The sequence below is a fragment of the Flavobacterium tructae genome, from assembly GCF_002217475.1.
Taxonomy (GTDB): domain Bacteria; phylum Bacteroidota; class Bacteroidia; order Flavobacteriales; family Flavobacteriaceae; genus Flavobacterium; species Flavobacterium tructae.
This window is the reverse complement of the sequence record NZ_MUHH01000019.1, coordinates 1-57,671: the sequence shown is the minus strand read 5'-3', so window position 1 is coordinate 57,671 and position 57,671 is coordinate 1. Positions and strand designations below refer to the sequence as shown.

The window sequence follows — 57,671 nt, the reverse complement described above, 5'->3', positions numbered from 1 at the left end:
GTCAAAAACCGGGGAAAGGGAACAACAAAGAATATAAAGAATATAAAGATAATGGGCACGGAAATGGCAATGGACATGGAAAAGGGCATGGACATGGCAAACACTAAAACGTAAAAAAGAAAGGGGGACTTGCTAAGTCCCCCTTTCTTTACATAAGAAATCATTTTCCCTTTTAAGCTTCTGCTCAAAATTTAAAACAGTACTACAGTTTTTGTGGCTGTTTTAAATTTGAAGTGAATATCCCCCTACTCTACGAAGCATATCTCACAAGCGCTACGCAAATGTCTCTGACTTTGCGCCAAGTTGCACTATCTAATTTAAAACATATAAGTCATAAAGTCTCAGACTTTAAAACTAAATTTCTTAGATGTAATTACCAGAAAAGAAAAGATTTAAAACAATATAAGAAATAGCGGTAAAAAGTCAGGAGACTTTTATAAACTGTAATGATTCACAAGTGCAAAAAAAAGCGCAAAGTCAGAGACATTTGCGCAGCTTTGGTGATTCAATCCTTTAAAAATTAAAATCAAAATCTAATGTCGTATTGATTTCCTGCTCTAATTTGTCGTCTATTTCTCCAATCTTCCTTAAAGGATTAACGACAATTTCATTTAGCATTTTACCAAATTCTGATACAATCATTTGTATAGTATCTTCCTCAAACAAATCAGAATTGTAATCGATAGTTCCTTTTAACTGATGTTCACTTTCAAACAAGTTAAACACGATAGGCATTCTACTGAATTTGCTTTCGATTGGATAAGATGTTAATTTTAATTCATCTAGTTCAATGCTATTTTCAAAATTAAATTCGGGGTTTTGATACACTAGCATCAGATCAAAAATATCCGACGCTATTTTGTCAAATGGCAGATCTTGATAATTGTTTATTTCCAATAGGTTATGATTAACATTCTGCCATACATCTGCAAAAGTTTGTTCTGACTGTATTTGAGTTCTCAGCACCAGAGTTTTCACGAACATTCCTATTTGATTGTTTAAATCATAGCTATTTCTTCCTGAATTTACTGTCCCAATGCATATATCAGAATGGTTGGATAGTTTATAAATTAAAACATTGACTGAAGCCACTAAAAAGGTGTAGAAAGTCATTTGGTTTTCGGCAGCCATATGTTTTAAAAGGAGCGTAACTTCCTCTGTGAGTTCAAATGATAATTTACTTCCATTTTGTTTATTATTTTGAATACTAAAATCCCTGTCAAATGAATTTTTAGGTGTATAGTTTTGAAGATAATTTTTCCAAAACAACTCATTTTTAGATTGATCTTCTTTTACTGTTTTAGTCAACCACTCTGAATAATCTTTAAACTGAAGTTTTAGGCTGTTCTCTTGTGTTCGATTTTGAGTGCTTTGATTATAGTTTTGGATAAATTCTTTGATGAAAATTTCCAGTGACAAGCCATCCATCATAATGTGATGTGTCGAAAAAAGGAGTAGATGTTGATTCGTTTCTAAGGGTAGCAATTGAGCTCTTATCAACATATCTTTTTCTAAATCAAATTCGGTATTACATAATCGATCGATCGCTTCTTCTATAGAATCATTTTTTAATTGATGTACAACAATTTCAAATCTGTTTTTTTCCGGAGCATTGATTTTTTGATACGGAATTCCATCAATTTCAATAAAATTGGTTCTTAGGATTTCATACTTTTCAATGATTTGATTTATGGACCGGTTCACTTTAGCTGTATCTATAATTCCTTCAATAGTATAGCCGGCAGACATATTATAAGCAATCAAACTCTTTGTTTGCTGAGAAGCCAGCCAAATGGTATATTGAGCAGGAGTCAAATGATATAAATCTTTGATTTCAGCTAAAGGTAGGGCATTCGATTGGGTTGGCTTTAACTCTTGTAAATAAACAGCCAGTGCTTTTATAGTAGGAAAATCAAAAATCGTTTTTAAAGTAATCTCTACATAAAGGTTTCGGGAAATTAATCCAATCAATTTTACCGCATTCAAAGAATGACCACCAAGTGCAAAAAAATTATCCGTTATACTTATGGCCTCTTCTGTATTTAATACTGTTGCCCAATACTGTGATAGTTTTATTTCCAAATCGGAAACAGGTTCTTTAAAATGCTCTTCGTTTGTATTATACTGAATCTCTCTTTGTGACAACGATTTTCTATCTACTTTTTGATTGGGCGTAAGCGGAAATTCTTCCAATGGAATAATTGCATTCGGAATCATATAGTACGGAAGTGTCTTTTTCAATTGATTCGTAATTTCAATTGTATCGACGAACTCTTGATTTTTTAAAACATAAGCTATTAAAAAAGCTTCTTGTTGCGCTCCTTTTTTAGCAATGACAACAGTATCTTTAATTGTGGCTATTTGATTGAATTGCGACTCGATATCGCCCAGTTCTATTCTATAACCTCTAATTTTTACCTGATTGTCATTTCGCCCTAAAAATTCTATTTCTCCATTGTGATTCCATTTTCCAACATCACCTGTTTCGTAGCACAAACTATTCGTATCAAAAGGGTTTTGGATGAATTTTTCTTTGGTTAATTCTTTGTTTTTATAATATCCCAGTGCCAATCCATCGCCAGCAATATAAATGGCTCCCGGAATTCCAATCGGTTTTGGATCTAAAAACGCATCTAAAATATAGAATTGTGTATTGTTGATGGGTTTACCAATATTGAAGGCTTGCGAGGGGTGCTCTATTTTTTTTACACTAGACCAAATAGTCGTTTCAGTTGGTCCGTACATATTCCATAATGCTGAGCTATGGCTGATTAGTTTTTGGGCTAATGATTCGCTTAACAAATCGCCGCCACATAATACTTTTAATTGTTTATCACCCTGCCAGTTGGCATTGAATAACATTTGATAAAAGCTTGGTGTGGCCTGAAGGATTGTGGGTTTGAGTTCTTCTAATTTTCTAATGATTAAATTAGGATCGGATAACAAATTCTGGTTAGCAATATATAAGGTTGCTCCTGAAATTAAGGGTGCAAAAAATTCTAATATAGAAATATCAAAAGAATAAGTTGTTACCGAAAATAAAATGTCATTTGCATTTATTCCGGGTAGCTGCTGCATACTGGTTAAGAAATTAAGCAATGACTGATGTCCAATTTCAACTCCTTTTGGATTCCCTGTTGATCCTGATGTGTATATAATATAGGCCGTATCTAGTGGGGATACGATTTGAAAGGCTGTTGTTTGTAGATCCTCAATTTCAGCAAGAATATGTTCTAATGCTATGGTCTTTACCTGTTTGATCGCCTCAGTTTCATTATTATTTTCGTTAATAATGATGCCGGTTTGACTATGGGCCACAATATAGCTTAAACGGTCTTTTGGAAAAGCAGGATCTAACGGAATATAAGATCTGCCCGTTTTTAAAATACCTAACAAAACAGCGATCATATTAGCGGAACGACCTAACAAAACAGCAATTGGTGCTTTATCTTCCGGACCAAATTTTGAAATAATGTACGCTGCTATCTGGTTGGATAACTTATCCAGTTCACTGTAAGAATATGATTTTGTCTCCTCTTTTACCGCAATTTTTTCAGGTACTCTTTTAACTTGTTCTTGAAATAAATCTAGTACCGTTTTATCTTTTGGATACTCAACTTTTGTACGATTAAAATCAAATACTACTTGTTGCTTTTCTTCTGTGGTTAAATAGGTTAACTCTTTTAGCTTTTTATCTGAATTATTTAAAACAGCATGAACCAACTTTTCAAAATGATTGACCACTTGTGTAATACTAACCTCATCAAAATAATTCAAATTATAGTCAAAATCAATTTTCACCTCTTCTGATTCGTCAAATTCTCTTATGTACAAAGCCAGAGCTACTCTTTCTGATTGATGACTTAATGGAATTACTTTGGTTTGTGTGTTTTTAAAATGAGCGGAGTAATCTTGTTTTTCGTAAGAAAGTGTGATATTAAACAATCGCTCTTTTTGGCTGTACAACTGCAATTCCTGAATTAACTTTCCTAAGGACAGCCGCTGGTGGCGATAATCTTGTTTTAACTGATTTTTTATATCAATTATTAAATCCTTAAAAGTCGCTTCAAAATCCAATGACATTCTCAAAGGAGAAATTCCCATAAAAAGCCCCACCGTTTTTTTATAAGCAGACTTACTTCTGTTTAAAACGGGTAAGCCGATAGCAAAATCGTTGTTTTCGTGTTTTCTGCCAAAATAAGTGTACAGAATTCCTAAAATTAGAGCAAAAGTGGAACATTTATAGCTTGTGGCTAGTTCATTTAATTGGTTGTAAACCGCTCTTCTAATAACCAGTTCTTTACGGCTGCTTTTGTTTATTTGTACACGGTCATCTAACTTATCGAATAAATTCTCCGGTAATGGTTTGAATTTTTGAGACCAGTATTCTAAATCTTGCTTTAATGATTCTGAATTTTGATATTCGAAATCATCTTGTTCAAAGTCCTTGTAACTAAATGGATAATCGGAAATAATTGCGCCAGATTCAGAAATCTCATTGTAGTTCTGAACCAATCTTTGAAACATTAATGAAGTTCCCCAGCCATCGGTTATGATATGATGATACACCGAGAATAAATAGTAAAAATCGTCCTGAACTTTTACTAAAGTGAAAATATGCAAAAGGCTTCCTTTTAATAAATCAAAAGGTTTCATAAATTCCTTTTGCATATAGAGATTTGCTTCCTCAGTTGGATTTTCAAAGTCTGAAAAATCAATAAATCCCAGCTCCGATTGATGGTCTGCTACTATTTGAATACCAACATTTTCTTCCTTTTTTACAATTATACTTCTATAAGCATCGTGCTGATCAATCAAGGCAACATAGGCTCTTTTGAATATTTCTATGTTTACTTGACCTTTAATTTCGATTTTAGCCCCAATATTGTAAACAGGCTCATTAGGAAATAATAATTGTTCGAAGTAAATATCTTGTTGGGGCAATGTCAGTTTCATGAATATTCTTTTTATAGTAGTTCCATAACATTATCAGTTACTTTTTATCCATAATTGCTTGGCCGTAGTCCAGTTTTATGATTCTATCGGTCTATTAAAAAAAGGCATCAGTATGGATAACTGCGATAATCGTTTTGCTTCTTCTTTCGGTTTTGGCATTACGTGTTTTCCTAAAAATTACAACGTTTGTCCGATACGCTTATCTTGCGATAATTCATAGAAATATTTGGCTATCCCGATATCAAAAATCGCCATCCCCATAGGACAGAACATTATGGTATCGTTTGCTTTGATAGTTTTTCTTAATTTTCCGGATAAGACATCCGTGATTATAAGAACGTCTTTCTCCAGCAGTCCTTTTGTCTGGTGCATCATTTCAATATCGGTGTTTTCGCGGCACACTTCGTCCCAATTATCAACAATCACGCAGTCAATAAAATCATAAACATCGGCTTCATAATCTCTTAATGAAACATTGAGTTGCAACGAACCCTTTGGAGGTGGAAGATTGATGTATCGTTTTGACGAAGCCGTACAGGTAATAAAAATTTTTGAGTTTAAATAGGCTTGTTCCCAATCGTTTGCGAGTACGATTTTGTGTTTCCATTTTTCGGGCAGCAACTCTGTGTCAATTGGATTGATATCGTAGACATAAATTTTGTCAATGATATCTTCATGCAAAGTAAAAATCATCTCAAGATGCATCCTCCCAATTGGTCCTAAACCAATAATACCAAAATTTATTTTTTCGTTAATTTCTACTGCTTCTCTGTAGCTTTTTATGATCGCACCTGTAACTGCCGATGTACGTATGGCCGAGACCATGGGCGTATTTATCACCGATATGGGAACACCGGTATCGGCATTATTGAGGATAATAACTGAATTAGCCCTCGGGAGATTATTTTTTATATTGTCAGGAAAGCTGGCGATCCATTTTATGCCCGAAATATTATAATCTCCTCCTACATAAGCCGGCATAGCGATTATTCTGTTTTTTAAATCTTTATATCTAAGGTATGGTTTTATAGGCTGTGCGTAATCCTTTTTTTCTAACAGGAGAACAGTATCTTCAATAACCTGAATAATTTCATTCCAGTTATTCCCTATTTCCAATATATTTTGTTCATTAATGTATTTCATAAGAAGTTTGTTGAAAGCATTTATAATCTATTAATTCCAGGTAATCATCGCCGGAATCGGGTATAATGACCAGGCTATTCTGTTTCTTTTCAGAATTTTCAATATTTTGCAAGGCAGCATAAAAAGCCGCTCCTCCGGAAGCACCGGCCAGGATACCGTACTCATGAAAAAGTTTTTGGCAGCCGGTTATGATTTCCTCTTCACTTAAAATAACATGATCATGTATGTCTGCCAGGGCAATAAAATCAGATGTTTTGCTGGCACCAATGCCTGGTAGTTTGCGTTCTTTGGTTATGGTAGAAAAAATCAGTGAGCCTTCAATATCTACCGCTATAATCTTTATTCTTGGAAAATACTTCTTGATATGCTGTGATAATCCTGTGACTGTAGCTCCCGAACTCACAGAAATAAAAATATAGTCTATTTCATCAATTTGATCTTTTATCTCCTCCATCATCGCATTATAAGCCAGGTAACAATTCTTGTTTTTATATTGGTTGGGCTGGAAAGAATTTTTATTTTCTTCAAGATAGTTTTTGATAAATTTTATTCTGTTCAGTAAATAATTACCGGTCTCGTCTTTTTGTGTGATCTGAACGATGTGACTGCACAGTAGTTCCAGCTTTTTCTTTTTGTATAAAGAGATGCACGGATCTATAACCGGTATAAACTTTAGGTCCAGTTTTCTGCAGATCAAAGCGAGCGCTATCCCAAAATTTCCCGAAGTAGATTCGATTACAACTGTGTCTTCATTGATTGAACCATCAAGAATTGCTTCTTCTATTACTTTAAATGCAGATCGCATTTTTATACTACCACCAAGTTGATAGTATTCTACTTTTATAAAAATATTCTTCTCTGCGCATATATTATACAAAGGAGTATTTCCAATAAGTTTTTTTAGTTTGTACAGTTTGTCTAATAATGTATTCATCGATTAGGATTTGTGTTTTTTTGCAATGCAGATATAGGACAACGGATAGGAAAGTTCTTTTTGTTCCAGGTCTTCTTTTAAATTTGATATATCATTAGCATATTCAAATAATTTGTAAAGTGACAGCCCATTATCGGCAATGGCATTGAATAGGTCGGAGAACGTGTAATTAAAACTATAGTTTGCGCTTCCTGTATATTCTGTTTTTCCTAAATAATCCAGGCCACCCTCCTCTTTTAATGGTTCTTTTCTAAAATAATTCTCCTCTTCCGAAAGCTTCATGTCCTCATCGATAAGCCAGCTAAAAGGATGTTGTTCCTGAATAACCAGAAATCCTTCAGGAGATAATGCTTTAGAGATTTTTTTGATGATCTGATTCAAATCGGGCAGCCAAACCAGGGCACCTACTGTCATTAATACGATATCAAATTTTTCGTTTTCTATAATTTCGTCCATTTCATAAACATCATAGACATGAAATGTACAGTCAAGACCCAGTTGGTCGTTTAGAAAACGTGCCGAATCGATCGCTTCGTCAGAGATATCGATACCGACACATGTGCCGGCATTCATTTTTTTTAATGAAATCAGTTCCTCACCGTCGTTACAGCACAGTTGAAGTATTGATTTGTTTTGGAATGTTATTTTATTTAATACTTCGAGAAGGTTCTCATCCAAGGTACTAAAGTCCTCTAAAGTGAATTTGCTTTTATATCTCTTTTTAAAATCCTGATGCATTGGATTCACCTCATTCCATGCGATCCTGTTTGCTTCGGTATATTTTTTATAATCCATATCGTGTATAATTTTTTGATTATTAGGAGTTCTTTTTTAAACATTCCTTTAAAAGCACTGGCGAAAAAATAATTGTTTAACGCCAGTACTTCTTCTGTGATTTTTTTTCTGAATACGGATCTCAACTATTGACCATTAATTTCGTTATCAATAGTAGCATCACTGTACTGATTTCAATTGTCTCATCGCTTCTTTCAAAACAGTGCCCGAGTTTTTACCAACACGATTAACTACTTCTGCGATAGACGGATACCTATACAAAGATACATTCAATAGTTGGTGAATCTTTTTCAAAATTTTCGTTCTCAGCATCAAAAAGATTACACTTTTTCCAGATTATCCTGTTTGTTTAAAATAAAATTCCCCATAACCAAATAATCAATATTGGATTTCAAAAAAGTTTTTATCGCATCCTCAGGAGTACAAACAATTGGTTCTCTATCATTAAAAGAAGTGTTTAAAACCATTGGGATACCGGTTAGTTTATAGAATTCTGATATTAACCCATGATATTTTGGATTGGTTTTCTGATTAACCGCCTGTATTCTCGAAGTCCCGTCAACATGCACTACTGCCGGTATAAGTTCTTTTTTATTGGTTAAAGCCGGATAAGCCATAAGCATGTACTCGGATACTGGTGTGCTTTTTTTAATGTCAAACCAGTTTTCTGTTTCTTCTGATAAAACACTTGGGCAAAATGGTCTGTGATCTTCCCGGTGTTTTACTATTGAATTGAGTTTTTTAATCATATGGAAATTTCTCGGATCTGCCAAAAGACTTCTGTTTCCAAGCGCCCGGGGTCCAAATTCCATTGCTCCCTGAAACCATCCAATAATATTACCTGCTTTAATAAGTTCTGCTGCTTTCACTTCTATGTCTTCCACATGTGAATACACCAGATTTCTCTTAGACATTTCATTGTGTATTTCTTCGGTTGTAAATGAAGGCCCTAAGAACGTATTGTCCAAAACCAATCCTTCTAAATTACCTTCTGCTTCAATATTCAGTTTTAAAGCCGCTCCCAATGCAGTTCCCGCATCATTTGCTGCCGGCTGTATAAAAATGTTTTTGAACTTACTATTTTCAAAAGCAATGGTGTTGGCAACACAGTTTAAAGCGACACCACCCGCAACACAAAGATTTTCAGATTTTGTTTCTTCAAAAAGCCTGTCGGTAACTTTTACAATAATATCGGTTGTCCATTTTTGCAGAGCAGCGGCAATATCCTTGTGTACCTCTTCTAATTCATCTAATGTTTCTCTTTTTTTAATGTTGAATAACTTTTCTAACTTAGAATAATCTTCAACCCTGAAGCATAGTACCTCATTATCCAGTTCAAAAATAGTTTGATCATTGATGGAAATTATCTTACTGAATTCCTCTTCGAATGTTAAAGGATTTCCGAACGACGCTACGCTCATTACTTTACACGCATCGTATTCTGAAAAGCCTAAAAATTTAGAAATTTTCTCCCATAAAAAACCAATTGAATTAGGATAGGCAATTTGTTGTACTACATCAATATTTTTACCATGTCCGTAAGCAAGGGTGGTCGATTCAAATTCACCGATTCCGTCAATAGAAAGTATGGCCGCATCACTAAACGGAGATGGATAGTATGCTGATGCACAATGCGCTATCGCATGTTCGATAAAGCTAAACTGTCCCTTGAACCCCATTTCCTGAAGTTTTTGAGGAATTTGTGTTAATTTATCATAGAATAACTTTTCGCCATCCTCACAACCCCAGTTGTTTGGTACGAAACGATCTTCTGAAGGTATGTTTTCTAATCTTCTTTCAGGTTTAAATGAAAACCCTATTAGAGAAACATCCTCTAAACTTATCCCCCCCATCTCGAGACATTTGTTCATGGCAAGAATCGGCAATTCATCCGGATTGTCAATTTTTGATTCTTTTGCATGTTTGACTCTTGAAAGTCTTTCTTCTTCAATAGCCGCCACTACTTTGTTATCGATTATTAAGCATGCCGCTGATTCATGGTATACACAATTTATTCCTAAAATAATATTTCTCATAATTTTGTATCTTTTTATTTCTCTATTTGATTTGTTATAATTTGGGTGTTTTTTTGTATTTTTTCTTTTTGGAGTATTTCATAATGCCCCCCTTCAAGCCTGATCAGATTGATTTTACTTTTAATTAAGGCTTGCCAAACGTTGTGTTTGTCGATGCTGGAATTTTCACTCAGAAAAACATAGGTCGGAATATTGATCATTTTGTTTCCTGATATGAACGAAGTGATTTCAGCATATTTCCATATTCGGTCTACAATTACTTTCCTTTCATCGGGAGTAAATTTATTCAGCTGATCTAATTCTAAGTATGCGTCAACGTCAGCGTCTTCATAAGCAGTTGCTTTTTTGTTTATTTTGACGGTCTGAGGCGGTGGCACAATATCCAATACGATAAACTTATTGACCACTTTATAATCTTCCAGTTTTTTTAGCAGTTCATAAGCAAATAAGCCTCCGGCTGAATAACCCAGCAAGTCAAGTTCGCCTTCAATTCCGCTGTTCATTATCATTGCTATAGCGCTGTCTACGATATCATTTAAACTGTTATGCATTTCTTTATAGGAATCTAAAAAAGAAAAATCAAGCGCATAAACGTTGTAATGATCAAGGTGTTTTGACAACTCTAAGAAATCTACTGCGGTGGTACTAATAGAGGGTATGCATACCATATTCTTTGTTTTTCCACTGCTGAGTTTGTGCAAATAGATCCCAGCTTCTTTATTCTTTGCATTTTTGTCTACATAGGCCGCTATGCTGTAAATAGATTGGCGATTGAATACTTCTACTATCGGGAATTTTATACCGAACTCTTTTTCGATTTTGGAAATCAGTTGAATCATGTTTATAGAATGTCCTCCATATTCAAAAAAACTGGAATGAATTTGGATTTCTTTTTCTAAAATTTCTGTAAAGAAGCCTTTTATGATTTGCTCTGTGGCCGTTAATTTGGTTTCGGGCGACAGGAAATCGCTATTGAGCTTCAGTTTGTTTAATTTATTCTTGTCCACTTTTCCATTATCATTCAGTGGTATTTTATCTAAAACAATAATTTTTCGCGGAATCATGTATTGTGGCAAATACACAGACAAATGCATTCTGATTGCATTATCATTCAAATAATTACTGGCCGATTGTTCGTTCAGCAAATAGGAATAATCCGTTTGTAAAAAAGTACCTTCTTTTTCAGTAGAAGCTTTGAGGCTGATCAGATTAGAATATCCAAAATGACGGCATACCTCTGCATAACACTTTAAAATCTCATCCTCTTCCAGTGTGTTGAATGCCGAATGAGTCGAAATATTCAGAATGGCTATGGCGTTGTATTGTGTTTCCTCTACCCTACGCAGTAAAATGCTACTATCATCAGAAACAGCAGTCGTGTCTGACAGAAAAACAGGAACAGCTGTTACATAACAAATTGTTTTACCGCTTTCGTCATTAATTCTTATTTGTAGATCGGGATAATCGTAAAGTATCTGATCAAAATCTTTAAAAGATTCTAAAAATAATGGTTCAAAAGGTACTGTTTTGGAAAGGCCCTGGAAGTCTTCCCTAATCATTTCATTTTGATGGAGGGTAATCCATGTGTACACTCTGCCATCCTTAGCTACAAAACTGTTGATTCCTTTTTCGGGTTCAATAAAAGCAATTAATTGTTCGTAAGCTGCTTGTTTGTTTACAAGTACGGCAACATTAAAAATAGCATTATGATTTAAAAGAACCGATTCTATTTCATCAATCTCAATCCTGTTGCCATTCAATTTTACCTGATTGTCGAGTCGTCCGTATACAATTAAATTACCGGCTTCGTCATAAATACCCTTATCACCTGTTTTGTAAAGCCTTGTGCTAAATCCATCCTGAAAGGGATTATCAACAAAAGCATTTTTGGTTTGTTCGGGATTGTTCAGGTAATCGGCAGCTGCACCTATTGATGATATATACAATTCCCCTGGAACACCAAGCGGACAAATTTTCATCTTCTTATCCAAAACATAAATTTTGGTATTGGCTACCGGCTTGCCTACAGGAACAAACTGATCTGTACCAATAGTGCTTTCAGAACAGTCAAATCGGGTAGAATCTACAGTGGTTTCAGTTGGTCCATAGCAGTTATACAATTTACACTCCAGCACATTAAAAAATCGGTTTCTTAATGAGGTCTGCAATAAAGCACCCCCTACCGCTATTCTTTTTAGACTTTGAAGATTTGAAATTTCGTTTCTTTCAAGACCATCAACAATAGATTCTAATAACAAAGGTACCGACTGCACATGCGTAATCTTATGCTTCTCGATATAGCTTTCATAGGCTTTTATGCTTTTTTCATCATCATCTTTCATCACGACTATTTTTGCGCCTGTGGCTAATGGCCATAAAAAGTCCATAATCGACGCATCGAAGACTACCGGTGTGTGAAATAAAACAGCTTCGTTTTCATCGAAATTAAAAGCCTCTGTAGTAGATTTTATAATATTGATTATCCCTACATGTTTGATATTAATACCCTTCGGTTTTCCTGTTGATCCTGAAGTAAATATAGTATAAGCCAGGTCCTGGTTTTCTACCTGTACATTTGGAGCAGAATCAGAAAACCCGGAAAGATCTGTGGTGTTCAGGTCGATGAACAATTTCGAAAAAGAGGCTTCCATAAATGCCTGAGACAAACATTCTGTAGTGGTAACTATTGCTTCAATTTCTGCCTGATTGATAATTTCTTCGATACGCTGTACAGGGTAGTCTTTACCCAGCGGCACATAAATTGCACCTGCTTTAAGTATTCCTAATACTGTGGCTATAAACTCTGTCGATCGCTGCATCAGCACTCCAACCCTGTCTTTTTTCCTAATGCCTTTTTCGATCAGATAATGAGAAATTTTATTGGCAAAAGCATTGATTTGGGCATAAGTAAGCTGTTGTTCGTTGTCGACTACTGCAACATTCTCAGGATATTTTACCGCCGTTTCTTCAATCAGGTTATGAATACCGTAATTTTCAATAGTGAAAACATCTGTATTCTCGGTAAAATCGCTAATGATCGTTTTCTCTTCGTTCAGCAATATGTCATAATCTCCAATATTCTGCTCAGGATCTGCTATACACTGACGGATCAACTGCTCGTATCGCGAAAGGAAATTTTGCGCTGTTGATGCTTTAAACAAATCTGTATTGTATCGCAATGAATACCACATATAATGCTGTGAGTGATCAATCTGAAGCGTGAAATCAAAAACAGAGGTATGGTTTATTTTCAAATCATACTGACCAGTGATGTCATTGATGGTGATGCCATCAAAGTTTCTTTCGGTCAATTCGGTGTCATCATTTTGCACGCCAAAAAATACGGACATTACTTTTTGTCGTGAAAAATCTGTAGTCGGATTTAATTCTTCGATAATCTTGTTGAAAGGATACAAATGGTTCTCGTAAGCATCTAGCGAACTTTTCTTTGAATGCTCCATTAATTTTCTGAAAGACCAGTTTTCCTCTACCGTACAGCGTATCGGTATTCCCGATGCAAATAGACCGATAATATCTTCCAGATTTTCCTTATCTCTGTTCCATATAGGAGTTCCTACCACAAAATCATCCTGGTTGGTTAATCTGTATAATAATAAGTTTAATACCGAAATTAAAAAGATTTGATAGGTGACCCCATTTTGATTACAGAAATCGGTTATTTCCTGTTTGAAATCTAAATCAACCGATTTGAAAATAAAGTCTCCATTAAAGGAATGCACCAGTGGCCTCGGAAAATCTGTAGGCAGTTCGAGTGGTTCCGGTATTGTTTTGTATTTTTCCAACCAGTATTGCCTTTGAGACTCTAATTGTCCCGAATCGATCAAAGCGTTAATCCATTCGGTGTAATCGACATAGTTTACCTTTAATTCCGGAAGACCAAAATCACCTGTGGCAATTAAATTGTTATAGCCCTGAGTCAGTTCCTTATGGAAAATAAAAGTTGATATCTGATCCCAGACAATATGGTGCGTCTCTAATGTAAAAATGTATTTTTCATCTGCCAGTCTGATCAATTTAACCGTACATATTGGTGGTTTAGATAAATCAAAAACAGTGTTGCTGTATTTTTTTATGATTTCCTGCACCTTACTTTCCTGCTCTGACTCTTGTCTGATATCGATCAGAAAGTCAGCAAAATTAAGTTCCGTATGTTCCCTGAGAAGCTGATAAGGCCTGCCATCGTCTTCAACTAATGCTATTCTGAAAATATCATGCCTGTCATACAGATGTACTATTGTTTGGTACAATGCATCAATATTCAGATCACCATTGAATTCAAGTATAAATCCGATGTTATAAAACGTACTGTTCGGATTAAATTTTTGCAGGTACCATTCGGCAAACTGAACAGGTGATATTTTATACCTGCTCTTTCTGCTTTTTTTCGCTGGATTTGGCAATACCAGATTTAGCCTTTCTTTTTTATGAAAGTCAATCCTTTTTGCAAAATCTTCGAGAATTGGATATTCAAAAAGATCCTTTAACGGGATATCAACCTGAAATTCTTTCTTGACTTTTGTAATGATCTGTATAGCGGAAATAGAATGTCCGCCATTCTCAAAGAAATTATCATTGATTCCTAAGCTATCTCTTCCCAATGTATCCATCCAAAATTCAAGAATCTTTTCTTCATAGGTGTTTGAAGGAAGGACTATTGCTTTTTCAGAATTACTTTTGGAATCGCTCTTTGCTAAAAGCTGGTTGCGATCAATTTTCCCGTTAGAAGTCACCGGAAAACTCTGCACAATAAACAGCTTTGAAGGAACCATATACTCCGGCACGCTTTGTGCAAGGCGTCTCCTGATTTTTTCAGTTTCTACCTCTATATCTTCATTTGTTACAGCATTGTTTATGATTACAAAGGCTACAAGATAGTTTTGGTCATTGTTTTTATTCAAAATGACTACCGCTTCTTTGACCTCAGCAATCTGTAGTATTTTGTTCTCTATCTCACCCAATTCGATTCTCCTGCCATTGATTTTGACCTGAAAATCTCTTCTGCCGAAAAATTCAATATTCCCATCCGGTCTATATCTTCCGATATCTCCTGTTCTGTACATCGGAACTTTTGAAGACTGAAAAGGATCTTCCAAAAATACCTCACTCGTTTTTTGAGGATTGTTCAGATACCCATATCCGACTCCTATACCTGAAACTACAATTTCTCCCCTTACTCCTATCGGAACCTGTTGAAACGAATCGTCGATGATGTAGATTCTGAAATTCTGTAAAGTTTTTCCAATCAATATGTTTGGCCCCTGAGGACACTCTTTCATGATATAATGTGTAATATCATCAGAGGTTTCTGTTGGGCCGTACGCATTCACAATCGGGATATTCGGAAAGGCATCAAACCATTTGCTGATCAGGGCATGATGTACCGTCTCCCCTGTAACTAACAGATATTTTAAATGCTCCAGTTCCTTAAAACCATTGTTTTCTGCCGAATTGTATAACAGCGACAGGTAGGAAGGCACCACTTCAAGTATGCTTACCTGATCTGAAGTTAAATGATACAACAGGTTTTCGGGATTCGTTATCGTATCATCATCATAAATGACAATTGACCCTCTCTGAACCAGAGCAGCAAAAAACTGCCATATTGAAATATCAAATCCTTGTGAAGCATTTTGCGCCACTACACTATCAGCCGTTATTTCGAGGTCGTCAATTTTGGCATAGATATGGTTCATCATCCCCAAATGATGTAAAATTGCACCTTTGGGTTCACCTGTTGAACCGGAAGTGTAAATGATATAGGCGGCCTCGTCTAAATTGGACCAATCAGAATAGGTATCGTTCTCTTTTTTTAGGGAACGCTTGTCGTACTGATACCTTTTTTGTACACCTTCGGCTTTGTTAGTTTGAGATTTATCTAAAGAAATTAGGGTATCATAGCGAAAAGAATACAATTCATTTTCAATGCTTCCAATTTTATCGGTATGCAATACCTCGCTGATAAAATCATATTTAAACTTTAAATCATCGAAGAAATATCTTTCCACAAAAAATTCTTCGTCCCATTCCAGTTTAACTCTTTCATTGCTATTGGCCTCTTTATAATCTTGCAGGGAAGTTATCAGACTTTCTTTCTTATCGTTGTCCATGATATCTCCAATGAAAATTTTCCCATGGTTGCCCAATAAGGCAAAACATTTTTCCAATACATCCAGGAGATAGTTATAGCCATGAAAATTCTGTATAACACTATTGATAACAATCAGATCAAAATCACCCGTCTGAATTTGGTCAATTTCATGGGCAAAAAGATTGTGTTGATGAATATTATCAAGCTCTAATTCCTTAATCGTTGCTTCGTTGTTTTTTAAAACGTTTGCCGATAAATCTACTCCGTGATATTCCTTAACCAAAGGAGCAATGGCAAACATGGTAATTCCTGAACTACAGCCTATTTCCAGTACTTTAGAATTTGTATTTATTTCCTGGCTTATCTTGAATCGGGCATTTTCACGATACTCGTTCATTTCTTCCCGGCTGAAAGGTTTACCGGTATAACTATTGAGCCAGCCACCAGCCGTAATATCATCGGTGGAACGTTCGGCTACATACTCCCAAAGATCTCTGTTCATAGAAGCATTTTTTGATTCGGTTTCCAGAAAGATATTTTCACTGTTGACACAAAAGATACTTTTAAGCCCCGGACAATCCCACTGCAATAACATTGCTTCTTTTACAAAGTTTGTATCGATCACAAGCATCTCCAAACCGGCGTCGTTGATTAACTTTTTGATACGCTGGTAAGGATACGTTGGATCAAAAGGCAGATAGGTCATACCTGCTTTCCATACTCCTGTAATTGTTTTTACGATTTCAGGGGAGCGTTTCATTAAAACACCTATAAGTTTATTATCGGTATTTAATGACAGGAAATCTGCAATCTGACTACTTTCCTTATGAAGTTCACCATAGCTGGTTTGCACGCCATTGTACAAAATCGCACATAAATCAGGGTTGGTTTGCGAATGCTCTTTTATATAGTTCGGAATTGTTTTTTGAGGAACAAATTTATCGGTGCTATTGAATTGGCTGATGCGTTTTTTGTCTTCTTCAATCAGCAAATCATAATCGCTAAGTTTTTTGTCCGAATCAATTCCAACCTGATCTAACAAATAATTAAAATGCGTGAACAAACGCTCGATATGCTCAGACTCATAAACGTCCGTATTGTATCTGGCATTGAAAATAATTTCTCCGTTGGCTTGTTCCACCAGCATGATGTTCAAATCACAGATCGCTGTTTTATTATCTGCTTTTATCACATTCACTTCGACAGATTCTGCACTCAGATTATCATCCGAAGAAATGGTATTGGCATAATTTTGAGTCTCGATCAAAACATCAAAAACCGGAGAACGACCTAAATCTCTCTTAATATTTATATCATTGACCAGCTCATCAAAAGGATAATCTTTATGTTCAAAGGCTTCAATTATATTATTTTTTGTTAGACTGATAAGGTCCGAAAATTTACAATCCCGATCAAATTGTGTTCTTATGACTAAGGTGTTAATATAGAATCCGATTTGATCTTGTAACGATAATTTTTCTCTGTTGGCAATAACAGTACCCAGTACGATGTCGGTGTTTCCTGTATACTTATAAAATATATAATTAAAAACAGACATTGCGGTCATGAAAAGCGTCGCATTGTACTCTTTACCTAGTGTCTGCAGGTTTTTTGTACTGTTTGACGGAAGTGTGTAAACCACATAAGTACCATTATAAGTCTGTGTTTTTGGACGCTCGCTGAACGAAGGCAGGTCAATCTTCAAAAGATCTCCCTCGAGTTTCTGACTCCAGTATACTCTTTCTTTCCAATCGATATTACTATTCTCCCATTCTGCATAATCCTTGTTCTGAATTTCCAGGGGAGTAAGATCTACCGGAATCTGGGCAGAAAAAGCATTATAATACGATAAGATATCTTTCATTATTATTTTGAGAGACCACGAATCGGATATAATATGGTGCATGCAGATGAGCAATAAATAATCGTCATCCGCTTTTTTCAAGAGACTTAGCTGTATCAGCGGTCCCTTTTCTAAATCAAATTTATGCTGAATGAAATCCTCAATGTAGTTATTGATTTTTAGCTCACCATTGTTTGCTTTGCTGTAATCCAGATATTCCAACGCTGAAAATTCCGGATTGAACGGCAACACGTTCTGCACGATTTCGTCATCCAAAAGAACGAAAGCTGTTCTCAATATTTCATGCCTTTCGATTAAAGCGGCACAAGCTTTTTTTAAGTAATCAATATTTAGTTCCCCTTTAAGTTCAGCGGCTACCGGGACATTGTAGGCTACAGAAGCCTCATCAAATTTACTTAAAGACCAAAGACGCTTTTGAGAACTGGTTGTTTTATAATATTTTTTTTCCGAAATCTTTGGAATTTCAGAATAGGCCGAATCCAGTTTATTCTCCTCAACAAACGAGGCAAGCGATCTGATGGTAGAGTATTTAAAAATATCTTTTATCTCAATTTTAATACTCAATTTTTTATGCAAAAGCGAGATTAGCGAGACCGCATTTAAAGAATGTCCGCCAATGTCAAAAAACAAGTCATTAACCCCAACCTTTTCCAAATTGAGGAGTTCCTGCCAAATCAAGGTAATGCTTCGTTCTAAGTCAGTACCGGGAGCTTCATATTCCGAAGTCAGACTGTCTTTTGCATTGATGATCTTTGGAAGTTTTGCGGTATCGATTTTTTCATTTGCGGTTAAAGGAAAGCTGTCCAAAAAGAAAAAATAGTCCGGCATGTAATACTCCGGCAGTTTTGTCTTCAGTTCTTCTTTGATCGTTACGGCCTTAATGGGTTCGCTATTGTTTTTGGGAACGATGTAACAAGCCAGATAATCATTTTCTGTTTTTGGATCCTGAATAACCGTTACAAAAGCCTGACTTACGGCATTCAATTTTAGAATTTGGTACTCAATATCGGCACTTTCTATTCGTATACCTCTAACTTTTAACTGATTGTCTTTTCTTCCTATAAAATCTAAATTTCCATCCGGTTGCCATCTTGCGAAATCACCCGTTTTGTAAAATCGCGTAGTACCAAAATTTTCAATAGTAACAAACTTTTCCGTATTCAGTTCTTCAGCATTATAATAGCCATTTGACACATAAATACCGGCTACATAAAGTTCACCAATCATTCCCATTGGTGTAAACTTTTTATGCTTATTGAGTAAGTATAGCCGGGCATTTTCAATTGGTTTTCCTACTGAAACTTTTTTAAGCTCCGACGGAAATGCAGAACAATCATAATAAGTCACATCAACCGTTACTTCTGTTGCGCCCCAGGTATTTATTAATCTTGTGTCATTTGTAGCAAACAAAGTATCGTTAAAAGAATTGACAACTCTGGACGAAAGAGCTTCAGCACCCGTAAATATCCATCTTAAAGTGGCCAGTTTTTCAATATGATTTTCAAACGTATTGATATAATCCAAAAAAACAGAAAGCATGGATGGAACAAAATCCATAGTGGTTACTTTGTAGGTACTTACCGCCTCAAGAATAGCTTCTGGATTTTTCTCTTCACCATTGGGTAAAAAATAAATTTTTGCTCCTGAAGCTACACCACGAAACATTTCACAAATGGAAGGATCAAAAGACAAAGGTGTTTTCTGAATGGTCACATCGCGATCTGTGAAATTGTACTGTTTTGTTAACCAGCTCATTCTGGCAACGAAAGATTCATGCAAAATAAGTACTGCTTTCGGGCTACCCGTTGAACCGGAAGTGAACATAAGATATGCCGGATCTTTTGGGCCCGCTGTAGCTTTAATATTTCCAACAGGATAATGCTCTAAGGACAAATGATCCAGATCTACTATTGTTCTGCTTTCATCTGCTACAGCATTACTGTAGGGAGCTTTTGAAATTATGATCGGAACTTTTACTTCTGCAAGCATCACCTCAATCCTGTCGGCAGGAAGTGTAGGATCTATCATGAAGAATGTACCGCCTGCCTTTAGTATGGCCAATATGGAGATGATAAGGTCATTCGATCTTTCTAAATAGATTCCAATTACAGCATTTTTAGTGTCCTTTTTTTCCAATAGATAATGTGCCAACCGATTGCTCCTTTCGTTTACCTGTCTATAAGTAAGCTGGCTTTGGGAATCGATTGAAAATAAATTATCGGGGTTACTATCCGCCTGACTTTCAAAAACAGCATGAATCGTATCAGCCGAAAAGGCCGATAAACTCACAGGTGGATTCAATCCGTCTTCGTAATATTTTATTTCACTATCAGAAAATAGGCTAATATCCTGAATAAGAATTTCGGGGTTGCTTATTACCAACCTCGCTACATTCAGGAAATGAATCCCCATCTGCTTAAGATAGATGCCTGGTACAGCAGCCGGGTTGGCTTCTATTTTCCCCTCAAGCACATTGCCTGTTTTTTCAAATGTAAAAACGATATCATCGCCGGTCGATTCAGCTCTACCATGGATTGGCTCAAATACATGCCACACGTTGGACAGGTCGTTGCTGTTACCACTGATTTTTTCGGCTAAAACATTCCGGGGATAATCCTGATTCTCATAAGACAGCTCAACAGTCTCACTCAATTGCATTACAAACTCTTTAAAAGAATTTGAAGCATCAATTTCTCCGGATATATAAACCGAATCATTGAGTGTTTCTTCATCGGCATTTTCTATTAAAACTGACGAAATTGTAGTGATTGTATCCTGATCCAGATAGTTATAAAGCATGATTTTCAGAACAGCATCCAATAGGACATAAACAGACAGATCATTTCCTTTCGCCAGGGAAAAAATCTTTTCACTGATTTGCTCATCAATACTGAAAACGTATTCCTCTTTCTCAAAATCATCAGAAACTGTGGTATTATTAGTAAATACTAAGTGCGTTTTCTCTGCTATTTGAGCGATTCTTTCAGACCAATATTTTTCTTGTTTAAGGAACTTTGCAGATGTAAGAGTTAAAACGGTGTCTAAAGTGGTATTGGTATTCTCCATTAATCTTCTCTTTTTGAGTTTCTAAAATTTTGCGGCATTATAAATTTTTCATTGCCCTGAATCAAATCCATAATGGATATGTCTTTGCCTTTCCTGTTGCCTGAAGTAATTTCCTGATCCGGTTCCTGATCCGAATCTGTGTACACGGTAATAAAACCTTCATAATTCCTTAAAACAACTTTGTTTGGGGACTGACTTAAAACATAGTTTGGAGCCAAGGGAATTTTACCACCACCGTAAGGTGCATCAATTACAAAAGTTGGAATGGCATATCCGGAAATATGCCCCCTTAGTCCCTCCATAATCTCGATGCCTTTGGATATAGGAGTTCGAAAATGGCCTGCTCCTTTTACTAAATCACATTGATACAAATAATAAGGTCTTACCCGCATCTTTACTAATTCGGTACATAGTTTACGTTGTATTTCGACAGTGTCATTGATCCCTTTTAATAATACAGTCTGGTTGCCTAAAGGAATTCCGGCTTTCGACAGCTTGTCACAGGCTTGTTGTAACTCCGGAGTAATTTCTTTAGGATGATTCACATGGATGTTCAGCCAAAAAGGATGGTATTTTTCGACCATATCGCAAAACTCCTGAGTTATAATATTGGGGTTGAATACTGGTGTTCTGGTACCAAGTCTAATAATTTCGACATGAGGAATTTCTCTTAATCGCATTAAGATCGATTCCAGTCTTTTAATTGGCAGCAGTAAAGGATCACCCCCCGACAGCAGTACGTCCCGGATTTGTGGATTGTTGCTTATGTATTCAATCTGATTGTCAAAATCAGTAGAGTTGTAATTTTTTGAACTGTCTCCTACCAACCTGCTTCTTGTACAATATCTGCAATAAGATGCACACTGGGTAGTGACCAGCATTAAAACGCGATCCGGATACCGGTGTACGATACCATTCACGGGTGAATACTCATCTTCGCTTAAAGAATCTTCGTTCATACCACTAAAATCATACATTTCCTTCTCGGTCGGCAAAACCTGCCTCCTTATCGGGCAGTTGAAATCGTCTTTGTCTACCAGACTCAAAAAATAAGGTGTAATGTCAACTCTAAACAACGAGTTCTGATTTAAAGCGTTAGCTTCGGTAGGCGTAAGATTGATAATTTCTGATATTTCTTCAAAGCTATTTAGCCTGTTGCTTAACTGCCATTTCCAATCGTTCCACTTCTCATCGGGAACATCATTCCATTCCGGATGCCGATACGATTGGGCAAAAGATTTCTCCTTTTCGGTACTAATTATTTGCTCATTTTGCATTAAAAGTAGGATTTAAGTTCGCCCGTTCTTCGTATATCCAATGTTGCACAGTGAAAACCTCCGCCAAAAGTGTTGAAATTGTAAAAACTACACGGTATCGGTTTCATTCCAAATTTTTTCAGTGCTTCGATGGTTGGTTTTTCGTTTTTCTCCACCAGAATTCTTTCACTGTCAATCATAAAAGTGTTCATGGTAAGCCATTTGCTGCTCATATACAAAACCTGGCTGTCCGGCATAACCGGTGCAGGGGCTTTCATAATATCCCAACTTTTGAACATCTCAGGAATTTTGTTCATTCTGTCTGGATGGATTAGCAGTTTACCTGGTGCCAACGGTACAAAAGTGGTGTCAATGTGCATCGGGTGCCTGTCATTACAATCTATTTTATGAATTGTATAGTCATCCCCAATGTGCTGCTGGAGCCACTTAATACCTGCATCATTGGTTACATGGCTTTTAAGCACAAAGATGTCTTTACCGCATTTGGTAAAATCAGCGGCGTCAAATACCGGCTCAAAATCATTTATAACATAATTAATAGGGTCATTGCCGCTTCCTTCCTGATAATTATAATCGTAAAGTTCATCCAGCAATTGCGGCTTTGGAGCTGCCGACCATTTTGCTCCCTTATTAAAATATTCTTTTATCAGAGGTCTGAAAGAATTCACTTCATGATGTCTTGATCTCCAAGGCATCGGAGCTTCAATGATGTTTTCACCTATAACCAATAAAACATCCCGTGGCATCGCACTATATAACCCGCCTTCGCTTTTCCAGTCAGGGGTACTGTAAGGTCTGTTAAAATCTACCGGATCCGGTCTTCTAACGATTACTCCCTCCTGTTCCAATATATGAGCCAGGTTGTCCAGTTCCAGCTGCGCGGCTTTTATCTGCTCAGCAGGGAATAATTTTCCTCCATTTTTTTTATAAAAATCCCAGTGGTTTTCAGGCATTGTTGCTTTCAGGGTAACATGCCATGGCGGTACTGATGCACCTTCCATTGTTCCAACAATTACTTCTTCTAACGGGTCCCATTCATTGTAAGAACTTACAATAGGTTTTGTTTGCGACATACTTTTTACTTTAAAAATTAAAACTTATTTTTTTACTAACTTTTTCAGGTTCTGACTTGATTGTATTGGATAAATTTATTTCTGAAATTTTTATATCGGGGCTACGCAGCACCTGTTCCATAATTTGTATAAATGAATTAGAAAATGCCTTAATGGTAGCGGGCTTGAATAAACCGGAATTAAATTCGAAGTTAATCAGCATGGTATTGTTGTCCTGTACCATCGCGTCGAGAGTCAGATCATATTTACTTATTCCTTCCGAGTACTTACCGTCATAAGAAATAATTTCTAATCCCTCTACTTCTCTATTTTTGATAATGTCAAAATTCTGTACCGCTAACATTATATTAAACATTGAAGCTGTTTTTAAGGCGTCGTTTTTGAAGGACAATTCGTCTATCAGCGAATCGAGAGAATAGTTCTGATGTTCAAAAACTTGAAGATTATTAAGGTGTACCTGTTCGTACAGTGCCGTAAAATCAATATCCTGATCGAATATATTCCGGATGGCTATAGTGTTGATATAAAGCCCAATTTGTTCTTCCAATTCGAGCATGTCTCTTCCTGAAACAACTGTGCCGACAATTATGTCCTGATTCCTTGTATACCTAAAAATAGCTATGTTTAATACCGATAGTAGGAAAGAGAAAAGCGTTGAGTTTTTCGTGATTACCAGTTTTTCTATACTTGCGGTCAGTTCCTTAGAGAGTTCTAAATAAACATTTCCACCTGCATAATTTTTAACCGTACTCTTGCGCGGATAGTCTGCCGGAAGATTAGATACCGGTAGTTCTCCCTGCAACTGCCGCAGCCAAAATTCTTTGCTCTTCTGGTCTTTAGCCAGTTGTTCCTCATCATTCTTTTTCCAGGATACATAGTCTTTATACTGAATTCGCAATGGTGGTAAAGAAATATCTTCCCCTTTCACCAGACTGTCATAATACCTGATGAGTTCCTCAAAAAGTATTTTTAGAGACCAGCCGTCTGCAGCCATATGGTTTAATGTGATGTTTAGAATGTGTTCGTTATCGCTTAGTTTGATTATGTTTATTCTTAAAGGCAGCCCTTTTTTCAGATCAAAAGAGAGCGTTAATTCCTGACGGGTAAGGGTCTCTGCAATCTCTTCCTTATTGAATTCTTCCGACAGGTTAATAAAATGGATCAGATTCTCCTCTAAGTTTTCGGGTGCTATGATCTGCTGTTTAGGCTCTCCTTCAAAAAAAACAAACCTGGTCCTTAAGCTTTCATGCCTTTGGATTAATCTTTTTACAGACTCATTAAACGTCTCTACATTTAGAGATCCTGATAAGATGCAGGCGAAAGGAATGTTATAAACTGCCTGTTCTTCCATGCTTGAAATAATCCAAAGTCTCTTTTGCATATCAGACATCTCATAAAAATCTTGTTTAGGAATCGAAACGATTGGTGAATACACTTTTTTGAAGGCTACATCGAGACGCCCCCCCTGTGAGGAGATTGTAGGGTATTTAAAGATGTCCGAAACTTCTATTCCAGAGCCTATTTCTGTTTTTATCCTATTAATGACTTTTATGGCTTTCAGACTATGTCCGCCCAATTCAAAGAAATTGTCGGTTGTTCCGATGGTATCAATTCCCAGTACTTCCTGCCAGATAACGGCTAGTTTGTTTTCAATATCATTTTTTGGGGCGACATATGTTTTCCGTATGAAGTCTTCTCCCTCAACATTCGGCAAAGCTTTACGATCGATTTTACCGTTTGGCGTTAAGGGTAAAGAGTCTAAGGCGACATAGAAACCCGGAATCATATAATCCGGCAGACGCTCTTGTAGAAAACCTCGCAGTTCTGATTTATCAATATGGGATTTTGCCACCAGATAAGCCACTAATACTTTCTCCTGATGGTGTTCTTTTACTTCTACAACAACTTGTTGGAGATTTTCTGAAGATTCTAAAATGGCATTCTCTATCTCGCCCAGTTCGATCCTGTAGCCACGAATTTTGACCTGATGGTCTTTTCTTCCTAAAAATTCAATGGTACCGTCAGCCAGCCAACAGCCAAAATCTCCTGTATCATACATTCGGGATCCTTCGATAAAAGGATTCGATATAAATTTTTCTGCTGTAAGTTCTGGTTTATTCAAATACCCTCTGGTAACACCTGCTCCTGATACGTACAGCTTTCCTGTAACTCCTATTGGCAGCAGCTGTAAGGCTTCGTCTAAGATATATACCTGAGTATTGGAGATCGGTTTGCCAATTGGAATTGATCTGTATTCCTGATTTTGTATGACATAATTAGTACTGTAGGTGGTGTCTTCTGACGGGCCGTATAAGTTTCTAACTTCTGCTTTTTCTGTTTGAAGTTTGGAAACAATATCAACTGGCACTATTTCTCCTGCCATATTGATAAAGGATACGTTGTTTAAATCTGTGTTCTCTTCTATTAATTTTCTAACGACGGAAGGAACTGTGTTTAATAAGATTTTGTTCTCTTTATGGATATAGTTTTTGATGTCTAAGGCGTTTTTTAGAACTCTTATTTTTTTCCCGATCGATAAGGGATAGAAGATTTCATAAATCGATAAATCAAAACAATAGGATGTTACGGCGTACATCACTTCAAATTTTGAAGAATCAAACTCCAAGTCAGACCAGTTAATCAATTCAAAGGCATTGCGGTGTTCTACCATCACTCCCTTTGGATTACCTGTGGTTCCTGAGGTATAAATGACGTAGGCTAAGTCTTGAGTTGTATGGATTTTTTCTAAGTTCTCTTTTGCATATTGCTCCTGAATTTCACTGAAGCTTTCTAATGCTGCTTCGTCGATAATGACTTTACTGTTACTGTCTTTTTCGATATAGGCTATTCGATCTTCGGGATAATGGATATCTATGGGCACATAGGCTGCTCCGGATTTCAATATGCCTAACATTGCGACAATCATTTTCTCGTTTCTTTCCAATTTGAGTCCAACTAAATCGTTCGGTTCAATGGAATAGTTTTCTCTTAAATAATTGGCGAGTTGATTGGCGCTCTCATTAAGTTCCTGATAGGTCAATTGGATTTCTTCAAATACCACAGCAATGGTATTTGGGGTTCTCGCTGTTTGTTCTTCAAATAGGTCTACTATGGTTTTATTTTTCGGATACGCTACTGCTGTGTTGTTAAAATCAGCTAGTAGTTGGTGCTTTTCTTTTTCGCTTAAATAATGTATTTCCCGGATATTTTTTTCCGGTTGTTCTATTGATGCGGTAAGCAGGTTTTCAAAATGAAGAAAGATTCTTTCGATGAGACTCTCTTCATAAATATCGGTGTTGTAATCAATTCTAAGGTTTAATCCTTCTGTTTCAACGAAGGTGAAGCTCATGTCAAGCTGAGCTGTTTTACTCTTAAAATCGTAATCGCTTATTTCGAAGTTTATTAGTTCTTCGTTATTGAGATTGTTTAACTGTCCCTGGTTTTGTAATACGACCAAGACATCAAATAAAGCAGAACGGCTGGTGTCTCTCTTTAGATTCAATTTCCCTACCAGTGCATCAAAAGAATAATTTTGATGATCGTAAGCGCCTAACAAGGTTTCTTTTTGCAGGGCTACTAAATCTAAGAAGCTGCTTTTTTCGTTCAGTTTAGTGCGTATGGCAAGGGTGTTCAGATACAATCCTAACTGGTTCTCCAGGTCCGGATGTTCTCTTCCTGCTATTGGGGTTCCAATGATGATATCATCCTGAGCGGTGTATTTATGCAACAAGGCATTGATCCCTGCCATTAGGGTCATGAATAAGGTGACATCCTGTTGTTTTGAAAATGTTTTTAGTTTCTCTAAAAATGCTTTTGAATAGTGATGCGTGAGATTATGTCCGTTATAGGTCTTCACTAATGGGCGTGTTTTAAAGCTTGGCAAGTCCAAAACGGGTAATTCTCCTTGAAACTGTTGCAGCCAATATTGCTCTGATGCCTGCTGTCTCTCCTGATTGAGCTGCTCATTTAGCCACAGGGTATAATCTTTATAGTGCAGGCTTAGTTCCGGCAAGTCAATTGCTTTTCCTTGTGTGAGTGCGTTATAGGTTTTTATGACTTCTGATAGTAGTATTTCTATTGACCATCCGTCTCCAATTATATGATGCAGGGATAGAAAAAATACATATTGGTTCTCTTTTAGTTTAATTAAAGAGGCTCTTACAAGTGGTGCCTGTTCTAAATCGAAAGGTTCGTTGTTTTGATTTTGCAAATAAGCCGCAATTTCTCCTTCCTGATTTTCAACTGAACTATAATCTTTCTCTGTGATGGTAAAGTTTACTTGTGCTGCAGGTAGTATGTGTTGACGGACTTCGCCCTCATCGTTTGTTTTAAAACAGGTTCTTAAAATTTCATGGCGATGAATTAATCGTCTAAACGATTCTTCGAATGTATTGACATTAACCTGTCCTGTTAACCTGACTACACCGGGCATATTATAGGCCAAGGAGCCGCCTTCTAACTGGCTCAAGGTCCATAATCTGCTTTGGGAGGCAGTCAATGGATAGGATGCTGCTTCAGGTGCTTTGGTAATGGCACTATATTCATTTTTTTGCAATTGTTTGCTTAGTCCTTCGATTGTAGGGTTTGAAAAAAATGTTTTAAAGGATACGGTTTTGCCTAATTGTTTATGGATTCTGTTGATTACCTGAGAAATGATCAGACTATGTCCGCCCAGTTCAAAGAAATTGTCTGTTGTTCCGATGGTATCAATTCCCAGTACTTCCTGCCAGATAATTGCTAATTTGTTTTCAATATCATTTTTTGGCGCGACATATGTTTTCCGTATGAAGTCTTCTCCCTCCACAGCCGGCAGCGATTTACGGTCTATTTTGCCATTTGGGGTTAAGGGTAAAGCATCCAGCGCTACATAGAAACCCGGAATCATATAATCCGGAAGACGCTCTTGCAGAAAACCTCGCAGTTCCGATATATCAATGCTGTTTTTTGCCACCAGATAGGCCACTAAAACTTTCTCCTGCTGGTGCTCTTTTACTTCTACAACAACTTGTTGGAGATTTTCTGAAGATTCTAAAATGGCATTCTCTATCTCGCCCAGTTCGATCCTGTAGCCGCGAATTTTGACCTGATGGTCTTTTCTTCCTAAAAATTCAATGGTACCATCAGGCAGCCAACAGCCAAAATCACCCGTATCATACATTCGGGATCCTTCCATAAAAGGGTTCGATATAAATTTTTCTGCTGTAAGTTCTGGTTTATTCAAATACCCTCTGGTAACACCTGCGCCTGATACGTACAGCTTTCCTGTAACTCCTATTGGCAGCAGCTGCAAGGCTTCGTCTAAGATGTACACCTGGGTATTGGAGATCGGTTTGCCAATTGGAATTGATCTGTATTCCTGATTTTGTATGACATAATTGGTACTGTAGGTGGTGTCTTCTGACGGACCGTATAAGTTTCTAACTTCTGCTTTTTCTGCTTGAAGTTTGGAAACAATATCAACAGGCACTATTTCTCCTGCCATATTGATAAAGGATACGTTGTTTAAATCTGTGTTCTCTTCTATTAATTTTCTAACGACGGAAGGAACTGTGTTTAATAAGATTTTGTGCTCTTTATGGATATGTTTTTTGATGTCTAAGGCGTTTTTTAGAACTCTTATTTTTTTTCCGATCGATAAGGGATAGAAAATTTCATAAATCGATAAATCAAAACAATAGGATGTTACGGCGTACATCACTTCAAATTTTGACGCATCAAACTCCAGGTCAGACCAGTTAATCAATTCAAAGGCATTGCGGTGTTCTACCATCACTCCCTTTGGATTACCTGTGGTTCCTGAGGTATAAATGACGTAGGCTAAGTCTTGAGAGGTATGGATTTTTTCTAAGTTCTCTTTTGCATATTGCTCCTGAATTTCACTTAATCTTTCTAATGCTGCTTCGTCTATAATGACTTTACTGTTACTGTCTTTTTCGATATAGGCTATTCGATCTTCGGGATAATGGATATCTATGGGCACATAGGCTGCTCCGGATTTCAATATCCCTAACATTGCGACTATCATTTTCTCGTTTCTTTCCAATTTGAGTCCAACTAAATCGTTCGGTTCAATGGAATAATTTTCTCTTAAATAATTGGCTAATTGATTGGCGCTTTGATTAAGTTTCTGATAGGTCAATTCGGTTTCTTCAAATACCACTGCAATGGTATTTGGGGTTCTTGCTGCTTGTTCTTCAAATAGGTCTACTATGGTTTTATCTTTCGGATAAGCTACTGTTGTGTTGTTAAAATCAGCCAGTAGTTGGTGCTTTTCTTTTTCGGTTAAATAATGTATTTCCCGGATATTTTTTTCCGGCTGTTCTATTGATGCTGTAAGCAGGTTTTCAAAATGAAGAAAGATTCTTTCGATGAGACTCTCTTCATAAATATCGGTGTTGTAATCAATTCTAAGGTTTAATCCTTCTGTTTCAACGAAGGTGAAGCTCATGTCAAGCTGAGCTGTTTTACTCTTAAAATCGTAATCGCTTATTTCGAAGTTTATCAGTTCTTCGTTATTGAGATTGTTTAACTGTCCCTGGTTTTGTAATACGACCAGGACATCAAATAAAGCAGAACGACTGGTGTCTCTCTTTAGATTCAATTTCCCTACCAGTGCATCAAAAGGATAATTTTGATGATCGTAAGCGCCTAACAAGGTTTCTTTTTGCAGTACTACTAAATCTAAGAAGCTGCTTTTTTCGTTCAGTTTAGTGCGTATGGCAAGGGTGTTCAAATATAATCCCAATTGATTCTCCAGGTCCGGATGTTCTCTTCCTGCTATTGGGGTTCCAATGATGATATCATCCTGAGCGGTGTATTTATGCAACAGGGTATTGATCCCTGCCATTAGGGTCATGAATAAGGTGACATCCTGTTGTTTTGAAAATGTTTTTAGTTTCTCTAAAAATGCTTTTGAATAGTGATGCGTGAGATTATGTCCGTTATAGGTCTTAATTAATGGGCGTGTTTTAAAGCTTGGCAAGTCCAAAACGGGTAATTCTCCTTGAAACTGCTGCAGCCAATATTGCTCTGATGCCTGCTGTCTCTCCTGATTGAGCTGCTCATTTAGCCACAGGGTATAATCTTTATAGTGCAGACTTAGTTCCGGCAAGTCAATTGCTTTTCCTTGTGTGAGTGCGTTATAGGTTTTTATGACTTCTGATAGTAGTATTTCTATTGACCATCCGTCCCCAATTATATGATGCAGGGATAGAAAAAATAGATATTCGTTCTCTTTTAACCTGATTAAAGAGGCTCTTACCAGTGGTGCCTGTTCTAAATCGAAAGGTTCGTTGTTTTGATTTTGCAAATAAGCCGCAATTTCTCCTTCCTGATTTTCAACTGAACTATAATCTTTCTCTGTGATTGCAAAGTGCACTTGTGCTGCAGGTAGTATATGTTGACGGACTTCTCCCTCATCGTTTGTTTTAAAACAGGTTCTTAAAATTTCATGGCGATGAATTAATCGTCTAAACGATTCTTCAAGTTTATGAATGGCAACAATTCCTGTTAGTTTAACTACAGCTGGCATATTATAAGCTAAGGAGCCACCTTCTAACTGACTCAAGGTCCATAATCTGCTTTGGGACGCGGTCAATGGATAGGATGCTGCTTCCGGTGCTTTGGTGATGGCGCTATATTCATTTTTTTGCAATTGTTTGCTTAGTCCTTCGATTGTAGGGTTGGCAAAAAATATTTTAAAGGATACGGTCTTGCCTAATTGTTTATGGATTCTGTTGATTACCTGAGAAATGATCAGACTATGTCCGCCCAGTTCAAAGAAATTGTCGGTTGTTCCGATGGTATCAATTCCCAGTACTTCCTGCCAGATAATTGCTAGTTTGTTTTCAATGTCGTTTTTTGGAGCGACATATGTTTTTCGTATGAAGTCTTCTCCCTCAACAGCCGGCAGCGATTTACGGTCTATTTTGCCATTTGGGGTTAAGGGTAAAGCATCCAACACCACATAGAAACCCGGAATCATATAATCCGGCAGACGCTCTTGTAGAAAACCTCGCAGTTCTGATTTATCAATGCTGTTTTTTGCCACCAGATAGGCCACTAAAACTTTCTCCTGCTGGTGCTCTTTTACTTCTACAACAACTTGTTGGAGATTTTCTGAAGATTCTAAAATGGCATTCTCTATCTCCCCCAGTTCGATCCTGTAGCCGCGAATTTTGACCTGATGGTCTTTTCTTCCTAAAAATTCAATGGTACCATCTGGCAGCCAACAGCCAAAATCTCCTGTATCATACATTCGGGATCCTTCGATAAAAGGATTCGATATAAATTTTTCTGCTGTAAGTTCAGGTTTATTCAAATACCCTCTGGTAACACCCGCTCCTGATACGTACAGCTTTCCTGTAACTCCTATTGGCAGCAGTTGTAAGGCTTCGTCTAAGATGTACACCTGAGTATTGGAGATTGGTTTGCCAATTGGAATAATAGACTTATCAAAATCTTTTTTTACTTCGTATATCGATACGCAAACAGCACATTCTGTAGGCCCGTATGCATTATAATAATCAATTCCTGATTTTACAATTGCTTTTGCTTTACCCGGATTAGCAGATTCACCGGCTGTAATGATACATCTTAGTCCAGAAATATCATTCTCTGTCAATAATCCTAAATAGCTTGGAGGAAAAGTTACAACTGATACTTTTGTATCTTTTAAAAAGTTTATAAACTGATTCTGGTCTTTAATTATTTCTTCTGTCGGAATAGATAGCGTCGCACCACTAAACAAACTCATCAGAATCTCCGATATAGAAGCGTCAAAAGAAACCGAAGCAAACCATGCGATTGTATCGCTTTCGGAAATTTCAAAAGATCTGATTTGATCTAATGCCATATTTAGAACACTCTGATGTTCTACCATTACCCCTTTTGGATGCCCTGTAGAACCTGAAGTATAAATTACATAAGCTAAATCTTCGGATGAAATGACTGCATTGATAGTATCACTGCTACTAGTATCAAAATGGATTGATTCAATAGCTATTGTTTCGCAATTATCAATAGCTAAAGTGGCATCATTAACAATTAACAATTTTAAACCACTGTCTTTTATTAAATAATCTATTCTTTCCTGAGGATAATTGGTGTCTATAGGCAGATAAACTGCGCCTAGCTTTACTATTGCCAATAACGAAATGATTCCTGTATCTGATTTAGGCAGGAACACTCCAATTATATCTCCGTTATTTACAGTATGTTTTGAAGAAATATAATGGGCCAGCTGGTTTGCCTTTTCGTTTAATGCGCTATAAGTTAATTCTGTTGCTCCAAATACAACAGCAACATTATTTGGTGTTTTTGCTGCTTGCTCTTCAAATAAATCTACTATTGTTTTATCTTTCGGATAAGCTACATTAGTATCATTAAAATCTACTACTACTTGGTGCTTCTCTTTTGGGGATAGTAGTGGATATTCTGATAAATTAAACGCTACATTCTGCTCTAAATTAACGATAAAATAATTCAAATGCTGAACCAGATATTCCACTATGGTTTGCTTTACAAAACCTTCTAAATAAGAAGCGTGAATTTCTATAGTATCCTCTATTTTTACATGAAACAAAATACCGTTACAATCTAACTTAGAGGCTGAATTGAAATTTATACCGTAATGAGATAAAAGACTTAAATCATCAACATTTGTTTTTTCAGCTATAAGAGCATTATTATAATCGGAATTTTTTAAGGTCTCTAAAATTTCAAGCTTTACTTTTTGAAGATATTCTTTAAATGAAATTTTTAAATCTACAGGAAATGACAGAAGTAAAGAATTGTCTTGCTCTTTATAGTTTGACACCAGATAACCATCAAATTCATGGATCAGTTTCTTTAACAAAAAAGAATAGATCGCACTTATAACTGTATATTGAGCTATTTCGTTTTTATTGGTAAGTCTATTAAAATAATCTAGTTCTTGGGCCTTAATAGTAATACAAGGAAGACTATTTTGTTGCTGTTGCAACCCAAGCACTTTTTCTCTGTTCAATATTTTTTTCTTCCAATATTTTGAAACTAAATAAATATTCTTTGATTCTATGTTTCTATCCATAAATTTCACATTCGTGTGTTTTAATCCGAACCAGTATTCCTTTCTAATGCTTATTTAACAAGCACTAAGGATGTTACAAGACTAAATTTTTCTATGTTATCCTTTTTTAATCCTTCTTATTTGCCATCCCTTATGTCTAAATCAAAAGATGACAGATTTTTCACCAAAATAGCAATAACATTTACCTAAAAATTACGGATTTTTCACATAAAAATTACGGACTTCCCTCGTAAGAGACCAACCATCCATAATTCACTCTGCTTCATTTTAATGAAAGCGCCCTGTTAAGTTCTTTTGATTTTAAGAAGTTCGAAATACATTACAACAGCGCATTGAAAGAGATATCATTTTTGCCGCAAAAGGAAAAGTCCCGATGAAAATCAGGACTTTTTGTTTCAACCTATTTTTAGCATAAACTGTTGATTGGCCTTACAAACAGAAAAAAAATACTAATTTATTAAAAATCAAGTATTTATACGCTATCTCATGATTTTATAAAAAAGTAATTTTGAAGAGTAATATTACAAAACAAAAAACTATCAGTAAGCTAATTTTTACAATACCAAGCGTAATTAGAATACGATATTCTAAAAAGTAAAATAAAAAAACACGGATTTATGGTCTTGCTTAATTCGTTTATTAGTAGAAAAAAACAATGCTGCATTACCCACTTAAACAAACCTTCCTGTAGAGGTTTTTATTACAGGGGCGGAAACTGAAAAGCCTCATGAGTAAGACAAATACCTTAGAAATGCCAGAAAGTCTGGTGGTCTGAGGTTAGTTGTTACAGGTAGTGATAAATTCTTGTAGCAATGATTGCAACCCCAAAAACAAAAAAAAATGAGCACTATTATTGATAATAACCAATTCGAGCAACATGATTATGTTATACGTGAAACACGTGGTGTTACTAATGACGGTACATGGATACACACAGAAGGAACTGATTACATCTTTTATTATAAACTAGACATATGGACTGATGAGCAAAACCGAATAATGGGAAATGCCTTCTTACGAGCCTTGCAAGTTCCAAACAAAATAAAAGATGCTGTAAAGGCAACTTCGGGGCAAACAGTGGTGGATGGTCTTTATACCCTAAATCAAGATGCTATGGTAAAAGCTTTGAATTCCATAAGAGGAATGTCACAAACTAATGTAGTACAAAGAGCATTAATTGGTAATGGTACTATACAGCAGGCAAATGAACAGCTCTTCAACGATATCCTATCAGGTGTGGGTGGTTCAGTAAACCCAATGCGCGACTATCTTAATAGAGCGATGGCGGCAACTCAGGCTGCGGCTGCGGGTAACACAACAGCTGAGAACTTTGGTACCACTATCACTCTTCTATCCTTAGTACCTGGTCTGAATATACCTACAACGTCTGTTGTATATGCAGTTTCAAAAGCTTCTTCTGCTGCTGTATTGATCAAACATAAATGCTCTAGTGATTCAACCAAATTTTCTTATAATGTAGACTATACAAAAGTTGGTTATTCCTATGTAGAACCTCTTTAGTTCAACAACAAAACTTTTTCGGAACTCCTGTTTCGTAAAGAGAAATTAATTTGTGTCAGTTTATGCACTTCTTTGAAAGGAATACTTACTCTATTCAATGGAAAAGAGTGCATAAAATGGCCAAATTTGTTTTTGCTGCAATAGAAAAAACAGTTTTCGAACAAGTTTTTAAATTACAATAAGGACCTTTTCGTACACAACAAAAAAACATACCCATGAACAAATCTATACCATATTGCATTACGCCCACCCCTGATGGCGCGTGGCTGCACACCTGTAATGAAAATTTATTGCTGGCATCGCTGTCAAAGGACACAGATAACAAAACAGAAACAATCATTCTGGAAACATTTAAGAATGCGCTCGCATTATTCGTTGAAATAAAAGCCGCTCTAAAAAAAACATGCCATACAACACCTTTTATTGGAGGATTGTATCTGGTAGACGGCACCGAAATGCAGAACGCTATGATAACTATAAATGGAATGGGGGAAACATCAGCATACTCCAGTACAAAATCGTATAGCGGTACACCCTCTGCCGTGAATTTACAATTCTTTGAAGATGTACTAGGGATTTCGAATGATAAACTAAAATACCTGGAATCAAATCTATTACGATATATGAAAATTATACAAGAAGATGCAAAACGGGTAACAGCAGAAACGATTGGCATTTTAACTTGCGTTGTAGGTTATGTTGAACTAACAGGAACAACTGTAACTACATTTACTTATGTTACCGCCACCTCAACGACCAAAGATCAATTTGACAAAATAGACTGTGGGTGTAACGATTTAGACAAGTTTAACTATGAATTCAACATAGTAAAATTTAATTATTCGCCGGTCAATTCTGTCGCAAGTAAAGTAGTAGCCAACGAAAATAACTAATTGATTCTATTCCAACGCTGTTAGAGTTTAGTATTGTTTTTATCATGCTAACCAGGTGAAATATCATTTTTTTATTTAGATAAAACCATGAGTCACATACACAAACACTCCGGCTGTGTAAAGTCTCATGGCTTTTACTTTCTATTGGAATTACTGCATTTTTCTACTTTATCTGTTTCGGCAAGCTTCAGAATTCAACTTTCTTAGATTTTTATGAAGTATGCTTCGAGTCACTATTTTTTTCTGTTCGTAATTTCTGGCACATCTTTGCAATTCAGTCAGCAGAATCATAAAACTGCTATACAAGACATCCAATTCTTCCATATTTTGACAGATCTTGATATTATCCTCTTCTTGTTTAATTACAGAATTGCTGTAACTGTTTTTATATTTATTAAAAACCTCTTCCATTCTCCGATGTTCTCTTTTATCGATACCCTGCATAATGAAGTAAAAATCGTGTTTGAATTAGTGAATTGTCATTAAGAAATCAGCGTCTGCTTCATTTGCAGATAAAGGAAACGTCTTCGCTGTTGCCAGACTATTTTTAGCAGTATTTCCGTTAATAAAATTTAAAGCTTTGGCTAATAAAACCTCAGAACTGTTTCCTAAAGGAAAAACTTCCGGCTGCTGAATTTCATCTAAGGAAATGAGCGGATCAATTCCTTTTGAATAATTGCCTTCATGTCTGGAATTAAATAATTTATATATGGCAGGATACAAAGTCCATCCTTTTTTAGTTGATATTCTATCGTCTATAAGCGGAAAACCGGCTACATCTTTACCAAAGGTCTTGTTTCCAATGGTTATAACTTCCATATAAGGTTTTAGATTATTTATAATAAGCTCTGAGGCAGATGCAGTGTGCTGACCACATAAAATATAGACTCTGTTTATGGATGGATGAGCATTGCGGAGTGCATCAAAACTTATTTTTGATTCATTGCTTTCTAAAGCCTGTTTAAAGGATTGGTCTACATTTCCGCCATTCGTATTTCCTTCAAATTTTATAAAAAGAGTGTTGGATTGAATATTAGGAGCCAGAATTATACTTAAAGCTGTTGCAGCTGCGATATCTCCTCCTCCATTGTACCGCAGATCTACAACAAGTTCTGTAATTGATTTATTTTTAAGTTCCTGAAAAGTCTGAAAATACGCCTGCGCCTGTCCGGCATCAAAATGAGAAATTTCGACGTAACCAACTTTTTTGCTTTTAGCTTCAATAATAGTATAATTGATGGGTTGCGAAAAGCTATAGCCCTGCAGTATCGAAATTTCTTTTACATTAGAAAACCCTGATTGTACCGCATAAGAAACGGTCTGCAAATTCAGCTGTGTTGATGCGGTCATTTTAGTATATAATGCATCATAATTATTTTGGTTCAGTGTTGTTCCTTCTATTTTTGTGATCAGCTGACCTCTCTTTAAACCATTTCTTTTGGCAGGAGAATCTTCTAATACATACAGAATTACGCCATAAAATTTCGATTCAAATTCAAAAAAAGAAACTTCGAATCCAAATTTACGTCTGAGACTTTGCTGTGCCGTTTCCGGCTGTTCCGGATGCATAGCATACGAATATCGATCGTCTTTTTGCAGTAAACCTGCAAAATACTCTTTGGGAGAAAGATCTAAGCGGCCTTTTTCCGGCATCGTGCTGTTCCAGCGATAATATTTCTTCATCTGCTGGTACATCCACTCATTAACATACTCATTTGTGCCTGCTTCATAAACCGGAGCGGGAGAATCATTATCTGAACAAGAGAATAGAAAAACAGATAAAAAAAGAAATAACGATAAAACAGAAATAGTTGAATATTTCATTTATTGATTTTGATTGTTAGTAATGATTTTATATTCCCGCAAGTGAAGATTTATTATTATTTAAAAACGAAATAATCGGTTAGGTTTAAAGTTCCTTCTACACCCGAAAAATTACCATTTGCATCTAATTTTTCTTCCAGTACAATTAATTTTGATTTATTAACAGACATGGTCATAATAACCGTTACTTTTTGTCCCGGGATATACGATTCTGTTGTACCGTGTTTTACCAATTCCATTAAAATGGTTGGAGGCGAGCTGAATGGAAATTCAATAAAAGAACTAAACTTTTCTTTATTTATATTTTCTACGGTTCCTAAAACCTGCCCGTTGATTTTGCGTATAATTCCGTCAAGATTACCTGTGTAACTATTTTTAGAATACAAATTTTGATTGGGAAAAATAAATTTATAACCACTGTTAGCCGTTTTACTTAAAACACCCGGCTTTATACGCGAAACATTATCAATCCAGAAGTTATCTTTTGCAAAAAAGGAAATGGTATCCTTAACCTTTTGTGCATTAAACTGATAGGTATGTAGTACTGCCTTAGTGTTTTTGTTTAGTATAGAAATAGTCTTTCCCTGACTGCCGAAATATACAAAGTCATACTCTTTTTCTATTTTTTTGACGAAGGCCGTTTTTTTGTCTTTATTAATTTCAATAATTTTATCGTTAACCCTTACCTGCAGTGAATCATTTAAAGCACTGTAACCGCTAATGGTTACTCTTCCCGGCTGATTGGTTTCATTGCTGTAAAAAGGCAGTTTTTCATCCGTAGAACAAGATGTTACAAGAGTAATTAAAATTAAAAAAACGAATAACTTTGGCAATAAATTCATCATGTTTGTTTTTTTGTTTGCATAATTTGATTTGAAAATCAGATTACTTTTTAATAAATTTTATTTTTTTGGAAGCTCCATTATTGTTTGCAGAAAGGAAATAAATGCCCTGCATTAAATCACTAACAGATAAACCTTCAGGCTTATAAGAAGACTCTTTTATTAAAACGCCGCTCGTATTGTAAATTTTTAAAACTGTTTCTTCATTTTTATACTCTTCTGCTATTTCTAACTCCAGATTATCCTGAACAGGATTTTGTTTTAAATAACATAAGGATGATTTTAATGTATTATCAGTTGTTCCTAATAAAGCTTCTGCCATTACTGAAATTTTATCTATTTCGTAACCAATAAAAGGGCCTGAAAGATTATTTCCTAATGCCAGATACACTTCGGCTTTGCCGGCAAACTGCGAAATATCTACCGTATAATTTTTAAATTCTGCATCTTCAACAGTATTTCTTTCCAGGGTAATGGTATGCAAAAGTTTAAAAGAGGCGGGATCTGCAGAGGTAGAACCATAGATAGCAATATTCTGATTACTGTCGTAAATACTTGGTTGTGCTTTTATGGTCAAACTAATTTTTCCGGAGTAAAAAGAAATATTCAAAACCGGACTGATGGCCAGATTGTTTTCTAATCCTTCAAGCGGTCCGCCTGTTTTAAAATCAATATTATAGGTTCCCAGAACATCAATAGTTCCGTCAATTACACTTCCGGTGCTCGCATCCAACTGAATGTTTTTTCTGGCCATCCAGTTACTTCCATTTCCATCTCTGTCCAGTAAATTCCAGTCTGAAACATTAGAATCATCAAAATCATCTTCCCAGATTGTATATTGAGCAGATGATATCGTTGTAATCATTATAAAAGCAAAAAAAAGTAGTGTTTTTTTCATGTTTTTTATTTTAAACAAGGGCAGATTTCTCTGCCCATGCAGTATTTAATTAGTAAGCTGTTTTTTTCTAATTAGAAATTAGAAAACTTTGTCCAGGTATTAGTCCAGTTAGATTCTGTTTTAAAGGCTCCTGTTGTTCCTGTAAAATTAAGAGCACCATTATTAAAGAAAGGCTGGTTTAAGCTCCATTTTGTAGCCGGGTCAACAGTAGAAGTAGTTGTACCAAAACCTGTTAAAGTTGTTCCTACCGGAAGAGCAACATTATCAAATCCGTGGATTGAAACTCTTAAGTAAGAAGATCCTGATGGAAGTGAAGGTGAATCCCATCTAATTCCTGTGTTGTACCCCGTTACAGTTACATCTGTAAGGCTGATGTTACCAGCTCTGCGTACGTGAATGGCATTTTCATACAAATCAGCAACTGTAGAAGAGCTTACACCAATAATAGACAATTGAGAAATAACCGGACGTGTGATAATGGTAGTAAGTGTTCCGGTAGCGTTGTTATCTAATTCAATACCATTAGAATCAGGATTTCCTCCGCTTAAACTGTGAGTTGAATTACTGTCTGCAAGTGCGATAGCTTTTGTGATGCTTCCTGTGTAACCAAAATCGAAATCGAAGTTGTCATCATCTGCAGCAAAAGAAACTAAATGAGTAGCGTTTACTTTACCTCCAAAAAATTCAAATGAATCATCTTTACCATAAGATACCTGAATATGGTTAACAGTAGTTCCGCTTCCAACACCAGCCAATGTTAAACCGTTAATTTCAACATCTGTATCTAAAATACGTCCTGCAAATTCAATACGTACATAACTTAAGATTCCCGCATTGTGGTTGTTGTTTGAACCTCCATAATAAAATTCAGTGAAATTAGACTGATCGTCTAATCCTTCAACAATGTTAGTTACAGAACCTGTATTAACCTCTGCATCTCCTAAAATAACAACTCCTCCAAAATCTCCCGGAAGAGCTGAAGTATTAGCATTGTCATCTAATAAGTTATAACTTGTAAAAACAATTGGAGATTCTGCAGTTCCCTGTGCATCAATTTGTCCCGTTTTAGTAATTACCAAAACTCCTGTAGCAACTCCTGGTGCCAAAGGTTTTGCTTTAATAAAAGTTCCTGCCTGAATAGTTAATTTTGCGCCATTTTTTACTGTAATAACACCATCGATTTCCCAAACTCTGTCGTTTGTCCATGTTGTATTAGAGGTAATAGCACCGCTTACGGTTTGTACTGTAGGTGGATGAGCATAATCAGCACCTGAAGCTTTCATTGAAAAAGAAGAATCTACAGTAGAATCATCATTTTGGCAAGAGCCCAAAAGTAGAGCTACCATTGCAAATAGAAAAAAATTTTTCATAATAATTTAATTATTGCTATATTTGCTGCTAATCAAACTAGGCCTTTGGAGAGAGCAGCAAAATATCTTTCCTTAGGTCTTTCTCGTTTTTGGCAAAGATCTTTTTGATAAACTTTTTCCGCTTTACCATCGGAGGTTTATACCTAAACTCCATCTTTCATTCTTAGGATTTCCAACGCAATGAAAGGATTGCTTTCCATTCTTCCTGATCTTTTGATGCAATCACTGCAGGTCTTTTTATAACGCTGTAAGTATTTAAAAGACCATACAGGGACTGCAAAAAAAAAACAATAGACCTTGATTAATACTAGTGAAGAATTAAAAAATTAATCTTACTACAACTATATTAGACTTCATAAGAACAAAATATCACCACTATTTTTATTGTTAACGGTTTCTTAATGTCGAGGATCTTTCTGACTTAAACCACTCTTTTTCTCAGACAAATAAAAGTCTCTCTCCCAATTTATTTCGTGCGAAGTAATCCTTTACTCCTTCCGATAAAACTTCTTAATGAATTGTATATTTAAAATGAATAACTTAAGGAAACACTTATCGTTCTGCCGCTTTTAGCTTTAAATAATACTTTGTCAATATCTTCGTCGTATTTATTTGTGGCGTTTGCCCCTAAGCTGTATCGGTCTCGTGGATTTGACCCTACCGGCACATTTTCAATATGTGAATAACTGTTTGAATTATCGTAGGTTTTAATTGCTGCATCAAACAAGTTTTTCATACTGCATTTGAATTCGAGATTTTTTTCTTTAAAAAACTTATAACTAATCTGCGCATCTGTAATAGAATAAGGCATTCTGATTTCTTCAGACTGATAATCAAATCCTACTAATATGTACTGATCTCCTATAGCATTATGTCTCACACTAAATCCTAAACGATCTCCCACGTAGTCTAATCCTAAATTATAAGTATAGGGCGACTGTCCGTAAAGCGGTCTGTTTGCTTCATACAGTCCTCCTGTTCCATCAATGGCGACATAAGAGGTTACTTTAGTTCTGTTAATAGAAGCATTCCCGGAGATAAAAATATCTTTAAGGGCTTCTCCTTCCCCTAAAAAAGAAAGACTTTTATACAGCTCTACTTCGACTCCCCAAAGTTTAGCATTGGCTGAATTAAGGTTATAAATGTTTCTGATTCTTGATGGATTTAAACTTCCCACTGATTCCATAGGATCGTCTATATTTTTATGGTATACACCAAAAGATAAAATTTCACCCCCCGATGGAAACCATTCTAATTTCAAATCATAATTGTTGGAAACACTGGAAATCATTCCGCCTGAATAATTATAAATTTTAGCAGACTGAATAGGATCATAATAAGGAATACTCAAACGTTCTGCAAATTGAGGACGCAAAACTGATTTATTATATCCCAACCTGATATTCAGTTTATTGGTAGGACTTACAACCAAACTTGCCGATGGCAGAAACTGCCACAACTTATCGTCTTTTTGATCTTTTCCAAAATCTCCGGCTGCTTCAGACTGGCTTTCAATTTCGGTATACAAATAGCTTTCTGCTCTTACTCCCCACACTAATCTTACATAACGTCCAATTTTATCATCGAGCATTAAAAAGGGCGAGTGTACTTTTACATCACCTACGTATCTGTTACCGTATACTCCGTAATCCTGCCATCCAAAACCTCCATAATGGTATCTTGAACCGTCTAAAAATTTGGAAAGAGGTTCGTAAATTTCCGCTTTATCCGCACCTGTACCAATTACCACAACCTTTGCCGATTCCTGTTGGTTGGTAGCTTTTTTATAGGTCCCAAAATATCCCGCTTTTATATCATTGGTGTACGTATCGCTAAAGTCAAAAGAGTACTTAAAATTTATAGCGAAATTATAATCTGTTTCATCATTTGTAAAGTTACTTCTGCTGAAAGGAAATCTTGTTTCTGAGTTGTATACATAGTGATAAAGCAAAGTGTCATCACCCACTTTTTTTCTGTAGGTATCCAAAAAAGTAGCGTCTTTAGTATCTTTTGAAACGGTATTGTAAGCTCCGAACCAATTGACATCCAGCTTACCAAACTTATGACTCCCTTCTATTTTACTTTGCAGCAAGGTCTGATAAACAGGATAATCTGTTTCTGAAGTAGAAGGAAGTATCGATCCATTCATAATTTCAGATATAGCATCACTATCACTCCATCCTGTTACTTGAGTAAGCTGATTGTTGTAAATGTGCATCACTGTATTACGTGCCGTTATTTTATGATTCCCAAACTGAATTCCCGCATTAAACATTCCTGCCAAAGTTGAATTAAACGTATAGTTTGCTCCTGAATTTCTGAATCCGTATTTGGTAAATGTTGAATACAATGCTTTATCCGTCTCCGGAACAAAAAGTGAATTATCAGCATTACTTGCTCTTTGTGTATGCTCAATATCCAGTTTATCCTGAGTATTTTTAAAAAATAGCGATCCTACAAAACCCCACTTGTTATTGTCTTTTAATTTATACGCTCTTCCCATCGCGTATTGAAGTGTTGTTCCCGGTGCAGCATAAGTTTTATAAGTCGTAAAATTATCTGCTGTAAACCTCTTAGACTGTTCTATAAAAAGCCCGGAATCAGCTTCATTTGTTGGTATTGGTAAGGCTGTCAAATTCGTTGGATAATCTCTTCTGCCATCATCAAAACCTAAATAATCATAAGCACCTTCCTGCTTCGTAAGTCTTTCTTTAAAAGTACTTCTGCTGTTGTATGAAGTACTAATCGAGAAACTATTAAAGTTTTCTTTAGGAATATCTTTTGTTTTAATTTCTACATAACCACCCGCAAAATTGGCATACATGTCCGGGGTTGCTGATTTGCTGACTACAATACTTTCCACCATGGAGGTTGGAATAATATCAAAAGAAAAGTTTTGCTGATAGGCATCGGTACTGGGAAGTGTAATTCCGTCCATAACGGCCTGATTCCATCTTTCTCCCATAGAACGAACTACAACATATTTATTATCGATGGTTGTTACACCTGTGATACGTTTTAGTGAACTTGCCACATCTCTGTCCGGTGTTCTCGCAATTTGTTCTGCAGAAATACCATCAGAGAACTGTGCTGCTTTTTTTTGCTGTAACAGTAATCCCTGAATTGAAGCTGTTGCCTGTTTGTAATTTTGCACAATTACAACTTCTTTGAGTGACTGAGCGGCTTCTTTTAAGGAAACAACCAAAGGTGTTTCTCCTCCTTCCGTTATTTTTACACCTGTAATTTTCTGTGTTTGAAAAGAGATAGCGCTGATTTCAATCGTATATTCTCCAGGTTCTAATTCTAAAATATAATTACCATCGATATCAGACTGTACTCCGTAATTTAACTCCACTACTTTTATGTTAACTCCCGGAAGTGAAAGTCCATTGGTGTCTACAACTTTACCTGTAATTTTTCCTTTCTTTTTTTTTTTGTCCGCATCCTTACTATTTACGGCTATATTATTTTCGTTTCTTCTAAAATTTAAGTTGGTCATTTTTTGTAAATCACTTAAAATTTCATCGATGGAAACGTTGTCTTTTTTTAGTGTTATAAGGGGCAGACTAAGATCTAAATCCTTTTGATAGATAAATTGGTAAGGTGTGCGTGATTTTAAATTCTCGATAATTTTTTGAGGCGAAGAATTTTTAAAATCAACTGATACAGTTCCGGTTTGCGAATAAATAGTATTTGTTCCGAGAAAAACTCCAAAAAATAAAATCCATAAGACAAAAGAAAACTGCCTGGAAAAATCATTGTTCATAATTGATAATTATTAGTTTATTAGAATTTGTTTTTGAATATGATGTACGTGTTAAATCTTTTAAGTTTGGGCATAAAAATCCCCGGCTGCTTATAAACCTTGTTTTTCAAAAGTTATAGGCTGCAAAAAATCGCATTAAAATGGTGTATTCTTTTTACCTGCTGATCAAATAGGTATTATTACCGGTAGGTCTGATTTTTATTTCTAAAGCAAATGCAACAGTCTGCAGCATTTCGTAAATCCCCTGCCTGCTGTCGAGTGTACCCTGAATGGTGAGGTTTTTTAAATCCTCTTCTAAATAATTTACCTTAAAATCATTTTCTTCTTTTAATTTATTTAAAACCTGCTCCAGAGTCAATCCGTCAACATACAGTAATGCTTTTTTCCATTCAGGTTCCAGCATGTCTGTCTTTTCTTTTTTTACAGTAGAAGATACCACAGTATAGACTGCTTTATCTCCTCTTAGCAACAATACCGTATTTGTTTCACCTTCAACTTTTACTTTTCCGGTTCTGACATTTACCTCAGGCTGTTTTTCATTGTAGGCTTTAATGTTGAATGAAGTTCCTAAAACGGTTGTTTTTATAACTCCTGAAGTAATTACAAATGGTCTTGAAGGATCCCGTTTTACCTCAAAAAAAGCTTCTCCTTTTAAGCTCACATTTCTTTCGTTATCTGAAAAGCGTACCGGGTATTCAATTTGAGAGTTTTGATTCAGCCATACCCTTGTTCCGTCAGGCAAACTTATAAGTCGGATATCATTTTTAAATGTACTTGTTGAAGTAATTTCAATATCTGTTTTTTTATGTAAATCGAAAAAATGATAGCTTCCAATTGAAATTACAAATACGGCACAGGCCACAGCCATCCAGTTATACAGTCTTTTATATTTATCAATCGTAACCCTGCGTATATTGTTCCACATTCTTGCCTCAATATTGTCAGGAAGTATACCACGGTTGGGGATCACATTCCATTCTTCTTTCATTCTTTTGGATTTCATTCGAGTTAACATTTAATATTTGAAATTTACGTACAGCTATCAATTCAACTACATTAGATTCTCACTTCGGCAAATATCACGGTGCAATATTACTATTAACGTTTTCTTAATCTGAATAAAGATTTAACAACAAGAGTTTAGAACAAAATCAATCCGCAAATACCTTAAAAATGCCTACATAACCCATTGGGGGCAATTTTTTTTAAACCCATAGAAGCAATAATTTAACGCTCTCACAAAAGGCGTTTCACTTATTGTAAACACAAAAAGGCTACTATAAGTAAGAAACCTGTTTCTTTTTATACTCTTTTATGAGCATTAAACCAATGTCTCTGTGTGCTAAGTGATTTTTTTTATCAATTACACCCAACGAGTTTTATCTTCTGAATGTATCTACAATACTAATTCTGTCTGATATACAAAGAATAAAGCAAACCAATAGAGTTCATGATTATGTACAGAGTTTTTCTTAAGAAATTGTAAGGTTTTAGAAATTTGATTGGCAACAGCCCCCGGAGACATCTCCATTTCTTCGGCTATCTCCTTGTAACTGCGGTCTTCAAACTTGTGCAGGCTGAATATTTTTCTTCTTTTAGCAGGGATTTTATCCAATAGGTATTCAATTCTTTCCATCTGTAAACTCACTTCTTCTTCAGACTGTGTTTTACTATCCAATTCCAGAATCAGTGCATTATCTTCAACCGAAAAGATTCGGTTTTGCTTTTTATACCATCTGGAAATTTCCTGCTTAGAACTCTTAAACAGAACAGCTTCAAGACTTACCTGAGGATCTAATTTGGTACGATATTTCCAAAGATGAATAAAAACATTCTGTGTTACATCTTCTGAATCTGCTAATTGTGAGGTGTATTTTTTAACAAAACAAAATACTTTAAAATGGTATAAATCATATATTTCTTTAAAGCATGAATCATCACCAGCACGTAACCTTATAATTAAATTAGAACTCATAATAAAAATTTCAACTGTTAAAGAAGACCCTTACAAATGTATGATAAACCTCAATTGTTAATTTTTGAATTCTGTCATTTAATAATTTGTTAATATTGTGACATTCACAACATGACGTCGCTGCTTTAGGTTAGTTATAAATCTGCATTTAATTATTTCGAAATGAAATACTGATGAAAATATAAAACCGGAATTCTTTGCTTTTATTTAAATTATTAGGCGCTGGAGGGTAATTCAATAAATAGTTTCTACCGGATTATGGACCTGGAAGTGTAATATTGATCCTGCTTTGTCTGCAATTGAAGAAAGTTTTGCAGTCTATGTAATTTTAGTCGTCATTACGCCGCAAAGAGTAACTTTGCGGCGTAATGATAGACTTTATCTGTTATCCTTTATAATGAAATTTATCTCACAACAGATTTAGTTTTCTTTGGAAAATCAAAAAAGGTACTGGTCAGTATGGGCACAAAAAATATGGCAACGGTAAGGGCCGAGATCCCAATATCTGCAGCATGACTTCCCAAGAATTTACTGAATGCTGTTTCGGGATAAAAATGTTCGTATAAAGATAAGGCCAGCTTGATCCCTAAAATGGCAATTACTACAAAAGCTGCAGTTTCTAAAAACTTATATTTTTCTAAAAGATTCACAAACCTCTGTGCTATAAAACGCATTGCCAGTATCCCTATAAATACTCCAATACATACCAATATGATGTTTGGTGTAAAGGCTACCGCTGCAAATACATTATCTATTGAAAAAGCCATATCCATAAGCTCCACAAGGCAAACTGTAGCCCAAAAATGACCTATCGTATTCACTGTAAGACGATACAACCAGTTCCCCTCCTTATTTACTTTTTCCTCTTCACTGCCTTCTTTTTGCTTGTCTTTGTACCAGGAATATACGAGATAGAGCAAATAAAGTCCGCCGATAGGTTTAAGCCACCAAATAGCAATAAGTGCCGAAGCAAATACCATTGCAATACCCCTAAAAATATAAGCGCCCCAAATACCGTATTTAAGCGCACGCTCACGCTGGTTTTCCGGTAAATCCATTACCATTGTAGCTAGTACAGCTGCATTATCTACAGAGAGTAGACTCTCAATGAGAATAAGGTTTCCAATAATTGCCAGTGATGTACCCGGATGCGCAATAATATCTTGCCAAAGACTATTAAAAGTAGTAATCAAATCAGTCATATTTATTATTTTAAAGTATGGTGCCTTAATGGCTTATTTATTTTGTTATGGAAAGGTCTATTTCTGGATTGGGTTCAAAGTCATTTTCATATTTCGAAAGGAGTATAACGGCCGCCCCATTGCCTATAAAATTAGTTATAGTACGGGCTTCGTTCATAAACTTATCAATGCTGAAAAGCAACGCCAAGCCTTCTAAAGGAAATTTATTAAGTGTTGTAAAAGTTATGGTTAGTGCTACAAAACCGGATCCCGGTATTCCCGATGCTACTTTTGAGGTCACCATGATAACCAACCCTATAGTGATGATATCACGAAACGTAAGCGGAATGTTAAACAACTGAGCAACAAACAACGTACATATAGGCAAAAATATAGATGCGCCTGCAAGGTTAAAAGAATAACCCAGCGGTATTGAAAGGCCTACGACAGCTTTACCACACCCCGCCTGTTCCAGCTTTGCAACAATCAAAGGAAACACTGTTCTCGATGATGATGTACTAAAAACAATAAGCAGTTCTTCTTTAATATAGTTGAGAAACTTCCAAAGGCTGATGTTGTAATAACGCAGCAAAAGCCCCAATACTATAAATACAAAAGATGCCATTGTGATGTAAGTCGTAGCCAGCAGTTTTCCCAAAGGCAAAAGACTATGTATACCAAATCGCGATACTGCATAAGCCATTCCGCCAAAAGCTGCAACTGGTATAAGTAAAAACAGATACAGGAGTACGCTATACAAAAAGGTCATAATTTTCTGCAAGATCCCTACATACTTTGCCCTGCCCGGCGAAAGGCTAAGCAAAACACCTGTTACAACAGCCAACAGCAGCAATACCAGGGGGCGGTTAAGCACTATAAAATTAAACCAGCCGCTATCAAGTGATTCGGTAGCTGTAAAATGTTTGGGCAGAGTTACGTCTATGAGTCTTTTTTCGATCTTACCGGGCTCTATAAACAACGCTGCCATTATCCCCATGATCATGGCAATAGTCGTTATTATTTCAAAATAAACGAACGCCTTAAGCCCTACACGACCCACTTTTTTAAGATTGCCAATACTGCTTACCCCTATAATGATCGTTAAAAATATGATGGGCTGTATAAGGGGTTCAATAAGATATAAAAATCCACTGCCTAAAAAATCCAATTGAATACCCTTTTCAGGATAATAGTGTCCTACAGCAATTCCTAACAGCAATGCTATAGTAACATAAGCTGCTAGATTTTTCAAATACTTTTGTGGTATTCTGCTGCTTTCCGGATATTGTGGTGTGGTATTCATCTTTTTAAACCTTACTCATTAAGTTGCTATACAAAGGTAGTTTTAAAAAGTTATTAACCCGATAAGCAATGCTGCAATGAGCATGGCAAGTGATGAACCCAAAGCCCATTTTATAGTAAATTTTACGTGATCAGAAAACTCAACTCCGGCCAATCCTACTAAAAGATAAGTAGAAGGTACCAGCGGACTTAACAAATGGACTCCCTGACCTATAAGTGATGCCGCTCCTATTTCTAATTTTGTAGCCCCCAAATGTAATCCCGTTTCGGTAATCAGTGGGAGTATACCAAAATAGTAAGCATCGTTACTCAAAAAGAAGGTCAACGGTGCACTGCTTACCGCTGTTAGCACAGGAAAAGCATTTCCCCAGGTATCCGGTACCACCGATATCATCGAAGCTGCCATAGCATCCATCATTCCCGTTCCGGAAAGTATGCCGGTAAAAATACCTGCTGCAAATATCATCGATGCTACAGAAAGGGCATTGCCTGCATGTAATTTTAGTACTTTTTGCTGTTCATCGACTTTCGGATAATTGATGATCAGTGCAATACAAAATGCAATCATAAAGGAAACAGCCAGCGGCAATACATCAAACATCATTGAAGCCAACAGTAGTATGGTAAGCAGCAGATTAAACCATATCAGACCAGGTCTTTTGAGCTCGCGCTCTATTACAGTTTCTTCCTCGTTTATAAGATGCTTGTTCATATCTCCTTCACGGGCAATCCTTCTTTTTTCACGGAGACCAAGCCAAAATGCTGCAAATATTACCCATAGTACACCACCTGCCATGACTGGTATCATAGGCATAAACAGTTCTGATGCATCCATTTTAAGGGTAGTCATCGCACGTGCTGTAGGCCCGCCCCAAGGCAGTATGTTCATTACCCCGCCGCCAAGCATTATAATACACGAGAGTACAAGCGGATTCATACCCAGTTTTTTATATAGCGGTAACATTGCGGCTACAACGATCATATAGGTAGTCGCACCATCGCCATCAAGCGAAACCAATACCGTTAAGAAAGCTGTTCCTAAAGCTATTTTAACCGGGTCGCCTTTTACAAACTTTAATATCAGGTTTACCAGCGGATCAAATAATCCTGCATCAATCATGATACTGAAAAACAGTATCCCAAAAATGAGCATGATGCCGGTTGGAGCAATATTTTTTACACCCTCCATGATTATAGAACCAAGATCGGCTGTAAAGCCACCAAAAATGGCAAAAAGTATAGGGATAAGTATGAGCGCTGTTAACGGAAACAAACGTTTGGTCATGATCAGGTACATAAATACAATGATCATTGAAAATCCTAAAATGGTAAGCATGACGGTATATTTTAAGTTTAATTATTTTCTGTTTTTGACGACCAGTCAAATGAGTTTCTATAGCCCGCCAACACATAATTACTAGTATCGTCCGGACTAACCTGATTGACAAATGAAAGTTCTATGGCTGATTGTTTGCCCACATTAATCCCTAATCCGGCAGTGATCCTGTTGCTGTCAAATTGTTCCGTCTTTACTACATTCATCCTGATTTCATTTTTCAGAATACCATATAATAGATTCTTCCCTTCTTCTTTACCCAATGGAATTTTTAACGATAGTAGATATCTCAATCTCACCACAAAATCATCCGGGTTGGTTAAGAAACGTTCTTCGACACGATAACGGTGTAATAAGGTAGTACGGCCAATTTTATTTTTGATTGTTAACTGCTGAAACGGCCTGTTTTCATAACGCAGCTTTTTATCGGTGTCGCTTGTATAGGGCTGAAGTACCAAAAACATATACCCTACAGCCGGATAAAGATCATGATCTAACTTTCTTTCCAGGTAGGTCGAAACTAAAAAAAGACGTGAATCCATTACTAAATCGTATGCCCGATATTGAGAAAGCGCCGTAAAGCTGTACTTTTCGCTTAATTTTGCGGACATTGTATATTGCAGCCACATGTTAAAATTATCTTGTTGCGCTACTGCTTTCGTAGAAAAAATCATTAAAAAAAACAGGATTGATATATATTTTCTATACATTTTGATAAATCGTTAATTTATTTGTCTGAAGTAAAAGTATACGATTGATTTTTTCAAAAAAGTAATTTTCAACGAACGACTCATTTAATAAACAAACAACGCAAAGTGCCTGTTTTAAAATAATGATATTTGTATTTTTAATGATATAATTTTAAAGGGTGAATAATTTTTAACACAAAAAAGTATGGTTTTACTAATAAACATCATTATCCTCCTTGTAGCTTTCCGATTACTGTTTGAACAAAAGATTATAGGCAGTCTCATGAAGAAGCAATGGACAAACCTGATTAGGTTTCAACACATCCTGTTTTTTGTGATATACACCACCTTTCTGGTAATTTCGACACTTTATTTTACGGAAATGCCTTTTGCGTTGTACAAAATACTCTTCACTATGGCTGTCAATACGGTATTATATTTTGTTTGTTATTCCTATTTAGTTCCCGCCTATTACCAAACCAATAAATATCCCGAATATCTGCTATATGCACTGATATTATTTATATCAACAACGTTGCTAAGACTGCTTGTTGAACCTGAATTTTCTCAGGAGAGCGATGCAGTACAAGACCAGACATTGTTTTTGATCAGCGTATACAGCTCACAGAGTATCGTAATTTTAGTTGCTTCTTTTTTAGGAATATCAAGACATAAATTCTTAATCGAATATGACTATCTCGACCTTGAGGTGAAAAAAAATGAGACTGACCTCAACCTCATGAAGTCAAAGATAAATCCTCACTTTTTACTCAATACCCTTAATAACATTTACGCGGGCAGTTACAACCAGCATGGCAATACAACCGAAGCGATACTACAGCTAAGCCAGCTGTTGCAATATGTTATATACGAAACCGATAAAAAAACTATTGCGATACACAAAGAGTTCGAAATGATGAAAGCTCTTGCAGGTTTGTATCAACTTAAGTACAACAATGCGCTGAACATCCTATTTGAACTAAATGATAGTGAAGTACAGGAACAGGTAGAGGTTCCTCCTTCTGTATATTTTACACTTTTTGAAAATGCACTAAAACACTCCGGTATTGGAGCGGATAGAGAAGCCTATATTAAGGTGAACTTTGATAAGGTTGATGATACCTTCGTATTCAGGATAGAAAATTCTGTACCGGACAAGATTCACTTTAATAACCATAACGGATATAACGGAATGGGGCTCGTTGCACTGAAAAAAATCCTCACCATGAAATATGCAGAAAATTATCAATTGTTTGACGAATTATTAAATAAGACGTACTTTTCTACTCTCAAAATTAAATTATGAAACAATTGCAGGCTGTGGGCGTAGATGACGAATACCTTGCGCTGGAGCTAATAAGAAACTACTGTGCCAATACTGATGGTGTCAACCTGCTCGCTACCTTTAGCAATCCACAGGAAGCCATCACTTTTTTACAGCAAAATGAAGTTGACTTACTTATCCTTGACATTAATATGCCGGGCATCAACGGCATAGAGTTGCTGCAAAATACACCCAACAAGCCACTCTGCATTTTCATAACCGCTGAAGAACAACATGCAGCCAAAGCATTTGAACTTGATGTAGTAGATTATCTTATAAAACCTATAAGTATTGAACGGTTCGAAAAAGCCATTACAAAGGCCAAAGAATACCACCATTTTATAAAGTCTAAAGACATTGCCGAAGACTATATTATGTTTAAGTCAGATTATATTGTAAATAAGGTAAAGCTGGATGATATTTTTTGGATAGAAGGTTTTGGCGAATACCTTAAAATTGTATCCCGCTACAAAAACCACATGGTATTGGAACGCATGGCAAAGTTTGAAGAAATGCACCGTCACCTGGGTTTTATCAGAATACATAAGTCGTATTTGGTTTTAAAAAGCCACGTAAAATCATTCAATTCACGCATGGTACAGCTCAGAGATGGCAGAGAGTTGCCAATAGGCCGAACTTATAAGGACAATCTTAAAGAAATTTAATTACTGCTTTGTAGTATTCTAATATTTCTGCATTTATCGCAACATACAATTCGAATCCTGCTCTCACCATGAAAACAAAAGAAAAACTTCTAACTAATTTACAGCTTTTCAATCTTTAAGCCTTACTATCAAAATTTATAATAGCATTCTTGCTGCGCTTCTTATTTTTAAACCTTCTTTTGTTAATGGAACTATATCTCCATCTATACAATGCCTGTATAAGCTTGATAAGTAAAAAATAAAAAACCACATTTTCAAACGAATGAAAATGTGGTTTTTAACTTATATATGCTTTTTAATTTACTCGACCATTACTTTTCTAACAACAGTTGTCCCTTCACTTTCTAAATACACATAATAAATCCCTTTCAAGAATCCTGAAAAATTGATGCTATTAGTGTTTGAACCATTAGTAAATTTCGTAACTGTTATCAACTTTCCTAACGAGTCATACACGCTTGCTTTTTCCAGCACAATATTGTCAATGTATAATTCTCCTTTGGTAGGATTAGGGTAAACGGTGATTTTGTTAAAAACCACATCTTCTAATCCTAAAGTACAATTTGTTTTCGAATAAATTGCCGCCGCATCTTTGGCAGTTGACCAATTGGCATTGGCATACGCAACATCATATACCAAAATACAGGATAATGAAGCATTCGTTTTGAAATTGACATTCACCAGCTTGCTATTATTTCCATTGTCCAAATTCAAAGAAGTCAATTTATTATTGGAACAATTTAGATCTGTAAGAAGAGTATTCTTAGAAAAGTCTAAACTTACTATCTGGTTATTAGAACAACTCAATTTAGTCAACGATAAATTTTTAGAAACATCTAAAACCTTTAGTTGATTGACAGCACTGGTTTTGGCATTGCCTTTTTTACCACTTGTCACAATACCATCACAATACAGTTCTGTAAGTTGGGTATTTTTAGAAACATCCAAAGTCGATAAAGGATTCTTTGAACAATCTAAATATTTCAGTGCCGGATTGTAAGACATATCAATATAAGTCAATAAATTTCCCTGACAGTTTAAGGTTTCTAGATTTGAAAAATATTCGATTCCTGATAAACTGGTGAGACCGGAATTGGACACATTTAAACTGGTTACATTTATTATACTGGACAATAAAACCGAACCGTTTTTTCCATCTGTATCGACTCCTAAAGCGATTAATTGGTCTTCAAACGCACTACTAAGGGCGACAACGGAAGCAGGACAACTTGTACTATAACTTGCTGTCGCGTCTTTTGCCCAAGACATATTATCCTTAGAATAAATAACATTATCTACCTGAATACATTCTAAATTTGGATTTTTTCTATAATCTGTTCTGTTAGTTACAAAATTATTATTGTTTCCATTCTGCACATTTAGACTTGTTAATTTATTAGAATTACATTCAAATTCTGTTAAAACTTTATTCTTGGAAAGATCTAAAGCTGTTATTAAATTAGAATAACAATATAATGATTCTAAAGCAGTATTCTTGGAAACATCTAAACTGATTAATTTATTAGAATAACAACGTACATATGTTAACGAAACATTTTTAGAAATATCTAAAGCCGTTAATTGATTAGAATCGCATGAAAAAACTGTTAAAGCAGTATTTTTAGAAACATTTAAAGTCGTTAATTGATTACGGCCACAATCTAATTCGCTTAAAGCAATATTTTTAGAAAAATCTAAAGCAGTTATTTTATTAGCTGCACAAGTTAATGATTTTAAAGCCACAAAATCCTCAATTCCGGTTAAATCAGTAATATCACTACCGAAGAGATACAAAGAAGTTAACGAAGAAATATTTATTGTTGGCACTTTTCCGTCAGGAGCTCCAGAATCATGACCAAGGAAAATTAACCTTTTTTCAAAATTTACATCAGGAATAAGGGTGTATCGAACAACATCAGCACAGTCTGCCTTGTAAGTTGCCGCAGCATCTTTAGCTGCGAGCCAATTTGTATTCGCATAAACAACATTATCTACTTGAATACAACTTAAATTAGGATTGTTTTTAAAGTTTTTGGTTCTAAAATTAAGATAGTTTCGATTCTTCAAATTTAAATTCGTTAATTGATTTGAACTACAGTTTAAAGAACCTAAAACAATATTTTTAGAAACATCTAAAGCCGTTAATTGATTACCGCTACAATCTAATGCATTTAAACCCACAAAGGATTGGATACCGGTCAAATCAGCAATAGAACTATTAGATACATCCAAAGAAGTCAATGTGTTTATTTTATAACCTGGCACTTGTCCATCAACTGTTCCGGAATCAATTCCTAAAGAGATCAACTTTTTTTCAAAATTCACATCAGGAATAAGAACGCGTGAACAATCTTTGCTGTAAGTTGCCACAGTGTCTTTATAAGAATTATCATAATAATAAATGTGATCCACCTGAATGCAATCTAAATTAGGGTTGTTTTTAAAATTGTACGTGCTAAAATCCCTTCCGTTCATCGCATTTAAACTCGTTAATTGATTTGAACTACAGTTTATATGTCTTAAAACAGTATTTTTAGAAACATCTAAAGCTGTCAGCTGATTAGAATAACAATATAGTTCGATTAAAGCAATATTCTTAGAAACATCTAAAGCAGATAATTGATTCGAATAACAATACAATTTTGTTAAAACAATACTCTTAGAAATATCGAAACTAATTAATTTATTAGAATAACAATTTAATTCGGTCAAAGCAACATTTTGAGAAACATCTAAAGCAGTTAACTGATTAGAATAACAATCTAATTTTTTTAAAGCGATACTTTTAGAAACGTCTAAAGCTGCTAATTGATTAGAATAGCAGGATAAATATGTTAGAGCAGTATTCTTAGAAACATCTAAAGTTGTTAACTGATTCGAATAACAAGTTAATTGTTCTAAAGCAGTATTCTTAGAAACATCTAAAGCCGTCAATTGACTAGAATAACAAACTAAATTTTTTAAAGCTATATTCTTAGAAAGATCTAAAGTCGTTAATGAATTACCGCTGCAATCTAATACCTCTAAAGACGCAAAATCCTGAATTCCGGTTAAATTAGTAATAGAACTCTTGGAAACATTCAAAGAAGTTACCCCAGAAATCTTAGCTGTTGGCACTTTTCCGTCTATTATACCGGAGTCAAGCCCTAACGACATTAACTTTTTCTCAAAATTGACATCAGGAATAAGGGTATATTGAATAACAGCTGCACAAGCTAAATTGTAATTCGCCGTAGCATTTTTGGCCGCAGCCCAATTTGTATTAGCATAAGCCACATTATCTACCACAATACAACTTAAGTCGGGGTTGCCTCGAAAAGAACTATTCGTCGATAACTTAGAATTATTTCCATTCTTCAAATTCAGTCCTATCAATTGATTGGCAGAACAATCTAAGTAGGTTAAAGCAGTATTATTGGAAAAATCTAAAACTCTTAATTGATTATCATAACAATGTAAAGTAGCTAGAGCAGTATTCCTGGAAACATCTAAAGTTGTCAATTGATTATGATTACAACGTAACTCTGTTAAAGCGATATTTTTCGAAACATTTATCGTCATTAAGAAATTGTTTCCAAAACTCAGGTATGTTAACGAAGTATTCTTGGAAACATCTAAAGCTGTTAATCGATTGGAATCACAAAGTAAAAATTTCAAAGCAGTAAAATCCTGAATCCCGGTTAAATCCTCAATAAGGCCTACTCCTCTAACATTCAAACTAGTCAGGGTGTTTATTTTTGAAGTCAAAACCTTACCATCGGGTGTGCCGGAATCAATTCCCTGACGGATTAATTCTGCTTCAAAATACGCATCGGGGATCTGGGTGTATTGAGCAAAGGAAGATAAACTAGCTAAAAAAAGTACAAAGAGTAATCTTAGTTTCATAGGCGTTTTTTTGTTAATATTAAGGCCCAAATGTAGTAGAATATTAACTAATATCTTACATAAATGGTTAAAGAAATTTAAAAAAAAGTGTTCGACTGCAAGAGATTTACACTTATGAGGAAATTTTAGAAAAACATAAAAAAAAGACATTTTCAGGCAAATGTAAATGTGCTTTTCAACTACTCTAAAAACTTTCTATTTGTTGCTAATTATATAAGTACAGTTATTTATATAGTGAAAAAAATTTCGACACTATGTTATACCCTCTATTGCATACTTAAATACAAAATCCACAAAAAATATGGGCTTACTCTACTTTTTCTAAAGATAGCCTTTGAATTTAAAATGAATTTCGGTGCAGAATTGGTACATTAAGGTTCAAGGCAGTAATAAAGATACCCCAAAGACAGGACCATGAACCTTATAGTTCGAGTCCTCTCATCACAACTTTATAAAACAGAAAACCTGTAAAATAAACCTCTAAAAGTTTCGCTTCAAAACTTTTTTACGAAGGAATTAATCCCTTTATTTTTCAATCACGAGAGAAAGCTTTCTCTACTTTACTGTATTCCAACTCAATACCAGCAACAACAATTTTCTTTGTTAACGATAGAGATCACCAAATACAACTGATCAGATTTTTCATGCAAATAACCGTAATTTTTCCTGCAAAATACCGTAGATTTTTATAAATACTAAAAGGTACATTTAAGTTTTAATTCGCTCTAATTGAAACACTGAGCACTATTTTAGAAGTAAAATTCTCATCGTACTTATTCAAAAATGAAACAAATACATTAAATAACAGTACGAACGAATTTAGAAAAAATATAAAAACCATAAAAAAAGAAGTATTTTTTTACAAACAAGCTAAAAAT

General features: G+C 35.6%; 26 protein-coding genes (1 of these 26 running past the window's edge). 5 read left to right on the top strand and 21 right to left on the bottom strand.

Translation table 11 applies throughout. The features are described 5' to 3' along the window. A protein-coding gene (locus B0A80_RS08820) for a hypothetical protein (RefSeq protein ID WP_089077054.1) crosses the window boundary here: on the top strand, positions 1 to 107 show its 3' end. 373 nt of this gene lie to the left of the window's left edge; 107 of the gene's 480 nt are visible here — the last part of the coding sequence; its start codon lies off the left edge, out of view; the stop codon is at positions 105 to 107. Between the two features lie 406 nt (positions 108 to 513). Here B0A80_RS08820 and B0A80_RS08815 read toward each other — a convergent pair whose 3' ends face one another. The 9 genes from B0A80_RS08815 to B0A80_RS08775 form a co-directional block, all read right to left on the bottom strand. Beyond that, positions 514 to 4,956 carry a non-ribosomal peptide synthetase gene (locus tag B0A80_RS08815; RefSeq protein ID WP_089077053.1) on the bottom strand — a complete coding sequence of 1,481 codons (4,443 nt, stop codon included), beginning with the start codon at positions 4,954 to 4,956 and terminating at the stop codon, positions 514 to 516. A 177-nt stretch (positions 4,957 to 5,133) separates the two neighbouring features. Beyond that, positions 5,134 to 6,099: a 2,3-diaminopropionate biosynthesis protein SbnB gene (locus B0A80_RS08810; RefSeq protein WP_089077052.1), complete on the bottom strand. Its 966-nt coding sequence runs from the start codon at positions 6,097 to 6,099 to the stop codon at positions 5,134 to 5,136. Continuing rightward, positions 6,086 to 7,033 carry a cysteine synthase family protein gene (locus tag B0A80_RS08805; protein WP_089077051.1) on the bottom strand — a complete coding sequence of 316 codons (948 nt, stop codon included), beginning with the start codon at positions 7,031 to 7,033 and terminating at the stop codon, positions 6,086 to 6,088. The genes B0A80_RS08810 and B0A80_RS08805 overlap by 14 nt, the downstream gene beginning before the upstream one ends. Before the next feature lie 3 nt (positions 7,034 to 7,036). After that, on the bottom strand, positions 7,037 to 7,828 hold the full coding sequence (locus B0A80_RS08800) for a class I SAM-dependent methyltransferase (protein ID WP_089077050.1): 792 nt from the start codon (positions 7,826 to 7,828) through the stop codon (positions 7,037 to 7,039). 320 nt (positions 7,829 to 8,148) lie between these two features. After that, a complete protein-coding gene (locus B0A80_RS08795) occupies positions 8,149 to 9,864 on the bottom strand; it encodes a carbamoyltransferase family protein (RefSeq protein WP_070905748.1) in 1,716 nt (571 codons plus the stop codon). 14 nt (positions 9,865 to 9,878) lie between these two features. Further along, positions 9,879 to 20,903 (bottom strand): non-ribosomal peptide synthetase, encoded by an 11,025-nt coding sequence (locus B0A80_RS08790; protein ID WP_089077049.1) that lies wholly within the window; start codon positions 20,901 to 20,903, stop codon positions 9,879 to 9,881. Next, on the bottom strand, positions 20,903 to 22,180 hold the full coding sequence (locus B0A80_RS08785; RefSeq protein ID WP_089077048.1) for a KamA family radical SAM protein: 1,278 nt from the start codon (positions 22,178 to 22,180) through the stop codon (positions 20,903 to 20,905). Before B0A80_RS08785 ends, B0A80_RS08790 begins: the two co-directional genes overlap by 1 nt. Beyond that, positions 22,180 to 23,253: an amidinotransferase gene (locus tag B0A80_RS08780; protein ID WP_089077047.1), complete on the bottom strand. Its 1,074-nt coding sequence runs from the start codon at positions 23,251 to 23,253 to the stop codon at positions 22,180 to 22,182. The genes B0A80_RS08785 and B0A80_RS08780 overlap by 1 nt, the downstream gene beginning before the upstream one ends. 10 nt (positions 23,254 to 23,263) lie before the next feature. Continuing rightward, positions 23,264 to 33,322 carry a non-ribosomal peptide synthetase gene (locus tag B0A80_RS08775; protein ID WP_089077046.1) on the bottom strand — a complete coding sequence of 3,353 codons (10,059 nt, stop codon included), beginning with the start codon at positions 33,320 to 33,322 and terminating at the stop codon, positions 23,264 to 23,266. Between the two features lie 999 nt (positions 33,323 to 34,321). Here B0A80_RS08775 and B0A80_RS08770 point away from each other — a divergent pair. Then, positions 34,322 to 34,843, top strand: coding sequence for a hypothetical protein (locus B0A80_RS08770; RefSeq protein WP_123923562.1), 522 nt, complete (start codon positions 34,322 to 34,324; stop codon positions 34,841 to 34,843). Between the two features lie 215 nt (positions 34,844 to 35,058). Further along, positions 35,059 to 35,736 (top strand): hypothetical protein, encoded by a 678-nt coding sequence (locus B0A80_RS08765; RefSeq protein ID WP_089077045.1) that lies wholly within the window; start codon positions 35,059 to 35,061, stop codon positions 35,734 to 35,736. 468 nt (positions 35,737 to 36,204) lie between these two features. Here the strand turns inward: B0A80_RS08765 and B0A80_RS08755 are convergent, their stop codons facing one another. The 11 genes from B0A80_RS08755 to B0A80_RS08705 form a co-directional block, all read right to left on the bottom strand. Further along, positions 36,205 to 37,560, bottom strand: a complete 1,356-nt coding sequence (locus tag B0A80_RS08755; RefSeq protein WP_089077044.1) for a S41 family peptidase — start codon at positions 37,558 to 37,560, stop codon at positions 36,205 to 36,207. A 56-nt stretch (positions 37,561 to 37,616) separates the two neighbouring features. Then, complete coding sequence (locus B0A80_RS08750) at positions 37,617 to 38,405, bottom strand: hypothetical protein (RefSeq protein WP_233430732.1); 789 nt, start codon at positions 38,403 to 38,405, stop codon at positions 37,617 to 37,619. A 40-nt stretch (positions 38,406 to 38,445) separates the two neighbouring features. After that, positions 38,446 to 39,300, bottom strand: coding sequence for a T9SS type A sorting domain-containing protein (locus B0A80_RS08745; RefSeq protein ID WP_089077042.1), 855 nt, complete (start codon positions 39,298 to 39,300; stop codon positions 38,446 to 38,448). A gap of 71 nt (positions 39,301 to 39,371) precedes the next feature. Then, positions 39,372 to 40,670, bottom strand: coding sequence for a hypothetical protein (locus B0A80_RS08740; protein WP_089077041.1), 1,299 nt, complete (start codon positions 40,668 to 40,670; stop codon positions 39,372 to 39,374). 526 nt (positions 40,671 to 41,196) lie between these two features. Continuing rightward, on the bottom strand, positions 41,197 to 44,436 hold the full coding sequence (locus B0A80_RS08735) for a TonB-dependent receptor (RefSeq protein WP_165769237.1): 3,240 nt from the start codon (positions 44,434 to 44,436) through the stop codon (positions 41,197 to 41,199). A 154-nt stretch (positions 44,437 to 44,590) separates the two neighbouring features. Then, positions 44,591 to 45,439: a FecR family protein gene (locus B0A80_RS08730; RefSeq protein ID WP_017496306.1), complete on the bottom strand. Its 849-nt coding sequence runs from the start codon at positions 45,437 to 45,439 to the stop codon at positions 44,591 to 44,593. A gap of 393 nt (positions 45,440 to 45,832) precedes the next feature. After that, positions 45,833 to 46,411, bottom strand: a complete 579-nt coding sequence (locus B0A80_RS08725; RefSeq protein WP_017496307.1) for an RNA polymerase sigma factor — start codon at positions 46,409 to 46,411, stop codon at positions 45,833 to 45,835. A 404-nt stretch (positions 46,412 to 46,815) separates the two neighbouring features. Then, positions 46,816 to 47,613, bottom strand: a complete 798-nt coding sequence (locus B0A80_RS08720; protein ID WP_017496308.1) for a TerC family protein — start codon at positions 47,611 to 47,613, stop codon at positions 46,816 to 46,818. A 37-nt stretch (positions 47,614 to 47,650) separates the two neighbouring features. Continuing rightward, complete coding sequence (locus B0A80_RS08715) at positions 47,651 to 48,895, bottom strand: cation:dicarboxylate symporter family transporter (RefSeq protein WP_017496309.1); 1,245 nt, start codon at positions 48,893 to 48,895, stop codon at positions 47,651 to 47,653. Positions 48,896 to 48,937: 42 nt separating this feature from the next. Then, on the bottom strand, positions 48,938 to 50,230 hold the full coding sequence (locus B0A80_RS08710; RefSeq protein WP_089077040.1) for a CitMHS family transporter: 1,293 nt from the start codon (positions 50,228 to 50,230) through the stop codon (positions 48,938 to 48,940). 17 nt (positions 50,231 to 50,247) lie between these two features. Then, positions 50,248 to 50,904 (bottom strand): DUF2490 domain-containing protein, encoded by a 657-nt coding sequence (locus tag B0A80_RS08705; protein WP_089077039.1) that lies wholly within the window; start codon positions 50,902 to 50,904, stop codon positions 50,248 to 50,250. 220 nt (positions 50,905 to 51,124) lie between these two features. On the opposite strand from B0A80_RS08705, the gene B0A80_RS08700 reads away from it, so the two are divergent. Further along, positions 51,125 to 52,225, top strand: coding sequence for a sensor histidine kinase (locus B0A80_RS08700; protein ID WP_089077038.1), 1,101 nt, complete (start codon positions 51,125 to 51,127; stop codon positions 52,223 to 52,225). Beyond that, positions 52,222 to 52,908 (top strand): LytR/AlgR family response regulator transcription factor, encoded by a 687-nt coding sequence (locus B0A80_RS08695; protein WP_070905552.1) that lies wholly within the window; start codon positions 52,222 to 52,224, stop codon positions 52,906 to 52,908. Before B0A80_RS08700 ends, B0A80_RS08695 begins: the two co-directional genes overlap by 4 nt. Positions 52,909 to 53,208: 300 nt before the next feature. Here the strand turns inward: B0A80_RS08695 and B0A80_RS08690 are convergent, their stop codons facing one another. Next, positions 53,209 to 56,793 (bottom strand): T9SS type A sorting domain-containing protein, encoded by a 3,585-nt coding sequence (locus tag B0A80_RS08690; protein WP_165769236.1) that lies wholly within the window; start codon positions 56,791 to 56,793, stop codon positions 53,209 to 53,211. Between the last annotated feature and the right edge of the window lie 878 nt (positions 56,794 to 57,671).

What these genes read in the sequence shown, in the direction of transcription:
- B0A80_RS08705 (WP_089077039.1), bottom strand. Translation starts at nt 50,904, where the DNA reads ATGATTTTTTCTACGAAAGCAGTAGCGCAACAAGATAATTTTAACATG.
- B0A80_RS08815 (WP_089077053.1), bottom strand. Translation starts at nt 4,956, where the DNA reads ATGAAACTGACATTGCCCCAACAAGATATTTACTTCGAACAATTATTA.
- B0A80_RS08755 (WP_089077044.1), bottom strand. Translation starts at nt 37,560, where the DNA reads ATGAAATATTCAACTATTTCTGTTTTATCGTTATTTCTTTTTTTATCT.
- B0A80_RS08795 (WP_070905748.1), bottom strand. Translation starts at nt 9,864, where the DNA reads ATGAGAAATATTATTTTAGGAATAAATTGTGTATACCATGAATCAGCG.
- B0A80_RS08810 (WP_089077052.1), bottom strand. Translation starts at nt 6,099, where the DNA reads ATGAAATACATTAATGAACAAAATATATTGGAAATAGGGAATAACTGG.
- B0A80_RS08740 (WP_089077041.1), bottom strand. Translation starts at nt 40,670, where the DNA reads ATGAAAAATTTTTTTCTATTTGCAATGGTAGCTCTACTTTTGGGCTCT.
- B0A80_RS08715 (WP_017496309.1), bottom strand. Translation starts at nt 48,895, where the DNA reads ATGAATACCACACCACAATATCCGGAAAGCAGCAGAATACCACAAAAG.
- B0A80_RS08745 (WP_089077042.1), bottom strand. Translation starts at nt 39,300, where the DNA reads ATGAAAAAAACACTACTTTTTTTTGCTTTTATAATGATTACAACGATA.
- B0A80_RS08725 (WP_017496307.1), bottom strand. Translation starts at nt 46,411, where the DNA reads ATGAGTTCTAATTTAATTATAAGGTTACGTGCTGGTGATGATTCATGC.
- B0A80_RS08710 (WP_089077040.1), bottom strand. Translation starts at nt 50,230, where the DNA reads ATGCTTACCATTTTAGGATTTTCAATGATCATTGTATTTATGTACCTG.
- B0A80_RS08700 (WP_089077038.1), top strand. Translation starts at nt 51,125, where the DNA reads ATGGTTTTACTAATAAACATCATTATCCTCCTTGTAGCTTTCCGATTA.
- B0A80_RS08720 (WP_017496308.1), bottom strand. Translation starts at nt 47,613, where the DNA reads ATGACTGATTTGATTACTACTTTTAATAGTCTTTGGCAAGATATTATT.
- B0A80_RS08730 (WP_017496306.1), bottom strand. Translation starts at nt 45,439, where the DNA reads ATGAAATCCAAAAGAATGAAAGAAGAATGGAATGTGATCCCCAACCGT.
- B0A80_RS08775 (WP_089077046.1), bottom strand. Translation starts at nt 33,322, where the DNA reads ATGGATAGAAACATAGAATCAAAGAATATTTATTTAGTTTCAAAATAT.
- B0A80_RS08695 (WP_070905552.1), top strand. Translation starts at nt 52,222, where the DNA reads ATGAAACAATTGCAGGCTGTGGGCGTAGATGACGAATACCTTGCGCTG.
- B0A80_RS08765 (WP_089077045.1), top strand. Translation starts at nt 35,059, where the DNA reads ATGAACAAATCTATACCATATTGCATTACGCCCACCCCTGATGGCGCG.
- B0A80_RS08690 (WP_165769236.1), bottom strand. Translation starts at nt 56,793, where the DNA reads ATGAAACTAAGATTACTCTTTGTACTTTTTTTAGCTAGTTTATCTTCC.
- B0A80_RS08805 (WP_089077051.1), bottom strand. Translation starts at nt 7,033, where the DNA reads ATGAATACATTATTAGACAAACTGTACAAACTAAAAAAACTTATTGGA.
- B0A80_RS08735 (WP_165769237.1), bottom strand. Translation starts at nt 44,436, where the DNA reads ATGAACAATGATTTTTCCAGGCAGTTTTCTTTTGTCTTATGGATTTTA.
- B0A80_RS08800 (WP_089077050.1), bottom strand. Translation starts at nt 7,828, where the DNA reads ATGGATTATAAAAAATATACCGAAGCAAACAGGATCGCATGGAATGAG.
- B0A80_RS08780 (WP_089077047.1), bottom strand. Translation starts at nt 23,253, where the DNA reads ATGTCGCAAACAAAACCTATTGTAAGTTCTTACAATGAATGGGACCCG.
- B0A80_RS08750 (WP_233430732.1), bottom strand. Translation starts at nt 38,405, where the DNA reads ATGATGAATTTATTGCCAAAGTTATTCGTTTTTTTAATTTTAATTACT.
- B0A80_RS08770 (WP_123923562.1), top strand. Translation starts at nt 34,322, where the DNA reads ATGGGAAATGCCTTCTTACGAGCCTTGCAAGTTCCAAACAAAATAAAA.
- B0A80_RS08785 (WP_089077048.1), bottom strand. Translation starts at nt 22,180, where the DNA reads ATGCAAAATGAGCAAATAATTAGTACCGAAAAGGAGAAATCTTTTGCC.
- B0A80_RS08790 (WP_089077049.1), bottom strand. Translation starts at nt 20,903, where the DNA reads ATGGAGAATACCAATACCACTTTAGACACCGTTTTAACTCTTACATCT.